General features: G+C 45.7%; 58 protein-coding genes, 2 tRNA genes and 1 pseudogene (1 of these 61 running past the window's edge). 51 read left to right on the top strand and 10 right to left on the bottom strand.

The genetic code is table 11. The features are described from left to right. The 4 genes from DWX00_RS17125 to DWX00_RS17110 all read left to right on the top strand — a co-directional run. Positions 1–1,209, top strand: partial view of a Tex family protein gene (locus DWX00_RS17125; RefSeq protein ID WP_022461314.1) — the 3' portion only. Its footprint begins 936 nt before the window's first position; only the last 1,209 of its 2,145 coding nucleotides appear in the window; the start codon falls outside the window, past its left edge; it ends in the stop codon at positions 1,207–1,209. 66 nt (positions 1,210–1,275) lie between these two features. Continuing rightward, the gene (locus DWX00_RS17120; RefSeq protein WP_022461313.1) at positions 1,276–2,040 is read left to right on the top strand and encodes a YlmH family RNA-binding protein; all 765 of its coding nucleotides are present in this window, start codon (positions 1,276–1,278) and stop codon (positions 2,038–2,040) included. A 163-nt stretch (positions 2,041–2,203) separates the two neighbouring features. Beyond that, positions 2,204–3,289, top strand: coding sequence for a tryptophan--tRNA ligase (trpS, locus tag DWX00_RS17115; RefSeq protein ID WP_022461312.1), 1,086 nt, complete (start codon positions 2,204–2,206; stop codon positions 3,287–3,289). Between the two features lie 102 nt (positions 3,290–3,391). Continuing rightward, positions 3,392–4,087: an anaerobic ribonucleoside-triphosphate reductase activating protein gene (locus tag DWX00_RS17110; RefSeq protein ID WP_055228308.1), complete on the top strand. Its 696-nt coding sequence runs from the start codon at positions 3,392–3,394 to the stop codon at positions 4,085–4,087. An 8-nt stretch (positions 4,088–4,095) separates the two neighbouring features. Here the strand turns inward: DWX00_RS17110 and DWX00_RS17105 are convergent, their stop codons facing one another. Further along, the gene (locus DWX00_RS17105) at positions 4,096–5,277 is read right to left on the bottom strand and encodes a DUF6128 domain-containing protein (protein ID WP_118595856.1); all 1,182 of its coding nucleotides are present in this window, start codon (positions 5,275–5,277) and stop codon (positions 4,096–4,098) included. A gap of 107 nt (positions 5,278–5,384) precedes the next feature. Between DWX00_RS17105 and tadA the strand changes: the two genes are divergently transcribed. The 11 genes from tadA (at position 5,385) to DWX00_RS17045 (ending at position 18,025) form a co-directional block, all read left to right on the top strand. Further along, a complete protein-coding gene (tadA, locus tag DWX00_RS17100) occupies positions 5,385–5,933 on the top strand; it encodes a tRNA adenosine(34) deaminase TadA (protein ID WP_117509593.1) in 549 nt (182 codons plus the stop codon). Between the two features lie 179 nt (positions 5,934–6,112). Next, positions 6,113–6,198 (top strand) — tRNA-Ser (locus DWX00_RS17095). Between the two features lie 172 nt (positions 6,199–6,370). Beyond that, complete coding sequence (locus DWX00_RS17090; RefSeq protein ID WP_118595855.1) at positions 6,371–7,804, top strand: RsmF rRNA methyltransferase first C-terminal domain-containing protein; 1,434 nt, start codon at positions 6,371–6,373, stop codon at positions 7,802–7,804. A gap of 190 nt (positions 7,805–7,994) precedes the next feature. Then, entirely contained in the window at positions 7,995–9,290 is a 1,296-nt protein-coding gene (locus DWX00_RS17085; RefSeq protein WP_117761688.1) for a PcsB-like coiled-coil domain-containing protein, read from the top strand. Positions 9,291–9,526: 236 nt separating this feature from the next. Then, positions 9,527–9,600 (top strand) — tRNA-Pro (locus DWX00_RS17080). A 99-nt stretch (positions 9,601–9,699) separates the two neighbouring features. Then, positions 9,700–10,485, top strand: coding sequence for a Cof-type HAD-IIB family hydrolase (locus DWX00_RS17075; RefSeq protein WP_242857168.1), 786 nt, complete (start codon positions 9,700–9,702; stop codon positions 10,483–10,485). 518 nt (positions 10,486–11,003) lie between these two features. Next, positions 11,004–14,210, top strand: a complete 3,207-nt coding sequence (locus DWX00_RS17065) for a response regulator (protein WP_118595854.1) — start codon at positions 11,004–11,006, stop codon at positions 14,208–14,210. Positions 14,211–14,268: 58 nt separating this feature from the next. Further along, positions 14,269–15,600, top strand: a complete 1,332-nt coding sequence (locus tag DWX00_RS17060; RefSeq protein ID WP_243038047.1) for an ABC transporter substrate-binding protein — start codon at positions 14,269–14,271, stop codon at positions 15,598–15,600. A gap of 26 nt (positions 15,601–15,626) precedes the next feature. Next, complete coding sequence (locus tag DWX00_RS17055; protein WP_118595853.1) at positions 15,627–16,091, top strand: MarR family winged helix-turn-helix transcriptional regulator; 465 nt, start codon at positions 15,627–15,629, stop codon at positions 16,089–16,091. Beyond that, entirely contained in the window at positions 16,075–17,424 is a 1,350-nt protein-coding gene (locus DWX00_RS17050; RefSeq protein ID WP_055228315.1) for an MATE family efflux transporter, read from the top strand. Before DWX00_RS17055 ends, DWX00_RS17050 begins: the two co-directional genes overlap by 17 nt. 163 nt (positions 17,425–17,587) lie before the next feature. Further along, a complete protein-coding gene (locus DWX00_RS17045; protein WP_022463033.1) occupies positions 17,588–18,025 on the top strand; it encodes a MarR family winged helix-turn-helix transcriptional regulator in 438 nt (145 codons plus the stop codon). Positions 18,026–18,115: 90 nt separating this feature from the next. Here DWX00_RS17045 and DWX00_RS17040 read toward each other — a convergent pair whose 3' ends face one another. Both DWX00_RS17040 and DWX00_RS17035 read right to left on the bottom strand, forming a co-directional pair. Next, a complete protein-coding gene (locus DWX00_RS17040) occupies positions 18,116–18,757 on the bottom strand; it encodes an endonuclease III domain-containing protein (RefSeq protein WP_118595852.1) in 642 nt (213 codons plus the stop codon). Between the two features lie 45 nt (positions 18,758–18,802). Continuing rightward, positions 18,803–19,678, bottom strand: coding sequence for an AraC family transcriptional regulator (locus DWX00_RS17035; protein ID WP_022463035.1), 876 nt, complete (start codon positions 19,676–19,678; stop codon positions 18,803–18,805). Positions 19,679–19,845: 167 nt separating this feature from the next. Between DWX00_RS17035 and DWX00_RS17030 the strand changes: the two genes are divergently transcribed. The 3 genes from DWX00_RS17030 to DWX00_RS17020 all read left to right on the top strand — a co-directional run bounded on the left by DWX00_RS17030 (position 19,846) and on the right by DWX00_RS17020 (position 25,507). After that, on the top strand, positions 19,846–20,796 hold the full coding sequence (locus tag DWX00_RS17030; RefSeq protein WP_117801400.1) for a phospho-N-acetylmuramoyl-pentapeptide-transferase: 951 nt from the start codon (positions 19,846–19,848) through the stop codon (positions 20,794–20,796). A 276-nt stretch (positions 20,797–21,072) separates the two neighbouring features. Continuing rightward, a complete protein-coding gene (gene yicI, locus DWX00_RS17025; RefSeq protein WP_118595851.1) occupies positions 21,073–23,391 on the top strand; it encodes an alpha-xylosidase in 2,319 nt (772 codons plus the stop codon). Between the two features lie 88 nt (positions 23,392–23,479). Beyond that, a complete protein-coding gene (locus tag DWX00_RS17020; RefSeq protein WP_118595850.1) occupies positions 23,480–25,507 on the top strand; it encodes a glycoside hydrolase family 31 protein in 2,028 nt (675 codons plus the stop codon). 84 nt (positions 25,508–25,591) lie between these two features. Here DWX00_RS17020 and DWX00_RS17015 read toward each other — a convergent pair whose 3' ends face one another. Next, positions 25,592–26,413: a hypothetical protein gene (locus DWX00_RS17015; protein ID WP_118595849.1), complete on the bottom strand. Its 822-nt coding sequence runs from the start codon at positions 26,411–26,413 to the stop codon at positions 25,592–25,594. Continuing rightward, positions 26,394–27,029, bottom strand: coding sequence for a helix-turn-helix domain-containing protein (locus tag DWX00_RS17010; protein WP_118595848.1), 636 nt, complete (start codon positions 27,027–27,029; stop codon positions 26,394–26,396). The genes DWX00_RS17015 and DWX00_RS17010 overlap by 20 nt, the downstream gene beginning before the upstream one ends. Before the next feature lie 269 nt (positions 27,030–27,298). Between DWX00_RS17010 and DWX00_RS17005 the strand changes: the two genes are divergently transcribed. After that, positions 27,299–27,589, top strand: a complete 291-nt coding sequence (locus tag DWX00_RS17005; protein WP_118595847.1) for a hypothetical protein — start codon at positions 27,299–27,301, stop codon at positions 27,587–27,589. Here DWX00_RS17005 and DWX00_RS17000 read toward each other — a convergent pair. Both DWX00_RS17000 and DWX00_RS16995 read right to left on the bottom strand, forming a co-directional pair. Continuing rightward, entirely contained in the window at positions 27,575–27,775 is a 201-nt protein-coding gene (locus DWX00_RS17000; protein ID WP_147398277.1) for a hypothetical protein, read from the bottom strand. The two genes, DWX00_RS17005 and DWX00_RS17000, sit on opposite strands and share 15 nt — an antisense overlap. A 38-nt stretch (positions 27,776–27,813) precedes the next feature. After that, a complete protein-coding gene (locus tag DWX00_RS16995; RefSeq protein WP_055265060.1) occupies positions 27,814–28,056 on the bottom strand; it encodes a hypothetical protein in 243 nt (80 codons plus the stop codon). A 136-nt stretch (positions 28,057–28,192) separates the two neighbouring features. Between DWX00_RS16995 and DWX00_RS16990 the strand changes: the two genes are divergently transcribed. The 23 genes from DWX00_RS16990 (at position 28,193) to DWX00_RS16885 (ending at position 49,171) form a co-directional block, all read left to right on the top strand. Further along, complete coding sequence (locus DWX00_RS16990) at positions 28,193–28,675, top strand: glycoside hydrolase family 3 N-terminal domain-containing protein (protein WP_416388409.1); 483 nt, start codon at positions 28,193–28,195, stop codon at positions 28,673–28,675. Positions 28,676–28,880: 205 nt separating this feature from the next. After that, on the top strand, positions 28,881–29,144 hold the full coding sequence (locus tag DWX00_RS16985; protein ID WP_022461716.1) for an IreB family regulatory phosphoprotein: 264 nt from the start codon (positions 28,881–28,883) through the stop codon (positions 29,142–29,144). 11 nt (positions 29,145–29,155) lie between these two features. Continuing rightward, a complete protein-coding gene (ruvX, locus tag DWX00_RS16980; protein ID WP_118595845.1) occupies positions 29,156–29,599 on the top strand; it encodes a Holliday junction resolvase RuvX in 444 nt (147 codons plus the stop codon). Between the two features lie 15 nt (positions 29,600–29,614). Continuing rightward, positions 29,615–29,875 carry a DUF1292 domain-containing protein gene (locus DWX00_RS16975; protein WP_022461718.1) on the top strand — a complete coding sequence of 87 codons (261 nt, stop codon included), beginning with the start codon at positions 29,615–29,617 and terminating at the stop codon, positions 29,873–29,875. A 178-nt stretch (positions 29,876–30,053) separates the two neighbouring features. Next, positions 30,054–31,718 carry a ribonuclease J gene (locus tag DWX00_RS16970; protein ID WP_055218756.1) on the top strand — a complete coding sequence of 555 codons (1,665 nt, stop codon included), beginning with the start codon at positions 30,054–30,056 and terminating at the stop codon, positions 31,716–31,718. Between the two features lie 5 nt (positions 31,719–31,723). After that, entirely contained in the window at positions 31,724–32,059 is a 336-nt protein-coding gene (locus DWX00_RS16965) for a YlbF family regulator (RefSeq protein WP_158578899.1), read from the top strand. A gap of 26 nt (positions 32,060–32,085) precedes the next feature. Next, the gene (locus DWX00_RS16960) at positions 32,086–32,499 is read left to right on the top strand and encodes a solute-binding protein (protein WP_117761676.1); all 414 of its coding nucleotides are present in this window, start codon (positions 32,086–32,088) and stop codon (positions 32,497–32,499) included. A gap of 30 nt (positions 32,500–32,529) precedes the next feature. After that, complete coding sequence (locus DWX00_RS16955; protein ID WP_055265050.1) at positions 32,530–33,195, top strand: O-methyltransferase; 666 nt, start codon at positions 32,530–32,532, stop codon at positions 33,193–33,195. Continuing rightward, positions 33,192–34,421, top strand: a complete 1,230-nt coding sequence (locus DWX00_RS16950; RefSeq protein ID WP_117509576.1) for a peptidase U32 family protein — start codon at positions 33,192–33,194, stop codon at positions 34,419–34,421. Before DWX00_RS16955 ends, DWX00_RS16950 begins: the two co-directional genes overlap by 4 nt. 1,392 nt (positions 34,422–35,813) lie before the next feature. Continuing rightward, entirely contained in the window at positions 35,814–37,061 is a 1,248-nt protein-coding gene (locus tag DWX00_RS16945) for a nucleotide sugar dehydrogenase (protein ID WP_118595843.1), read from the top strand. Positions 37,062–37,082: 21 nt separating this feature from the next. After that, complete coding sequence (gene pssD / locus DWX00_RS16940) at positions 37,083–37,556, top strand: PssD/Cps14F family polysaccharide biosynthesis glycosyltransferase (protein ID WP_118595842.1); 474 nt, start codon at positions 37,083–37,085, stop codon at positions 37,554–37,556. Next, on the top strand, positions 37,557–38,048 hold the full coding sequence (gene pssE / locus DWX00_RS16935) for a PssE/Cps14G family polysaccharide biosynthesis glycosyltransferase (protein ID WP_118595841.1): 492 nt from the start codon (positions 37,557–37,559) through the stop codon (positions 38,046–38,048). 2 nt (positions 38,049–38,050) lie between these two features. Continuing rightward, on the top strand, positions 38,051–38,950 hold the full coding sequence (locus DWX00_RS16930) for an ATP-grasp fold amidoligase family protein (protein WP_118595840.1): 900 nt from the start codon (positions 38,051–38,053) through the stop codon (positions 38,948–38,950). A gap of 37 nt (positions 38,951–38,987) precedes the next feature. Continuing rightward, complete coding sequence (locus tag DWX00_RS16925; RefSeq protein ID WP_118595839.1) at positions 38,988–40,037, top strand: glycosyltransferase family 4 protein; 1,050 nt, start codon at positions 38,988–38,990, stop codon at positions 40,035–40,037. Between the two features lie 11 nt (positions 40,038–40,048). Further along, the gene (locus DWX00_RS16920) at positions 40,049–41,206 is read left to right on the top strand and encodes a polysaccharide pyruvyl transferase family protein (protein ID WP_118595838.1); all 1,158 of its coding nucleotides are present in this window, start codon (positions 40,049–40,051) and stop codon (positions 41,204–41,206) included. After that, the gene (locus DWX00_RS16915; protein ID WP_118595837.1) at positions 41,207–42,385 is read left to right on the top strand and encodes a Coenzyme F420 hydrogenase/dehydrogenase, beta subunit C-terminal domain; all 1,179 of its coding nucleotides are present in this window, start codon (positions 41,207–41,209) and stop codon (positions 42,383–42,385) included. 47 nt (positions 42,386–42,432) lie between these two features. Next, on the top strand, positions 42,433–43,620 hold the full coding sequence (locus tag DWX00_RS16910) for a Coenzyme F420 hydrogenase/dehydrogenase, beta subunit C-terminal domain (RefSeq protein WP_118595836.1): 1,188 nt from the start codon (positions 42,433–42,435) through the stop codon (positions 43,618–43,620). Positions 43,621–43,636: 16 nt separating this feature from the next. Continuing rightward, positions 43,637–44,896: a hypothetical protein gene (locus tag DWX00_RS16905; protein ID WP_118595835.1), complete on the top strand. Its 1,260-nt coding sequence runs from the start codon at positions 43,637–43,639 to the stop codon at positions 44,894–44,896. 6 nt (positions 44,897–44,902) lie between these two features. Further along, positions 44,903–46,342: a flippase gene (locus DWX00_RS16900; protein ID WP_118595834.1), complete on the top strand. Its 1,440-nt coding sequence runs from the start codon at positions 44,903–44,905 to the stop codon at positions 46,340–46,342. 29 nt (positions 46,343–46,371) lie between these two features. Beyond that, positions 46,372–47,316 carry a glycosyltransferase family 2 protein gene (locus tag DWX00_RS16895; RefSeq protein WP_199669521.1) on the top strand — a complete coding sequence of 315 codons (945 nt, stop codon included), beginning with the start codon at positions 46,372–46,374 and terminating at the stop codon, positions 47,314–47,316. Positions 47,317–47,339: 23 nt separating this feature from the next. Next, entirely contained in the window at positions 47,340–47,702 is a 363-nt protein-coding gene (locus DWX00_RS19505; protein WP_118613310.1) for an acyltransferase, read from the top strand. Between the two features lie 196 nt (positions 47,703–47,898). Next, a complete protein-coding gene (locus DWX00_RS16890) occupies positions 47,899–48,801 on the top strand; it encodes a sugar phosphate nucleotidyltransferase (RefSeq protein WP_118595832.1) in 903 nt (300 codons plus the stop codon). Between the two features lie 40 nt (positions 48,802–48,841). Beyond that, positions 48,842–49,171: a hypothetical protein gene (locus DWX00_RS16885; RefSeq protein ID WP_118595831.1), complete on the top strand. Its 330-nt coding sequence runs from the start codon at positions 48,842–48,844 to the stop codon at positions 49,169–49,171. Between the two features lie 79 nt (positions 49,172–49,250). Here DWX00_RS16885 and DWX00_RS16880 read toward each other — a convergent pair whose 3' ends face one another. Together DWX00_RS16880 and DWX00_RS16875 are read right to left on the bottom strand one after the other, a co-directional pair. Then, complete coding sequence (locus DWX00_RS16880; RefSeq protein WP_118595830.1) at positions 49,251–49,805, bottom strand: ImmA/IrrE family metallo-endopeptidase; 555 nt, start codon at positions 49,803–49,805, stop codon at positions 49,251–49,253. Positions 49,806–49,850: 45 nt separating this feature from the next. Beyond that, entirely contained in the window at positions 49,851–50,252 is a 402-nt protein-coding gene (locus tag DWX00_RS16875; protein WP_118595829.1) for a helix-turn-helix transcriptional regulator, read from the bottom strand. A 284-nt stretch (positions 50,253–50,536) separates the two neighbouring features. Between DWX00_RS16875 and DWX00_RS16870 the strand changes: the two genes are divergently transcribed. After that, a complete protein-coding gene (locus DWX00_RS16870; RefSeq protein ID WP_097776605.1) occupies positions 50,537–50,743 on the top strand; it encodes a hypothetical protein in 207 nt (68 codons plus the stop codon). Between the two features lie 57 nt (positions 50,744–50,800). Here DWX00_RS16870 and DWX00_RS19755 read toward each other — a convergent pair whose 3' ends face one another. Then, a complete protein-coding gene (locus DWX00_RS19755; RefSeq protein ID WP_158578896.1) occupies positions 50,801–50,941 on the bottom strand; it encodes a hypothetical protein in 141 nt (46 codons plus the stop codon). A 231-nt stretch (positions 50,942–51,172) separates the two neighbouring features. Here DWX00_RS19755 and DWX00_RS16865 point away from each other — a divergent pair, with 231 nt between their 5' ends. The 8 genes and pseudogenes from DWX00_RS16865 to DWX00_RS16830 all read left to right on the top strand — a co-directional run. Then, on the top strand, positions 51,173–51,808 hold the full coding sequence (locus DWX00_RS16865) for a sigma-70 family RNA polymerase sigma factor (protein ID WP_118552728.1): 636 nt from the start codon (positions 51,173–51,175) through the stop codon (positions 51,806–51,808). Between the two features lie 496 nt (positions 51,809–52,304). Beyond that, a complete protein-coding gene (locus DWX00_RS16860) occupies positions 52,305–53,201 on the top strand; it encodes a DUF6017 domain-containing protein (protein WP_118595828.1) in 897 nt (298 codons plus the stop codon). A 13-nt stretch (positions 53,202–53,214) separates the two neighbouring features. Next, positions 53,215–53,910 (top strand): phage antirepressor KilAC domain-containing protein, encoded by a 696-nt coding sequence (locus tag DWX00_RS16855; protein ID WP_158578894.1) that lies wholly within the window; start codon positions 53,215–53,217, stop codon positions 53,908–53,910. Positions 53,911–53,914: 4 nt separating this feature from the next. After that, a complete protein-coding gene (locus DWX00_RS16850; protein ID WP_118539045.1) occupies positions 53,915–54,100 on the top strand; it encodes a hypothetical protein in 186 nt (61 codons plus the stop codon). Positions 54,101–54,141: 41 nt separating this feature from the next. After that, entirely contained in the window at positions 54,142–54,642 is a 501-nt protein-coding gene (locus DWX00_RS16845) for a PcfB family protein (protein WP_118595826.1), read from the top strand. A gap of 134 nt (positions 54,643–54,776) precedes the next feature. After that, positions 54,777–56,528, top strand: a pseudogene (locus DWX00_RS16840) (VirD4-like conjugal transfer protein, CD1115 family); the annotation flags it as partial. Between the two features lie 248 nt (positions 56,529–56,776). Then, positions 56,777–56,992, top strand: coding sequence for a Maff2 family protein (locus DWX00_RS16835; RefSeq protein WP_097776607.1), 216 nt, complete (start codon positions 56,777–56,779; stop codon positions 56,990–56,992). Positions 56,993–57,056: 64 nt separating this feature from the next. Next, a partial coding sequence (locus DWX00_RS16830) for a VirB6/TrbL-like conjugal transfer protein, CD1112 family (protein WP_330417008.1) occupies positions 57,057–57,671 on the top strand: 615 nt, incomplete at its 3' end.

Raw genomic sequence — 57,671 nt, 5'->3', positions numbered from 1 at the left:
GGCCAGGTTGTCCTTGGATGGGACCCGGCGTTCCGTACGGGATGCAAGCTGGCCGTTGTCGATGCGACTGGAAAAGTGCTCGATACCACCGTGGTTTACCCGACCGCGCCGACGAACGAGAAGAAGATTGCGGCAGCGAAAGCCACTGTAAAAGATCTGATCCACAAATACGGCGTCACCCTGATTTCTGTCGGAAACGGAACTGCAAGCCGTGAGTCCGAGCAGATCATCGTCGAGATCTTAAAAGAGATCCCGGAGAAGGTTGCGTATGTGATCACAAACGAGGCAGGAGCGTCCGTTTACTCCGCAAGCAAGCTGGCAACCGAGGAATTTCCAAACTTTGATGTCGGACAGCGAAGCGCCGCTTCCATCGCACGCCGTGTGCAGGATCCGCTGGCAGAGCTTGTCAAAATCGATCCGAAATCCATCGGTGTCGGCCAGTATCAGCACGATATGAACCAGAAGAAGCTCGGCGAGGCGCTCGGCGGTGTCGTTGAGGACTGCGTGAATAAAGTCGGTGTCGATCTGAACACGGCATCCGCGTCGCTGCTGGAATACATTTCCGGTGTCAGCAAGGTGATAGCAAAAAACATCGTGGCATACCGCGAGGAGAACGGCCGTTTCGAGAGCAGAAAAGAGCTCCTGAAAGTGGCAAAACTCGGACCGAAGGCGTTTGAGCAGTGCGCGGGCTTTATGCGCATCACCGGCGGCAAAAATCCGCTGGACGGCACAAGCGTTCATCCGGAGAGCTACGAGGCAGTAGAGAAGCTGTTTGCAAAGTTAAATATGAAGACAGAGCAGATCAGCGAGGGACCGACGGCGTTCTTCATCAAAGATTACAAAAAGATGGCAGAGGAGATCGGTGTCGGCGAGATTACGCTGCGCGATATCATCAAAGAGCTGCAGAAGCCTGGCCGTGACCCGCGTGACGAGATGCCGCGCCCGATCCTGCGCACCGACGTGCTCGATATGAAGGACCTGAAGGTCGGCATGATCTTAAAGGGAACCGTGCGCAACGTCATTGACTTCGGTGCATTCGTCGATATCGGCGTGCATCAGGACGGACTCGTCCACATTTCCCAGATGACGAAACGCTTCATCAAGCATCCGCTGGAGGCTGTGAGCGTCGGCGATATCGTGGAAGTGAAGGTCATCAGCCTTGATCTGGCGAAGAAGCGGATCGGGCTGTCGATGCTGCTGGATAAATAAAGTGTGATACGTGGGCTGCCCGAAAGAAAACAGGGGCAGCCCGCGGTGTATCAAAGGGGGATTACCATGAATGAGGAAGAAGTGCTGGTCGGACGGATTCAGGATCTGGCAGAGCAGTGTTATCACAGGGATGTTCCGTCACACACGGAGTTTCTGACGCTGGCGGAGCAGGATCTGTTCTACCGTACGGTAAATAAAATCCCGGGCGTGCGTTACGTGCTGTCCGGCGGATACGAGGCGGCAGAGCGGAAAGCGGCGCTGTTTCTGCCATCCTATGCAGAGGACGGTGATGCGTCGATGCTTCCGATCGCAGTCGTGCGCATCAGCCCGCTGAATGAAAAATTTGCGGATGCGCTGTCACACCGTGATTTCTTAGGATCACTGATGAATCTCGGCGTGGAGCGGTATAAGCTGGGAGACATTCTGATCGATGGAAACCAGGCGTATCTGATCTGTATGGCGGATATGGCGGACTACATCTGTGCGGAGCTGAAAAAAGTGCGCCATACGAGCGTGTACTGTGAAGTCGAGGCGGGACTGCCGGAGGAGCTGACGGAGCCGAAAACCGAGCGGAAAGAAGGCTCCGTCGCTTCCGTGCGGCTCGATGCGGTGCTGTCGCTGGCGTTCAGCAGTTCGCGGAGCAAAATGGTGCCGCTGATCGAGGGCGGCCAGGTGTTTATCAACGGAAAGCTGGTGACATCGCCGAGTGCGTCATTAAAAGAGGACGATCTCGTGACCGTGCGCCATATGGGAAAATTCCGCTATGTGGGCGTGCAGAACCAGACGAAAAAGGGAAGGCTGTACGTGGCTGTTGAACGATTTGTCTCATAATAGATATTTTGAGGGATTTTACAGGAAAAGACCATTGACAGTGTTTGTAAAAAGACGGTATTATAGAGGGTATGTAGAAGGTCCGCAGTTATGAGAATTTTCATGAAATTTTTCATACAGAAGCGGACTGCGAAGATTACGTATCAGGAAGGCAGGAAGAAAAATGGGAAAAATTATACTGACCGGTGACCGACCGACCGGCAAGCTGCATGTAGGACATTACGTTGGTTCACTGCGCCGCCGCGTAGAGCTGCAGAACTCCGGTGAATTCGATAAAATTTACATCATGATTGCAGACGCACAGGCGCTGACCGACAATGCGGACAACCCGGAGAAGGTGCGCCAGAACATTCTGGAGGTAGCACTGGATTACCTTTCCTGCGGACTTGATCCGGAAAAGAGCACCATCTTTATTCAGTCTCAGATTCCGGAACTGTGCGAGCTTTCTTTCTATTATATGAATCTCGTTACGGTTTCCAGACTGCAGAGAAACCCAACCGTAAAATCGGAGATCCAGATGAGAAACTTTGAGGCGAGCATCCCGGTTGGATTCTTCACCTACCCGATCAGCCAGGCAGCCGATATCACTGCATTCAAGGCAACGACCGTTCCGGTTGGAGAAGATCAGATGCCGATGATCGAGCAGACACAGGAGATCGTCCACAAATTCAATACAGTTTATGGCGAAGCACTTGTGCAGCCGAAGATTATGCTGCCGGAGAATGATTCCTGCAGACGTCTGCCGGGTATCGATGGAAAAGCGAAGATGAGTAAATCGCTCGGAAACTGCATTTACCTGTCCGAGGAGCCGGATGAGATCAAGAAAAAAGTCATGAGCATGTACACCGACCCGGATCACATCAAGATCACCGATCCGGGCAAGATCGAGGGAAATACCGTATTTACCTATCTCGATGCATTCTGCCAGCCGGAGCACTTCGAGCGCTATCTGCCGGATTACGCAAATCTCGACGAGCTGAAAGCACATTACCAGAGAGGCGGCCTTGGCGATGTCAAAGTGAAGAAGTTCCTGAACAATGTACTGCAGGAGACCTTAGAGCCGATCCGCAATCGCAGAAAAGAGCTGGAAAAAGACATTCCGGCGATCTATGAGATGCTGAAAAAAGGCAGCGAAGAGGCAGAAAAAGTTGCCGCTCAGACACTGGCGGATGTCAAAGCAGCCATGAAAATCAACTATTTTGATGATCTGGACCTGATCCGTTCTCAGGCAGAGCGTTACGGCAAATAATTACCAATAGAAGATAAATGGAAAAAGCGGACATTATGGTTCCGCTTTTTCTGTTGCAGGGCGGACGAAAGTTCGGAGTCCTGCGGTCAGAGAGGATAGCATATGGTCATACATGGATTTCAAAAGCTGACGCTGCTGGATTACCCGGGCAAGGTGGCGTGTACACTGTTTTCGGGCGGATGTAATTTCCGCTGCCCGTTCTGCCAGAACGGAAATCTCGTGCAGCATCCCGAATGGGAGCCGGTGATTCCGGAGGAGGAGATTTTTGCAGTGCTCGAAAAGCGGCGCGGCGTGCTGGACGGCGTCTGCGTGACGGGCGGTGAGCCGACGCTGGATCCGGATCTGGAGCGGTTCGTGACGAAAATTAAGGAACTGGGATATCTTGTGAAGCTCGATACGAATGGATACCGGCCGGAGATTTTGAAAAAGCTGGTGGAAGAGAAGAAAATCGATTACGTCGCCATGGACATCAAAAACGCGCCGTCCCGGTACGGCGAGACGGCGGGCGTGAAAAAGATCGATGTGATGCGGATCAATGAGTCGGTCGAGTTTTTAAAGAGCGGCGTGGTGGACTATGAGTTCCGGACAACGCTCTGCAAAGAGCTGCATGGAAGGGAAGAGATCGAAGCGATCGGAAAGTGGCTTTCCGGGGCAAAACGGTACTTCCTGCAGAATTACCGGGAATCGGATTATGTGATTGATCCGAGGTTCTCGGGGTATGCGCGGGAGCAGCTCGAGCGGTTCTGCGAGATCCTGCGCGGAAAGATTGAGACGGTGGAGATCCGCGGCGTGGATTAAAAAACGCTTTAAAGCGTGCGGTACCAGTAGCCGAAGCGGGCATCGGGCGCGAGCTCGGATGGGCGCATCGCCTGCTTAAAGTGGAAAAAGCCGAAGAGGCTTGCCATGAACTGCTCATTCGGCGTGTAGACGCCGGGGACGCCGAAATACCAGAGTTCCTGCTGGTCGCGGTTCCGGGCGAGGAGCAGATGGCGATAGGACGAGGAGCCATGGAGGACGAAGCGGTTCGCATCCACCGAAAGACCGGCGGCGCGGAGCTGTGGAAGATCGTCGAGTGATAGGCGCAGGCAGTCGGTCAGATCATCATCTGGGAACGGATGGAACTCCGGGAACTGGTCCTGAAGCTGGAGATAGAGAGCAGCCCGGGACGGCGGCACGGCTGCTGCGGCGGGAAAATCGGCGGAAGTCATATGTAGCGGCTGGGCGGTAGAATCCGGGATGGGCTGCGGCGGTTCCGGGTTGGCAGAGGGATAGCTTTCTGCGGTTTTCACAGATTCCGCGGATGCGGGATAGAGTGTGTTGGCGGATGATTGCGTGATCCTGTCTGCAGGAACGGTGTTTACCGTGTCAGTTGATGTGGATTCTGTGGAGACGGTGGATTCCGGGTTGGAATTTTGTGGATAAAGTTCGGAATTGCTGCTGAATTCTGTGGAAAGTTCATCGAACTGTGCTTTTGAAGCGTCTGATGATGGCAGGGACTGCGCAGGTACGGCGGGATCCAGAGGTTCGGGTGTTTCGGCAGTTTTCTCTTCGGTCGGTCTGGTACCATTGTCTGCGGATGTTTTGGGCTCCTGCGGGAGCGTGGGCGAGAAAAACTCCGGCTGAATCGGAAGATCGTCCCACTGGGTGGCGATGACGCCGGTCTGGCGGCAGAGCAGGATCAGACCGCCAAGCTCGTCGAGCGTGACATCCGTCTGCCCAATGGCATCGGAGTGCGTGAAGAGTTTTCCACTCGTAGAAGAGCGCCCCGCAAGGAGATTTCCGAGCGGAATGCCGTACATCCGCCCTGACCGGCGGATAAATCCGTAGACCGTGACCGAGGTCTCCGGCGGAAGCGACGGCGATTTGATCTGGAAGTCCATGCGGCAGAAGCCGTTCTGCGACTCCACGCGGACAAAGCCGCAGCATCCGCCCTTGCGGTTGTTCGGGTATTCGTATAGATAGGCAATGAAACGCCGGTAATCAGACATAAAAACCTCCTGCATAGAAGTAAAAAGAGTAGAAAAAGATACTGCGCTACAGTTCACGATATGCGGGAAGGACAGAAAATATACGCAGAGAAGAAAGGAAGTGCACAATGGAAGAAGAAACAAAGCTGGAAACGCCGGAGGAAAAAGCGCACCGGAAAGAACGGGAACGCTTCATGCGCCAGGCGATTACGCAGGCGAAGAAAGCGGAAAAGCTGATGGAAGTGCCGATCGGCTGTGTGATTGTGTACGAGGGAAAGGTGATTGCGCGGGGATATAACCGCAGAAATACGGATAAAAACACGCTGTCCCACGCGGAACTGAATGCGATCCGGAAAGCCAGCAAAAAGCTCGGCGACTGGCGGCTGGAGGGCTGTACGTTGTATGTCACCCTGGAACCATGCCAGATGTGCGCCGGTGCGATCGTACAGGCAAGAGTCAGCGAAGTCGTCATCGGCAGCATGAACCCGAAGGCGGGCTGCGCGGGATCGATCTTAAATATGCTGGAAATGCACGAGTTTAACCATCAGGTGAAGGTCGAGCGCGGCGTGCTGAAAGAAGAGTGCTCGGAGATGCTGAGTGCGTTTTTCCGGAGACTGCGGGTGGTGAAAAAGAAGAAAAAAGAAGAGAGGAAGAGGGCGGAAGAAGGGAAAGAATAAAAGAAGAGGCAGCATCGGGATGGGATGCTGCCTGAGGAAGATTATTTGTTTGAGTAAGTTGCACTTTCGAATATTTCCGTAAAAAATACAATCCCCGTATTTCCATCGGAAACCATCGAAAAAATCATTGACGAATCCCGAAAAAAGCACTATAATATATGATGTATTTGACAAAATACGGAGAAGTACCCAAGAGGCTGAAGGGTCTGGCTTCGAACACCAGTAGGTCGGAAACGGCGCAAGGGTTCAAATCCCTTCTTCTCCGCTATGCAAAAAAGAGACAGCAAAAAGATTGAAAAATCGAAAAAGCTGTCTCTTTTTCTGTGAGAAATTATGAAATAGATGCAAAACAAAAGAAACAAAGACAGAAAAAGCATCGCCAGTTCACGAAAAGGGACCGATGCACAACAAAGCAAAATAAAAAGGAGAGACAATACATGGCGCAGTTACCACAGGAATTTCTGACCCGCATGCAGGACATGCTGGGCGATGAATTTGATGCATTTTTAACTTCCTACGACGCACCCCGCACAGCCGGGCTGCGTGTGAATACAAAAAAATGCCGGACCGAAGATTTCCCGCCGCTTGTTCCGGGAACGTGGAAGAAAATTCCGTGGATTCCAAACGGCTATTTCGTGCCGGACGGCATGCGCATGGGCCAGTCTCCGCTGTATGCGGCAGGCGTCTTCTATCTGCAGGAGCCAAGCGCCATGACCCCGGCGTCCCGCCTCCCGATCGAACCGGGTGAGCGTGTGCTCGATCTCTGCGCCGCACCGGGCGGCAAGGCAACCGAGCTGAATGCGCGCCTGAAAGGAACCGGCCTTCTCGTCGCCAATGACATCAGCAACGCCCGCGCCAAAGCACTGCTGCGCAATCTGGAGCTGTTCGGAAGTGAAAACGTGCTTGTCACCAATGAGACACCGGCAGGCCTTGCAGACGTCTTCCCGGGCTTCTTCGATAAAATCCTCGTGGATGCACCGTGCTCCGGCGAGGGCATGTTCCGGAAAGACGAGGCAGTCATCGGCACCTGGACCCCGGAGAGGCCGGATTTCTTTGCGGATCTGCAGCGCGAGATCACCTCGGATGCTGTCAAAATGCTGCGTCCGGGCGGCCTCATGATGTATTCGACGTGTACCTTCGCCCCGCAGGAGGACGAGGGAACCGTTTCTTTCCTTCTGGAAAACTTCCCGGAAATGGAACTGATCGAGATGGAAGGCTACGAAGGTTTTTCAAAAGGCAATCCAGTCTGGGGAAACGGCGATCCGGAGATCGAAAAGACCGTGCGCATCTGGCCGCATAAAATGAACGGCGAGGGCCATTACCTTGCCCTGTTCCGCAAAAAAGGCGAAGCCATTCCTTATGAGACAGAAGAAAAACCGATCGAAAAGAAAAACAAAAAACAGAAAAACCGGAAAAAAGACCGCGGAACGGAAGCACCGGGTCCGTCGAAAGCAGAAAAACAGATCCTTTCCGATTTCCTGTCCCGGATGACAGCACCGATCCCGGTGGAGGAACTGGAAGTCCGCGCCGGAAAAGTATACCATTCCCCGTCCCTGCCGGATGGCGTGCGGAATCTTCATTTCCTGCGGAACGGTCTGTATCTCGGTGAACTGAAAAAAGACCGTTTCGAGCCGTCACAGCCGTTTGCCGTGACACTCTCCGCGGACAAGTTCAAAGATTACATGAATTTAAAGGCAGATGACGAGCGTACCGAAAAATATCTCCACGGTGAGACAATTTCCGTAGAGCCGGGAGAGACCGCATCGCCGTCGGGCTGGAAGCTGGTCTGCGTCGATGGATTCGGCCTTGGATGGGGCAAACTGGTCAATGGAACCTTGAAAAATAAGTACCCTGTTGGATGGAGAAAGTAGAAAAATCATGCCAGTTTTTGCAGGAAAAACGTCGAAATATTACAAAGTTATTAACAGAAATTAAAAAAGACTTTCATTTCAGACATACTTGTGTTATAATGGCAAAGTACGGCGGGAAAAAAGGCCCATTTTCCGCAGTAACTTGGAGTGACAATCAGCAACAGAACGTAATAAGTATGAGGTGTACGACATGAAAAAAAAGAAATTATTCAGCCTGGTTTTGGCCACAGTGCTTACGGCAGCAACCGTTCTGCCATGCTATGGTGCCAGTACAAAGGAGAAAATTTCAAATGCTCAGGCAGAACAGGCTGCCGCACAGTCTCAGCTTGACAGCATACAGAGCAGGATTGACGAACTCAATTCCAAAAAGGGACAATCAGAAGAATATCTTTCCGAACTGAACCAGCAGCTGGACGATCTGCAGAACCGTCTGCAGGAGCTTCAGGATCAGTATGATGCGAAGCAGAACGAACTGGTACAGATTCAGGCAGATCTGGAAGATGCAAAAGCAAAAGAAGAAGAGCAGTACGAGGCGATGAAGCTCCGTATCCAGTATATGTATGAAAATTCCTCCGGAAACGGATACATGGCAATGCTCTTTTCTTCCAAAAGCATTTCAGAGCTGATCAGCCGGGCAGAATACATACAGAAAATTTCCGATTTCGACCGCGATCTTATGCAGGAGTATGAGGACACGGTAGACCAGGTAAAAGAAAAAGAAACACAGGTGCAGGAAGAGCAGGCAGCGATCGTAGAACTGCAGCAGCAGAGCAGCGATCAGCAGGAAGCCATTCAGGAGCTGTACGCAGCAGCTTATCAGGAACTCCGTACCTACTCCGCAGAGCTGGACGATGCAAAATCCAGCGAGAGTGCACTGGTAGATGAAATCAACAGCAAAGCAGATGCAATCAATGACCTGATCCGTCAGGCGAAAGAAGAGGAGATTGCAGCGCAGAAGAAAGCAGAAGAGGAAGCAGCCGCAGCAGCCGCCGCACAGCAGGCTGCCGCAGAAGCTGAGGCTGAGGCCGCCAGAAAACAGGCAGCCGAGGCCGCAAGAGTCGCAGCCGCAGAAGCAGCAAATGCCGCAGCGAAAGCAGATACCGATACAAGCAGCAGCTCCGGAAGCAGTTCTTCGGACAGCAGCGCATCCTCCACGACAACGGGGAGTCCATCCGCGTCAGATACTTCCAGCAGCTCCTCCAGCGGAACATACCTTGGAAGATTTAAACTGACAGGCTATTGCTCCTGTTCCATCTGTACCGGACAGTGGTCCGGCGGATCCACCGCGAGCGGAACCACACCGACCGCAGGAAGAACGATCGCCATGGGCGGTGTACCATTCGGAACGAAACTGATGATCAACGGCCAGGTTTACACGGTAGAAGACCGCGGAACCGCTTACGGCCACGTAGACATCTTCTGCAGCAGCCATTCCGAGGCGCTGAGCTTCGGCGTGCAGTATGCAGATGTATATCAGCTGAGCTGAGAAACAAAGATAAGAGATATGCCGGAACAGAACTTCCGGCATATCTCTTTTTTTGACTTTCTCAGAAACTGTCATTCTAAAATAACACCAAAAAGGCCGCAAACCTGTGTAAAATGTACCTTTTGAAGCAATAATAAAAAAAATTAAAAAAAATTCAAAAAAGGTGTTGACATTCCTATAGACATCATATATAATAGCTATTGTTGAAGGACGAGAGTTCAGAAAACAAATAAAATCGAAGCGTGGCTCAGTTTGGTAGAGCGCTGCGTTCGGGACGCAGAGGTCGTGGGTTCGAATCCCGTCGCTTCGACTGGAATGAAAATGCCGAAAGCCTTGACAATCAAGAGCTTCGGCATTTTTTCGTATGTCAGAAAGAGAACAGGAAACAGTACACGAGGAGGAAATTTTTGTGAAAGCATTATTTTTTGATATTGATGGAACGTTACTGAGTGAGATTACAAAAGAAATTCCGCAGAGCGCGCTCGATGCATTGAAAAAGACAGCGGAAAAAGGAAATCTTACGTTTATTAATACCGGCCGCACCTGGTCGGAGCTGCCCGAGGAGCTGAAAAAGCTTCCGTTTTCCGGATTTCTGTGCGGCTGCGGGACCTATCTGCGCCGGGACGGCGAAATCCTGATGCATCAGACGATTCCGAAAAAGCGCTGTGAGGAAATCCCGGTTATTTTAAAGGAGTGCAGGATCGGCATGATTCTGGAGGGAACGGATAATGTTTATTTTTCGTCGGAGGTATCCCGTTTTCGGGAGGTCGAGCAGACCCGTGCCTATTTCGCAGCTGTCGGAATCGGACTCGCGGAGACAGCGGAGACAAAAGGAATCATTTACGATAAATTTTGTATCGTAACCGATGCACAGTCTGATATAGAACGTATGTACCGTGAATTTGAGCAGGAGTTTGATATCATGGATCGCCGCGGCGGTGTATACGAAATCGTTCCGCACGGCTGCAGCAAAGGAACAGCTGTGGACTATGCGCTGAAACAGTTTCAGCTGGAGAAAGAAGATGCATACGTATTTGGCGACAGCAGCAACGACCTTACCATGTTCCGGTGCGGCGCACACACCATTGCGCTTGGAAAACATGATGAGATTCTGGATCCGTACACAGAGTACGTAACCGATACCGTCGAGCGGGACGGCGTGGCAAAGGCGATGGAGCATTACGGATTGATCTGACAGAAAAAAAGAAAAAAAGAAAGCGAAGGGGCGCATTTGAAAAGAAATTTTCAGGTGCGCCCCTTTGGTTGCAATTTTTTGAAAAAGGAAACAAGAAAAGCAGCGTCTGAAAAGGTATGTGCATTGCAAAGTAAAAAATTTCATGGTAATATAAAAATGAGTTTTTATGTATATTTGTAATGATACCAGGAGGTGAGCGTTCAGAAGTTCCATGGAAACAGAAAAAAATCAGATAAATAAAAAAAGCCTCAGATACCGTTTTACAGCAGGAACGATCGGAGTAAGTGTCTGGCAGCAGGAATGAATGCTCACTTGGCAAAGCCTATAAAAATTGAAAACATAAAGAGAATTTTGTGTGAATATTGTGTGTAGTGGTTGCAACTTCTCAAATCCGTATACCTGTTTTTCACGTTTTGTAGGATATTATAACGTAAATGTAAAACTGGCAGGGACAGGTTCTCTGTATACAGATAAAAGCAGGATAATGAAGTATAAAACAGAGAGAGGATTTTTATAAAATGGAAAAGTATGAAGACAAAATATATTCTTTAGGTGAGGCTGTAACGGGACAGACACAGGCTATGTCACAGGCCGTACAGAAAACACTGGAAAATAATGGCGGGGTAGGTATAATGACAGGATCTTATGACCAAAACCTGTCTATTTTGTCTGTGAATAATCTGCTGTTGCATAGTACAGGATATACATTCGATACTTTCATGGAACAGACAAAAGGCTCATTGAGAAACTTCTTTTATGACGAGGAAGATAGACTGGAGCGAGACCGTTTTTTGCAGCTTCACGGAACAGGGGAAGCACAGATCCTTACAGCAGACGGTACAGTGAAAAATGTACGGCTTTGTAAAGAGGATGCGACAGATGAGGCGGGCAGACAGATCTGGGTTATGTCCGTACAGGTCAACTGGGATCATGTAAATTTGACACTGCTCAATGAGGCTATCTGTTCCGGCTTCTGGTATTTTGACTGTGACGAAAACAGTGAGATTGTGAATGCAAACTGGAGTCATGAATTCCGAAAAATGCTTGGCTATCATGACACTCTGGACTTTCCGAATAAACTGGAATCCTGGTCAGATCTTCTGCATCCACAGGATAAAGAAAGAGTAATGGTGCAGCTTCAGGCGGCAATTAAGGATAAGACGAACCAGATAAAATACCAGGTAGAGTATCGTATGAGAATGAAGGATAATCAATACCAGTGGTTTCGGGCATCGGCAGAAGTAATACGCCGTCTGGATGGTTCTGCCAGCAGGATTGCCGGGATTTTTATTAATATTGATGCGGAAAAAAAAGAGGCCATGCAGGCACAAAAATCTGCTGCTTTCCACCGGGCTTTTACGAAAGCAGACCTGTGTGAGTATTATGTAAATCTGGAAGCGAATACTTTTGATACCTTTAAGGTTGAACCGTCCCTGATGACAGTCTTTGAACAGAGTCATACATGGGATGAACTGATCCGTCATTTTGTGGATTCCTATGTTGTGGAGACAGATAAGAAGGCGGTATCCTCTTTTTACGACCGTGGTTATATTGCAGAAAGGCTGAAGGGTCTGGAAACCGAATTGGCTTTAGAGTGCCGTATCACTCTGAATGGAGAAGAACGATGGGTCCGCAATGTGGTCATACGTGGCGAAATAGAGGATTCAGAATATGCCATGATCTTTCTGCGTGATATCACAGAGACAAAGGTAGAGAGCGCACGGCATCTGCAGATGGCAGCGGATAATGCTTCCATGGAGCAGCTGATTCAGAGTATTGTGCGTCTGGTTGACCGCTTTGTTGTCTGTGATCTGGAAAATGACAGATATGAATTCTATAACCTGAATGGACAGATGCTATATAAACCTTTGGGATTCTATCATGATTTTCAGATGCAGGTTCTTGAAAAGTATAAGACACTGGAACCATTGGAAACTATGGACATCCTGATCGCACCGGAAAATATCCGGAAGAATCTGAAAAGTGAAAATGATATTTATAAGTTTGAGTACTGCAGCCTGGATGAAAAGACTTATAAGATCGCTTCTTATATTCCTTTGGAATGGAAGAATGGAAAGCTGGAAAAGGTATTGCTGGCATCCATGGATGTGACACAGGAGAAGAAAGCAGAGATTGAATCCCGTCAGGCACTGAAAGAGGCTTACCGGTCTGCAGAAAATGCAAACCGTGCGAAAACAGAATTCCTTTCCAATATGTCACACGATATCCGGACACCGATGAATGCCATTGTCGGCCTGACAGCAATTGCAGGAGCAAATATTGAGAGCCAGGACAGAGTCATTGAATGTCTCAGCAAAATTACAAAATCAAGCCGTCATCTGCTGGGACTGATTAATGAAGTGCTGGATATGGCACGTATTGAAAGTGGAAAAATGACGCTGGCACAGGAGGATTTCAATCTGCCAGATCTGGTGGATAATCTTATAACACTCACAAAACCGGTGATTGATGAACATAAACACAATTTAGATATACACATTAATCACATTGAACATGAGAGTGTCTGTGGTGACAGCCTGAGAATCCAGCAGGTATTTGTGAATCTGATGAGTAATGCGGTCAAGTATACACCGGATGGCGGGAATATTACTTTTTCCATAGAGGAAAAGCCAAATGGATTTTCGGAACTTGGATGCTATGAATTTACGATTGAGGATAATGGGATCGGTATGTCACCGGAATTCCAGAAAATCATGTTTGATCCTTTCAGCCGCGCAGATGACCATCGGACAACCAGAGTCCAGGGAACAGGTCTGGGAATGGCAATCAGCAGAAATATTGTGAACCTGATGAATGGTAATATTAAAGTGGAAAGCACCTTACATAAGGGAACTAAAATTACAGTAACAATTTATCTGGAACTTCAGGAAAAAGAAAAAGAACAGGACAGAAATCTGATGAATCTACCTGTTCTGGTTGTGGATGATGATAAGACATGCTGTGAAAGTACAGTTGCCACATTGAAGGAGATTGGGATTACAGGCGAATGGGTTCTCTCCGGCAGAGAAGCCGTTGAGCGCTGTTATGCACATCATGAGCTAAAAAATGATTACTTTGCTGTTATTTTAGATTGGAAAATGCCGGATATGGACGGAATTGAAACAGCCAGACAGATCCGGAAACGGATAGGGAAAGAGATTACCATTATTGTACTGACATCTTATGAATTCAGCGAGATCGAAGAAGAAGCAAAGGCTGCAGGCGTAGATGCTTTTATTGCAAAACCGCTGTTCCGTTCCCGTTTGACGGCTACATTGCGGCAGTTTACTTCTGGCAGAAAAGAAAAAACAGCAAGAAATTATCTGGATGAGCTGTCTGAAGCAGATTACACAGGAAAAAGAATTCTGCTGGTCGAGGATAATGAGTTAAACAGAGAAATTGCTGTTGAAATTCTGCAGATGACAGGGGCGGAAGTGGAAACGGCAGAAAATGGAAAAATTGCAGTTGAAAAAGTAGAAGCTTCACCGAAAGGCTTGTATGACCTTATTTTTATGGATATCCAAATGCCTGTCATGAATGGTTATGAGGCAACCGCAGCAATCAGGAGCCTTCCGGGTGAACAGGGAAAACTACCGATTGTTGCCATGACAGCAAATGCTTTTGCAGAAGATGTACAGCTGGCAAAAAATACAGGCATGAATGGACATATCGCGAAACCGCTGGATATGAATAAGCTGAATGATGTTCTGGAAAACTGGCTGTAATTGTTTCCCAATTATTGAATTAATGATTTTATCAGGAAAGAATGAGGAAAATACGAGGATGAAAAAGGCAAAACAATGTCTGATAGCATTACTGTCAGGTGTGCTTTTAGCAATTACTGTTTTGTCTGGCTGTGGACAATCTCAAAAAGCAGTATCTAAAAATGACGATCACCTTACCGTGTATCTGTGGGAAAATCGTTTAATGAAAAATATTGTACCCTATATCCATGAGCAGTTTCCAGATCAGGATATTGAGTTTATTACCGGTAACAATGATACCGATTTATATAGCTATTTTGAGGAACATGGTGAACTGCCGGATATCATAACCGTACGTCGATTTTCTGGAAAAGATGCACAGGATCTGGAGCCATATCTAATGGATTTTGCTTCTTATGACGTGGTTTCCAGGTATTACTCCTATGCATTGCAATATTATAAAAATTCAAAAAATGAGATTCAGTGGCTTCCTATCTGCGGTATACCGCAGACGATTATTGCCAACAAGACATTGTTTGAACAGTATGGAATCAAGATACCGAAAAACTATAAGGAATATGTACAGGCATGCCAGCAATTTTATGATAATGGTATAAAACCGTATTCCCTGGATCTTGCAGAAGACTGGTCTGCTCATGAGGTGATTCAGACAGGTGCAATTGGGGAATTCATGAGTCTGGATGGAATCGAATGGAGAAGCTCAGCTGAAAGTGCATCAGGGGATATCGCGTTTGATGATGCGTTATGGAAACGTATTTTTTCAGAAACCAATACATTTTTGAAGGACTCACATTTTACAAGTGATGATATCAGCGTCGATATTAATACTGCAACGCAGATGTTCCTTGAGGGAAAAGCAGCAATGTTTCATGGTTATCCGGCACTTATGCAGGAATTTCAGGAACAGATGGATGCAGAATTAACTCGTATACCGTTTTTTTCACAGATTTCGGATGAAGCTTTTATAAATATGACCCCTTCTCTGAATATTGCATTTAACAAAGAACTGGAAAAAGATCAGGAAAAACTGGACCTGGCATTCGATGTCCTGGAGTGTATGATTTCAAAAGAAGGACAAACATTGATCGCAGATGGAAAGGGTGTAATTTCATTAAATGTAGATGTTCCAAACATGATGGAAGATGTACCTGGACTGGAAGATGAAATTAATAATAATTCTGTTTATATCCGATATTCTGCTCAAAAATCATTTGATGCCAGTCTTGAGGCTGTTCACGGATTATTGTCAGGGGAAATGGATGAAACACAGCTGATGAAAGAATCTGGCATTGCCAGAACTTTCAATCAGCTCTTTTTTAGCATCAGTTCCCTCTTGACATTTTTTCATTTCCTGCTATACTTATCAAAAGTAATTACTAAAGATAACTAATTTTTAAACAGAAAGGAACCTTTTCCATGACACAGGAAAAATTAAAGCAGTTCCTGGATGCGTGTTTTGATGCAAAGCGTCTGATCGAGAAGCTCCCGGACCTGCCGGACGGTATGAAGCCGCGGCAGGTGCATGTGCTGGATGCGGTGAGTGAGATTCAGAAAAAGCAGGGCTTCTGCCGCGTCAGCGACATCAGCAGCTATATGAACACAACGCTGCCGAGCATCACCAAGCTGGTGCAGGAACTGGAGGAGAGAAATCTTCTCGTGAAACAGGCGGATGAAAAAGATAAGCGCGTGATCAACCTGACACTGACCGAAGAGGGAAAAGAGTTTGTGGAACTCCGCGTGACGCACTTTCACGGGGAATGGGCATCCCGCCTGCCAGATCTGGACGACGCGGTGGTGGACGAATTTGTGCATGCAATCACACGGATGCAGGAAACGATGCCGGGAATAAAAGGAGTGAAAAACAATGGCAAAAGAAAATAAGAAAGAAGTATCGTTTGTAGAGGGACCGATTTTCCAGTCCCTGATCCGCTTTGCGCTGCCGGTGCTCGGCGCGCTGATTCTGCAGGCGGCTTACGGTGCGGTCGACCTTCTCGTGGTCGGCTGGTTCGGCGATGCGTCGAGTATTTCCGCTGTCGGAACCGGAAGCAACTTCATGCAGATGGTAACACTTATCATCACCAGCCTTGCGATGGGTTCGACCGTTATGATCGGCCAGCACATCGGCGAGGGCAAGCCGGATAAGGCCGGCAAAACCGTGGGAACCTCGATTGTTCTGTTCGCCATCATCGGTGTCGTCATGACGGTGATTCTGGAGCTGTTCGCAGGCCCGATCGCCAATATTTTACAGGTCCCGGCGGAGTCTTTTGACAAAACCGTCCTCTACCTGCGGATCTGTTCCGGCGGTATTCTGATCATCATCGCGTACAACGTCATCAGCAGCGTGCTTCGCGGAATCGGTAATGCAAATCTGCCGCTTTTATTCGTCGGCATCGCCTGCGCAGCCAATATTGCCGGAGATCTGTTCTTCGTCGGTGTGCTGAAACTGGACGTTGCGGGAGCAGCGCTTGCGACGGTTCTGGCGCAGCTGATTTCTGTCATCGCCTCCATGGGTGTGTTGAAAAAAGGCAATCTGCCGATTGAATTCAAAAAAGAAGACTGCCGCATCGACCATGACGAGCTGAAGAAAGTCCTGAACGTCGGTGTGCCGATCGCGCTGCAGGAGACGACCGTACAGATTTCCTTCCTTGTGATCAACTCGATCATCAACGGCATGGGCCTTATGCCGTCCGCCGGATACGGTGTGGCGCAGAAGCTGACCTCATTCATCATGCTGATCCCGTCCTCTGTGATGCAGTCTGTGTCAGCATTCGTGGCACAGAACACCGGAGCCGGAAAGAAAGACCGCGCGTGGAAGGGCTTCCTCACCGCAATCGCAACGGGCTGCTCTCTTGGAGTTGTGATTTTCTGCATCGGTTTCTTCGGTGGAAGTGTCATCTCCAGAATCTTCACGAGCGATCCGGCCGTTATAGAGCAGAGCGCCGCTTACCTGCGCGGTTTCGCACCGGAATGTATTCTGACCTGTGTGCTGTTCAGCAGCATCGGATACTTCAACGGCCGCGGCATCAGCATCCCGGTTATGATCCAGGGAATCACCTCCGCCTGCCTGATCCGTATTCCGCTGGCGCTGTTCTTCTCACACCTGCCGAATACGAACCTGACCTTCGTCGGCATGTCCACCCCGATCACAACCGTATACGGCATCTGCTTTTTCATGATCTGCTTTGCACGGTTAAAGAAAAAAGGGCAGATGTAATTGAATCAAACATAACAGAACTGCCTGGGAAACGGCACGGAGCGATCCGCCGTTTCCCAGGCAGTTTTTGGTATTGTTTGTCCGGAACTTTTTTGATACAATACAGACAGAAAGAGCGGAACCCTGTTCAGAAGGGACAGAACAGACGGAAAGGGGAAGAGGAGTGGATAACAGAGAAATCATCAATGAGACACTGGTCCATCTGTTTCACGAGATACAAAAACTGGAAGAAGAGGCGATCATCACCGAGGATTTCAAGGATCTGACGAACAACGATATGCACATCATAGAAGCCGTCGGCCTGGAGGGCGGCAATATGTCATCGATCGCGGCAAAGCTCGACATCACGGTCGGATCGCTGACAACGTCGATGAACAGTCTGGTGAAAAAAGGCTACACCGAGCGGGAGCGCAGCGAGAAGGACCGCCGGATCGTCTACATCCACCTGACCGGAAAGGGACGGCAGGCATTCCATCATCACGCAAAATTCCACGAGCAGATGACGGATGCCGTGATGGCGGAACTCGGAGAAGAGGAAGTGCAGGTGCTCGGGAAAACGCTGAAAGCGCTGACGGACTTCTTTCGGTCGTATAAAAAATAGAAACAAAAAGGCTTTTGCAGCCGGGACAGAATCAGAAAAATCTGTCCGGTATGCAAAAGCCTTTTTCGCATGGAAACGCATAGAAAAATGCTATTTTTCTACGCCGTTCTTTTCACAGAGATCCGCGAGCACACACCGTTCACAGTGCGGTGTCGTCCGCGCAGTACAGACCTCGCGTCCGTGCTCCACAAACCGGTGGCAGAGCGAGCTTCCTTCTTCCGGCGGCACAATTTTCCAGAGTGCCATCTCCACCTTCTTCGGATCCTTGCAGTCATGCACGAGCCCGATGCGGTTGCACAGCCGGATGCAGTGCGTATCCGTCACAATCGCAGGCTTTTTGAATACATCGCCCATAATCAGGTTCGCACTTTTCCGTCCCACGCCCGGGAGCTTCAAAAGTGCGTTAAAGTCATCCGGCACCTGGCTGTGGTACTCGTCGCGCAGCATGCGCATGCAGGCGTTGATGTCGCGTGCTTTGCTCTTTCCAAGACCGCACGGCCGCACAATTTCCTCGATTTCCTCCGGTGTCGCGTTTGCCAGCGCATCGATATCAGGATACTTTGCGTAGAGATCCTCCACCACAACATTGACCCGCGCATCGGTGCACTGTGCGGCCAGGCGGACACTGACGAGCAGCTTCCACGCCTGGTCATAGTCAAGCGTACAGTCGGCGTCAGGATATTCTTGTTTCAAACGTTCAATGACGGCAAGCGCCAGTTCTTCTTTTGTCATCGTGTTAAACTCCCATTCTCAAAGATATAAAAACAGCGAAAGCTATCAGGATCCTTTCTCGCGTGCTGCCTTCCGAAGCTGCAGCGGCGTCGTGTGAAACCGCTCGCGGAAGAGGCGGTGAAACAGCTTATCGTTTGTAAAACCATGCTTTTCCGCGAGCGTGCCGACCGGCAGATCCGTGGCGATCAGGTCGCGGTAGATGCGGGAAAGACGGTAGGAATTCAAGTATTCCAGATACGTCGTTTCCATGTTCTGGCGGAAGAACCGGCAGAAATATTCCGGCTGCAGCGAGACAACATCGGCAGCCTCCTTCAGCGTAATCGGCCGCTGGTAATTTTCCTGCGTGTACGTCAGAATCGTATCGAGCCGTGTCTGCGTCCGGGAGCTCATCGGGTGGTGCGCAAGCGGGCTCTTCTCGGAAAATTTCGTGTAGAGCAGATCGAGAAACGTAAAAAGCTCCCGCTGGAACGTCAGCAGATAGCCGTCGGGCATTTCCTCATGAAGCTGCATCATCGAAAGCAGAAGACGCCGGAACTGGCTGATATTTTTCTGCACTTCCGGATTCGTACTGTCGTAGTCAATCGAGAACCAGAGCTGTGACGGATCAGGCAGATAGTTCGCAAGGAACGCATCCGGAATCTGCATCAGAATCGAGCGGTTTCCCGTGGACGGACAGCGAGCCGTGTGGATACGCCCGGAATTGATCAGAAGAAATTGACCCGGAAGGACGGTCTTGGTGCGGTCCGAGAGCGTGACAATGGAGGAACCCTCCAGAATATAAATAATTTCCAGCGCGTCGTGCCAGTGCGGCGGCGAAAAACTGCCGAAATCGTCGGTTACACGAAATTCGATGCTGCGGTTCGGCTGCAGCGTGATGTGTTCCTGGCGTGTCTGGCGCGGCAGATGATCTTTGCGTGGCATAAAAAACTCCTTTTTTGTTCAACTTAGTGTATCACTATCTTATCACGAAACCTCCGAATTGGGTATAGCAATTTTTGTATGAAGTTGTTATAATAAATGAACACAAAGCCACGTCAAATACGGCTTCGTGCAAACTCAATCTAAAGAAAAGTGAAGGAAGAAAACGTATGTATCAAGTATGGAGTAACTTTTTAAATCCCGGCCAGATCGCCATGCTGGGAATCGTGGTCACCTTTCTGCTGACCTTTCTGGCGTTAAAGCATCCATTTTCCTTTCTGCCGAGCGATCACGGCAGAGAATTTGCCGTAAACGGCGGCCTCTCCCGCGGAAAACTGCGCGGCGTCGGCCTCGTGATCGTCATCTGTTTCCTGATCGGAAGCGTATTGTTCCTGCCTCTTGGCGCCGAGTATGTGATCTACGCGATCCTGCTCGTCTGCATCATGCTGAGCGGCTACCTCGACGATGCATCCGAAACCCCGTGGAGCGATTACAAAAAAGGCGCGATTGACCTCGTCATCTCCATTGTGACCGTCATCACCTTTGTGAATTACAATTCCACCACGATCTACTTCGGAAACATGTCCCTTACCATTCCGAAAGTGGTCTACATAATCCTCGGCATCATCCTGATCTGGATTTCGATCAACGTTACAAACTGTTCCGACGGTGTCGACGGACTCTGCGCGAGCCTTTCCTGTGTGGTTATCTTCGCGTTCAGTATGATTTTCCACGATGTCCTTGGAAGCTTCACCGTAGCCAATTACCTGTTCGTGGCAGCGCTTCTCGCGTACCTGTATTTCAACACCTCGCCGAGCAGCATGCTGATGGGAGACGCCGGTTCGAGAGCACTTGGTTTCTACATCGCCATCCTTGCCATGCAGTCCCGCCATCCGTTTTTATATCTGCTGATGGCAGGCGTGATGATCGTCGACGGAGGAATCGGTCTTGTCAAAGTATTTTTACTCCGTTTCCTGAAAATCGCAATCCTCAAAAATACAAGAACACCGCTGCATGACCATGTCCGCCTGAAATACAAGTGGTCCGACAGTCAGGTTGTGATCCGCTTTGTGATCCTGCAGATCCTGCTGGCCGTCATTGCGTATCTGATTGCAGCATAAGAAAAAACAGAAGAGAAACGGGAGTGTGTCTTTTGCAGACGTCTGCGGGGCACACTCCCGTTTTGCATCCCAGCCCCCGAATACACCAAAAAGATAGAAAAAGATAATATCGCCGTATTTTTTCACAGAATCCGCCCTGTTTTCGAAAGCAAGAGTGTGGTAGTATAAAATTACCAAAAAACGTCAGCCTGAAACGATAATTCTGTAAAGATTGATGAAAAGAAAGTGCTTTCAGCTATCTGTTTCAGGCTCATCCAATCAGGAGGTAATGAAAAGATGAAATTCACAGAAGGTTACTGGCTTCCGAGTGAAAAAGCAAATGCATCTCATGCAATGCAGGCTTATGAAGTAGAGCAGATCCCAGGCGGTATGCGTATCCTGGCTACCACCCGCCCGATCGAGCACAGAGGTATGACCCTGAACCTGCCGACCATCACCGTTGAGTTCGTGGCACACACACCGGATACCATCTCCATGGAAGCATGGCACTATGAAGCATACGACAACAAAGTTCCGTCCTTCGACAAAACAGAGAGCGTATACGAGGACGTAACCGTTACCATCAACGACGATGAGGCAGTTCTCGACACCGGAAGCGTACTGGTACGCGTACAGAGAAAAGGAATCTTCGCTTACACCTTCGAGGCAGACGGAAAAGTCCTGACCGGAAGCGGATTCCGCAACCTTTCCTATATCAGATGGGATCGCAAGCAGAGCACCATGCTGCCGGCACCGAACTACATGACCGAAAAATATCAGCCATACATGGTAAGTGAGCTGTCCCTTGGCGTAGGTGAGTGCGTATACGGCCTTGGTGAGAGATTCACCCCATTCGTGAAAAACGGACAGGTTGTCGATACCTGGAATGAAGACGGCGGTACTGCATCCGAGATCGGATACAAATGCGTACCATTCTATATGACAAACAACGGCTACGGTATTCTCGTTGACAGTACCGACAACGTTTCTTTCGAAGTAGCAAGTGAAAAAGTAGAGTATGTCGGCTTCTCCGTACCGGGCGAAAGAATCAAATACTATCTGTTCCACGGACCGTCACCGAAGAAGATCATGAACGAGTACACCGCGCTGACCGGACGCCCGGCACTTCCTCCGGCGTGGTCCTTTGGTCTGTGGCTGTCCACATCCTTTACCACAAACTACGACGAAGAGACTACCACATCCTTCATCGAGGGAATGGAAAAGAGAAATATTCCGCTGAGCGTTTTCCACTTCGACTGCTTCTGGATGCACGAATTCCACTGGTGCGATTTTGAGTGGGACAAGAAATGCTTCCCGGATATTCGCGCAACCTTAAAGAAATATCACGACAAAGGTCTTCACATCTGTGCATGGATCAACCCGTATATTGCACAGGGAACCGCATTCTTCAAAGAAGGCGCTGCAAACGGCTATCTGCTGCAGAGAGCAGACGGAAAAGGCGTATGGCAGACCGACAACTGGCAGGCAGGTATGGGCCTTGTGGACTTTACCAACCCGGATGCGGTTAAATGGTATACCGATAAACTGAGAACTGTTCTGGACTGCGGCGTAGACTGCTTTAAGACCGACTTCGGCGAGAGAATCCCGGTTGACGTTGTTTACCACGACGGAAGCGATCCGCAGGCAATGCACAACTACTATACATACCTGTACAACCAGGCAGTATTCAGCCTGTTAAAAGAAGTAAAAGGTGAGAACGAGGCAGTTCTGTTTGCAAGAAGTGCAACAGCAGGAAGCCAGAAATTCCCGGTACACTGGGGCGGCGACTGCTCTGCAAACTATCCGTCCATGGCAGAAACGCTGCGCGGCGGCCTTTCCTTCGCCATGAGCGGCTTCTCCTTCTGGAGCCATGATATCTCCGGATTCGAGAGCACCGCAACACCGGATCTGTACAAGAGATGGTGCGCATTTGGACTGATGTCTACCCACAGCCGTCTGCACGGATCCACAAGCTACCGTGTGCCGTGGCTGTTCGACGAAGAGTCCTGCGACGTAGTAAAATTCTTCACCAACCTGAAATGCTCGCTGATGCCGTACATTTTCCAGAAATCTGTAGAGGCACACGAGGAAGGAACCCCGGTTATGCGCCCGATGGTATTCGAGTTCATGAACGACCCGGCCGTTCCGTATCTGGATCAGCAGTACATGCTGGGTGATGCCCTTCTGGTAGCACCTGTCTTCCGTGAGGACAAGGTAGCACAGTACTATCTGCCGGAAGGCACCTGGACAGAACTTCTGACCGGCGAGACAAAAGAAGGCGGCAGATGGTTCCAGGGAACCTATGACTACTTCTCCATGCCGCTGTATGTAAGAGAAAACAGCATCGTAGTCAGAGGAAACTGCGACACCAAACCGGATTATGACTACGCGGACCATGCAAACGTATGCGTATATCAGTTAAAAGACGCAGCTGAGACAAAGGTTTCGGATATCCACGGAAACACCGTATTCACCGTGAAAGCAGTCAAAGACGGCGATGCAGTGAAAGTATCCGTAGAAGGCGCACATACCGAACTGAAAGTAGAAGTATTCGTCGGAAACGAGAAGAAAGAGGCTGTGCTGGCAGCAGATGCGAACGAAGTTGTTGTTGCATAAGCATCGGAATGTAAGAATATAGGGAGGGAGAGGCACGGAAAAGCAAATTTTTCTGTGACCTCTCTTTTCAAAAAAGGAGAATAAAACAATGCGTTTTCAGACAGAAAATGGTGTGTTAATTGCACAGGCAAACGGAGAAACACTGCGGATTGAGCCGTGGGGAAAAGATTCCTTACGTGTCCGCGCAACGATGCTTCCGGGATTTTCCGGAAAGGACTGGGCGCTGACCGAAGTGCCGGAAAAAACAGAGGCAAAAGCAGAGCAGTTTGCGGTCGATCATCTGGAAATCGACGGATCGATGGGAAAAAGAACCAGCGCATCCATCACCAATGGAAAAATCCGTGCTGTGGTCAACTTTGCAGGAGTTATCACCTTCTACAAAGAAGAACAGGAAATTTTAAGAGAATATCACCGTTGCTACGACGGAACGATCAGCAAAGAGAGCCGCTGCTTAAAAACGGTCAACCGTGAGTGGAAAGGTGTGATCGGCGGAAGCGAATACAGCCTGAACCTGAAATTTGAGAGCAACGACGAAGAGAAGATTTTCGGAATGGGCCAGTATCAGCAGAAATACATGGATCTGAAGGGATGCACCCTGGAGCTGGCGCAGCGGAACTCCCAGATCAGCGTACCATTCGCCGTATCCAGCTTAGGATATGGTATGCTGTGGAACAATCCGGCTGTCGGACAGGTAACCTTCGGAAAGAACTACACCGAATGGACTGCACGCTCGACCAAAGATATGGACTACTGGCTGACCGCAGCCGATACACCGAAAGAGATCCTGGAAAATTACACCGCAGTGACCGGCCGCGCGCCGAAATTCCCGGAGGACCGTATGGGCCTGTGGCAGTGCAAGCTGCGCTACCGTACGCAGGAGGAAGTGCTTGAAGTGGCACGCCGCTACCAGAAGGAAGGCATCAAAATCGATCAGATTGTCATCGATTTCTTCCACTGGACCGTACAGGGCGACTGGAAATTCGATGAAAAATACTGGCCGGATCCAAAAGCCATGGTGGACGAACTGCATTCCATGGGAATCAAAGTTATCGTTTCCGTATGGCCAAGCGTAGACCGGAAGAGCGAGAATTTCTGGCCGATGCTGGACCGCGGCCTGCTGATTAAAACAGAGCGCGGCGCCCTGCAGACGTATGATTTCCAGGGGGACTGCGTGGAAATCGATGTGTTCAACCCGGAAACCAGAAAATACGTCTGGGAAGTCTGCAAGAAAAACTATTATGATTTTGGAATCGATGCCTTCTGGCTGGACAACTCAGAACCGGATTTCGGCGTTTACGATTTCGATCATTACCGCTATATCGACGGACCTGCTCTTTCCTGCAGCAATATCTATCCGCAGCTGTACAGCCGTGTCTTCTATGACGGCATGAAAGCAGAAGGAGAAGAAAATATTGTAAACCTGCTTCGCTGCGCCTGGGCCGGAAGCCAGAAATACGGAAATGTTGTATGGTCCGGCGATGTGCCGAGTACCTTTGAAGCCTTCTATGATCAGCTCCAGGCCGGCCTTAATATGGGTCTTGCCGGCATTCCATGGTGGACAACCGATATCGGCGGCTTTATGACAGATGATGTCAACGACCCGGATTTCCAGCAGCTTCTGATCCGCTGGTATGAGTTTGCCGTTTACTCTGCTGTTTTCCGTATGCACGGCGACCGCGGACCGCACAACATTCCACCGCTCGATGACCGTGATTTTGGCGGCGGCTACCTGTATACCGGCCAGTCCAATGAACTGTGGAGCTATGGAGAAGAAAATTACCGGATCATGAAAAAATATTACGACATCCGCATCAGCATGCACGATTACATCAAACAGCTGTATGACGAGGCATCCGAAAACGGTTCTCCGCTGATCCGTACCATGTTCTACGAGTTCCCGGATGACAAAAAATGCTGGGAGCTGCAGGATCAGTATATGTTCGGAAGCGAATACCTGGTAGCGCCGATTTTCCATCTGAACGAGTTTGAGCGTGAAGTATATCTTCCGGAAGGACGCTGGGAAGACACCAGAGACGGAAAAGTGTACGAAGGCGGACAGACTATCCGTGCCGCTGCACCGATCGATTCGATTCCGGTATTTAAGAAAATGGCATAAGATCGTGTAAAAAGGTCAAAAAAGAAAACAGTACAGAAGACACACACAGCGTGGGGACTTTTCTGTACTGTTTTCTTTTCGACTCTAACTGCGCATCAGATATCCATATTTGCGCATCTGTCGGCGTATGATTTGCTCAACACGCTGGCGGATTTCCAGAGGGTAGTAATCGGCCAGAGAAGCCAGTTCCGTGCAGACATCTTTTGGCGTAAAGGAAAAGTGAAGCTGGATACCGTATAATTCCTCCGCAGCATCCAGCTGTGTATCAAAATCAGAGCTGAAAGGTTTGGCTTCGATGCGTTCCATACAAACATCCATCGGCAGATCCAGAGGGTAGTCATTGCTGGTGTCTGCAAACAGGCATAAACCCTGATCGAACAGGGGACTTAGAGAATATTGCGCTGTTTCTGTATCATATAGAACAGCGATGTTGTTGGTGTGCCGGTCTTCATTCAGAAAGAAGGCATCAATTTCCAGCATAGCGGTCAAATATGCGCCGAAGTTCTGAATTCCCGTCATGTTTTCTAACTGGTCTGCCAGAAAACGAATGCGTTCCGCAGGTTCTGAAAAAGCAGCAAGTGAGATTGCCAGACTGTCTCCGGTATTCTGACGGTACAGTTTTTCCAATGGGATCAGCATCTGATTTGCTTTTAGAAAATCAGGACTGGAACAGCCACTGCGGAGAGTGCCGCGGTATGCAATCCGAACAGGCTGATACAGGACAAACGGATGGGAAAGAGTGCTTTTTTGCAGTAAATGAGACACCAGTGTCTCCGAGAGTCCCTCATATCCCATATAGTCGGATTTGTACCAGATATTACCGATTTTCCACTTGAGCTGGTCCCCTTTTGAGGTGTGATCTGTTTTTTTGACAGGCAGCTGATTATCAAGACGGATCTGTTCCATGGCGTGCCTCCTTATTCTTCAGAATCAGGATCCATTGCTCGTCACCGGCCATTCGCCCATCTGTTTTTTCAATGATAAGCAGCGGATCATAAAAGGGAAGTCCCATTTCTTTTAAAATATCTTTGGCATGATCGCGTGTTTTGGGAAAACAGCGGCTTTCCAGAAACCAGGTAAAATCATCCCAGGTCGGATGCTCCACAACGCCAAAGGCACGAAGCGGAATTTTTTTTGTGTAATTCTGGATTGCAATTTTCTCATGACGGAAGTCGATATCAATCGTTGTGCAAAGCTGATCGCGGTAAAGAAAACACATCCGCGTTTTGACATCGGGATCCGTGCTGAAACAGTGAGCACGGGCAATTTGATTGTATACCGTCTGCCTGCTGACCTGAAAGGTGCGCGCGATCTCGGCAATACTTTTTCCCTGCTGCTGCATGGCAGCCATCTGAATGATTTGTGGCAGCGAAAAAGCAGGTTTTCTTCCAGCTGCATGGCGCAGGGCTTCTTTTTGGGCTAACTGCTGGTATTGTTCCGCGTCCTTGGAAAGCTTGCGCAGCTCCTTTGGATCTGTTGTTCCAAAGATCTCATAAATCTGCTGCTCAAATGTGTTTTTCATGCAATCACCTCGTTTCTGCCATTACTGTATCACAGAGATCTGAAAGCGTCAAGAAATCATTTATTGACAAAAAACGAACTGATTGAGAAAAGTTACGGCTCGCAGATGTCTGAGAACAGCAATCATGGCGATGAAAGAACTTCCCTGCAGTGCAGGCAAAAGCTTGACAGAAAAAAGAAAAGTAGCGTACAATAAAGAAGCAGTACAGAGAGGCACGCAAACCGTGGGATTTCTGTGCTGTTTTTTTAGCAAAAAGGGAGGTTTTCAAAATGAATGAACTGGTTGAACTGTTAGACGAACTGCAGAAAAAAGCAAAAGCAGACCCCATTCTGCGTGGAAAACTGCTTCAGACAAGGGAAAATCCGAATCCAATCCACGCATTCTGCGAAATCTGCCATGCCTATGGCGTTTCCATCTATGAAATGGATCTTGCCATGGCAGGTGAAGAATTTTACGCAGAAATCAAACGCAGCACCAATGGCGGCGGAGAAAATTCCCCGGCGCTTGAAGGGGAAGATGACTTCTATGAGCTGTTTCTGGCAGCGTTAGAAAATATATGATTTTTTGCGAAGAATGTAAGTATTGATGAGTGTGGAAAGCTGCATGGACAGTGCCTGATGAACCTGCGAAGGGCTTGCCATGTCGTAGACGACACCGTCAAAAACTTTGAAGCGTTTCTCTTCTGGAAGCATTTCATACTGTTCCAGCGTGACTTTTTCGAGCTGTGGTTGAAGAACTGGCGTCATAAAATACACATCTTTTCCCAAAAATGAAATGAAATCGCTTAAAATTCTTTCTTTAAATGTTCTGCGAGAATCGTATCGTAATCGCCTTCGATTTCCTCATCGCGCCCTGCATACCGCAGATTGGTCTCCACGCCGACCGGCTCCACATCGTCTGCAAATTCCCAGATATGATACCGCAGACCGCGGTGCTCAAAGTCGATGCTTCCGCAGTTGTCCTCTTCCGTATAGGAAAACGTGATTTTTTTCTCGTTTAAGACAGATTGAATTTGTGTCATATGCATAAAGCGTGATACCTCCGATTTTGTAGTTATCTGGAATAAAAAACAGCTACATTTGTTTACATTAGTATAGAACAGGGCGGGAGAAAATTCAATCGAAATTCTGGTCAGAATCATCGCAGCAGCTCTCACACGCGGTGTGCAGAGACAGCACGGGGTCGGAACGACCATCAAACATTACGCCTGCAACAATCAGGAAGAAAACCGCCGCGGCGTATCGAGCATCGTCTCCGAGCGCGCTCTGCGTGAGATCTATCTGAAGGGCTTCGAAATTGCAATCAAAGAATCCCAGCCAAAGGCGATCATGACCTCCTACAACAAGGTAAACGGTGTCCACACCGCCAACAGCTACGATCTGTGCACAACCGCTGCAAGAAAGGAATGGGGCTTTGCCGGCATCATCATGACAGACTGGACCACAACAAACGCTGACGGAGGCTCCTCTGCCGCAAAATGCATTGCTGCCGGAAACGATCTTGTGATGCCGGGAACCGAAACCGACCGCCGCGAAATCCTGGATGCGCTGAGTGCCGAAAATGACCAGTATCTCGAGGAAAAAGACCTGACCGCCTGTGCCCAGAGAATCCTGGAAATGATTTTTACTTCCAATTCATATGAATAATGCGGCGTTTTCAGGGATAAAATAACATCAGAAATAGCTGCGCCCCTTCGCAAAGCAAAATTTTCCATGCGGGCTTTGAATGTTACAGTTCGCTGAGATGCAGTGAACTGTAACATTCAAATAGTTGGGCAATTTCACGATTGAAATTTCCCATAACATGTATTAGAATATAAATGATATCAATAAATACGAGGACGTGAAAAGAATGTCAGGATTAAGTAACACACAATATTTTAAAGTAAAAACAGAGCCGGAGATTCAGGTAAAAGAGGTACTCGAAACCGTTTACAACGCCATGGTAGAAAAAGGGTATAATCCAGTCAACCAGATCGTAGGCTATATCATGTCAGGCGATCCGACGTACATTACAAGCTTCAAGGGGGCCAGAAGCCTGATCATGAAAGTAGAGCGTGATGAACTGGTAGAGGAACTGTTAAAAGAGTACATCAAAAATGAATCCTGGAAGTGAGCGTAATTACTATGAGAATAATGGGATTAGATTACGGCTCAAAAACAGTAGGGGTGGCAGTCAGCGACCCTCTGGGTCTTACTGCGCAGGGAATCGAAATTGTCCGCAGAAAATCGGAGAATAAGCTGCGCCAGACGCTGGCCCGGATTGAAGAGATAGCAAAAGAGTACGGCGTGGAAAAAATCGTACTCGGCTTCCCGAAACATATGAACAACGACATCGGAGAGCGGGCCGAAAAATCTCTCGAGTTCAAAGAAATGCTGGAGAGACGGACAGGCCTGCCCGTTGTCATGTGGGACGAGCGGCTGACAACCGTAGAAGCAGACCGCACCATGATGGAAACCGGAATCCGCAGAGAAAACCGCAAGGAGTACGTGGATATGATTGCGGCTGTTTTTATCCTGCAGGGATATCTCGACTATCTTTCCAATCAGCAGGCAACACAGGAAAACTAAACAAAGGAATATTGTATGGAAAAAATAACATTTGTAACAGATGATGGCGGCAAAGAAGAATTTTACGTGGAGGAGCAGACCAGAATCAACGGAGTCAACTATATTCTGGTATCCGATTCAAAGGACGACGAGGCAAATGCCTATATTCTGAAGGATATCTCCACCGACACCGACGCAGAGGCAGAGTATGTTATGGTAGAAGACGACACCGAATTCGATGCCGTTTCCGGCGTATTTGCTTCCATGTTGGATGACGAGGCAGACATCACCTATTGAACCAGCCGTTTTGAAGCCATACCGGGACGCAGACGAAGCGGGACCGGGACAGCGCTTAAAAGGGCAAATCCTGCAGGTGCGGGACATGCTCCATCAGCCTGAAGTGACGCTCAGGGGATGCGTGCGTGAAGCCGTACCGGTAACGGAATCGTTTGGAAAACATGCGCGGAGGTGCTATTTGAAAAAGAATAATGGAAGTAAATTAAAAATTATACCGCTTGGCGGTCTGGAACAGATCGGTATGAACATCACCGTTTTCGAGTATGAGGACAGTATCATCGTCGTAGACTGCGGACTTGCATTCCCGGAAGACGACATGCTCGGTATCGACCTGGTCATCCCGGATGTAACATATCTGAAAGAAAACATCGACAAAGTCAAAGGCTTCGTCATCACCCACGGCCACGAGGACCATATCGGAGCCCTGCCTTACATCTTAAAAGAAGTCAACGTGCCGGTCTACGCCACCAAACTGACCATCGGCCTGATCGAAAACAAATTAAAGGAGCACAACCTGCTCCGTACCACAAAACGGAAAATCATCAAACACGGACAGTCCATCAACCTGGGCGCATTCCGCATTGAGTTTATCAAAACAAACCACAGTATTGCAGATGCAGCAGCACTGGCAATCTACTCCCCGGCTGGCATCATCGTCCACACCGGAGACTTCAAAGTCGACTACACACCAGTCTTTGGTGATGTCATCGACCTGCAGAGATTCGCAGAGATCGGAAAGAAAGGCGTTCTGGCACTGATGTGCGACAGTACCAATGCAGAGCGGCCTGGCTTTACCATGTCCGAGCGGACCGTAGGAAAGACGATCGACGGCCTGTTTGCCGAGCATCAGAATTCCCGAATCATCATCGCAACCTTCGCATCGAACGTCGACCGTGTGCAGCAGATCATCAACTCTGCTTATAAATACGGCCGTAAAGTTGTCATCGAAGGCCGCAGCATGGTCAACATCATCTCCATCGCGCAGGAGCTGGGCTACATCAATATCCCGGAAAATACCCTGATCGATGTGGAGCAGATGAAAAACTACACCGGCGAGCAGCTTGTCCTGATCACCACCGGAAGCCAGGGCGAGTCCATGGCAGCACTGTCCCGTATGGCGGCACACCTGCACAAAAAGATCTCGATCCTGCCGGGCGACACCGTGATCTTCAGTTCCCACCCAATCCCGGGAAATGAAAAAGCCGTTTCGAACGTCATCAACGAACTGTCTGCACAGGGTGCCAACGTCGTATTCCAGGACGTTCACGTATCCGGACATGCCTGCCAGGAGGAAATCAAACTGATCTACTCCCTGGTAAAACCGAAATACGCCATTCCGGTACACGGCGAGTACCGCCACTTAAAAGCACACGCAGAAGTAGCACAGAGTCTCGGCATCCCGAAAGAGAACATCTTCCTCATGTATTCCGGTGATGTCATGGAACTCGATGAGGACGGCGCAGCAGTAACTGGCAAAGTCCACACCGGAGCCATCATGGTCGACGGACTCGGCGTTGGTGATGTAGGAAATATCGTCCTGCGTGACCGCCAGCATCTGTCCGAGGACGGAATCATGGTCGTTGTACTGACTCTCGAAAAGAGAACGAACCAGCTTCTGGCCGGCCCGGACATCGTATCCCGCGGTTTCGTCTATGTACGCGAATCCGAGGATTTGATGGGCGAGGCAAGAGAAGTTGTAGAAGAGGCGCTGGATGGCTGCCTTTCCAAAAATATCTCCGACTGGGGCAAGATCAAATCCACGATCAAAGATGCCCTCGGCGATTATGTATGGAAGAAAACAAAGAGAAGACCGATGATCCTTCCGATCATCATGGAGGCATAAATACCATGGACAAAGTAACAGAATGCCTGGACGCGCTCATCGAAGAAATGAGGGAGAGCAGGGCATATCAGAATTACTTGTGGATGGAAGAGAAACTTGAAAAAGACCCGGACTTAAAAAGCCGGGTCGACGACTATCGAATCCGCAACTACCGACTGCAGCAGTCCGAAAACGTAGACCTTTACGATGCGGTAGATTCCCTCGAACGGGATTCCTACGCACTCCGCAAAAGCGAGAAAGCAAACGCCTATCTTGAAGCGGAACTCGAGGTCTGTAAGATGGTACAGAAGGTGCAGGACCGTATTTCAGAGGCAATCCGCATCGGAGTACCGGAAATCTAAAACCGAAAATCAAAAGGAGAGCGCCCATGTCCGAAAAGAAAAGGGATGCCGGATACCGCGCAGCGCTGACAGGTGCGAAAGGAACCGTGCGCCTGCTCATTTACGTCTGCGTAATTCTTGTGATCATTCTGGCAGCGAAAACTTCATATCAGTTTGGACATGACGTGTTTGCTGAGGAGCCAGTCGCATCCAGAGGAAAAGGAAAGGAAGTCACCGTACAGGTGCGTTCCGGCATGGAGGCGAAAGAACTTGGCGAACTCCTGAAAGACAACGGACTGATCGACGAAAGCCTTCTGGTTTTCGAAGTCCAGTACCGCCTGTCCGGCTACTACGGCGGCATCAAGGACGGTTCCTACGTGCTGAACACCGCACAGACCGTCGATGAAATGCTGGAAATTCTGGCGGGCATCAACACCGAAGGACAGCCGTCTGCGGAATAACGCACGTTTGCAAAACAAGAGGAATCTTACATGATAATAGACGAACGAATGGTAACCTACATCAATTCCCTGGACACCGGCCACACCCCGTTTCTGGAAAATCTGGAGCGGACGGCCAAACAGGACCGGGTGCCGATCATTCGCCGTGAAATGCAGAGCTTTTTAAAAGTATTCTTAAAGATGAAACAGCCAAAGAGAATCCTGGAGGTAGGAACTGCCGTAGGATTCTCTGCTGTTTTCATGGCACAGTACGGCGAACCGGACGCAGAGATTACCACAATAGAAAATTACGAAAAACGCATCCCGATCGCACGGGAGAACTTCGAAAAATCCGGCTTCGCCGACCGCATCACGCTGATCCCGGGAGACGCTGCAGAAGTCTTAAAAACCCTGGATGGCCCGTACGATTTTATCTTTATGGACGCCGCTAAGGGACAGTACATCCACTTCCTGCCGGAAGTCCTGCGTGTCCTTGATAAGAACGGCGTACTGATCACCGACAACGTGCTGCAGGACGGCGACGTCATCGAATCCCGCTTCGCCGTGGAACGCCGGAACCGCACGATCCACAAACGGATGCGGGAATACTTATTTGAACTGACACACAATGAAGGGCTGCTGACATCGGTCGTGCCGCTGGGAGATGGAATCGCGATCACGATGAAAAGCCATGAGAAGAGAGAGGAAACAACATGAGAAAACCGGAATTACTGGTTCCAGCCAGCAGTCTGGAAGTATTAAAAGTAGCAGTGATCTTCGGCGCAGATGCCGTATATATCGGCGGAGAAGTCTTCGGACTTCGGGCGAAGGCGAAGAACTTTTCGATGGAAGACATGAAAGAAGGTGTGGAGTTTGCGCATGAGCATGGCGTAAAGGTCTATGTCACCGCGAATATTCTGGCACATAACCAGGATCTTGAGGGCGTGCGCGCTTACTTTGCCGAATTAAAAGAGATCGGGCCGGATGCACTCATTATTTCGGATCCGGGAGTGTATCGGATTGCGATGGAAGTGTGCCCGGAGATTGAGCGGCATATCAGTACACAGGCGAATAATACGAACTATGGAACGTATCAGTTCTGGTATGAACAGGGGGCGAAGCGCGTCGTGACAGCGCGGGAGCTGTCGCTGGCGGAGATCAAAGAGATTCGGGAGCATATTCCGGAGGAGATGGAGATTGAGACATTTATTCATGGGGCGATGTGTATTTCGTACTCGGGAAGATGTCTGCTGTCCAATTATTTCACGGGAAGAGATGCGAACCAGGGGGCTTGTACACATCCGTGCCGGTGGAAGTATGCGGTCGTGGAAGAGTCCAGACCGGGGGAGTATCTGCCGGTGTATGAGAATGAGAGAGGGACGTATATCTTTAACTCGAAAGATCTTTGTATGATTGAGCATATCCCGGATTTGCTGGATGCGGGGATTGACAGTTATAAGATTGAAGGAAGAATGAAGACGGCGCTGTATGTGGCGACGGTAGCAAGGACGTATCGGAAGGCGATTGATGATTATCTGGAGAGCCCTAAGAAGTATGAGGAAAATATGGAGTGGTATCGGGATCAGATCTCGAACTGTACGTACAGGCAGTTTACTACGGGATTTTTCTATGGGAAGCCGGATCATGAGAGCCAGATTTATGATAGTAATACGTATGTGAAGGAGTATACGTATCTGGGGATTGTTGGGGAGAAGAATGAAAAAAGCAGATATGCGATTGAGCAGAGGAATAAGTTTTCGGTTGGGGAAGAGATTGAAGTGATGAAACCGGATGGGGAGAATGTCTGCGTTACGGTGAAGGGGATCTGGGATGATGAAGGGAACCAGATGGAGAGTGCGCCGCATCCGAAGCAGAAATTGTGGATTGATCTTGGCGTGGAATTGGATAGGTTTGATATTTTGAGAAGGAAAGAAATGGAATAGGATAGGAAAATAAAAGGGGATTAGGAACGTGTCATTTTCGAAAGGTTGCTAATCCTTTTTTTGTGCGAATAGAGATTATGTAAAATAATGGTAATGATAAAAGAAACAAACAGGAAAAAGTTCGACATTCTGTGAAGAAAGTTGCTTCATAATGTTTACAAACTGGAGCAAATAAGCTAGAATGTACATGATATTGTTAGGCTAAGGCTAAATGCTGTTTTAATAGGCCATAAGTCACAAAAATATGTTAAGTGTCATTATAAACGGAATGTATATAACTGGCAATGTCTACTCAACAAACCATATTGACGTAGCATCGTCGAAAAGAACTTGTTTTGCACACTAATTAGATTGCTAAAATTGGTTATATTTCACAACTATATGAACTAAAAACGCCGGATACTTATACATAACGCTGAACTTTTGACCCCTGTGGCACAAAATTGGCACATCTTTTTCAGATGTTTTGAGGGGATGCCGCCAAAGGCGACAAAAACAACAAAAAGCCATGAGTTTATCATCAACGTCTGAAACTGCTGTTGAGTACACTATCTGACCCGCTAATGACACCTACATCATAACGGTTTGTTGAGTCATGAAAATTAGAGAAAAACAGATGATTTTTACTTCATAAAACAGCTGTTGAGTAGAGCATGGATGGCGATGATGATTACATGTTTTGAGTGGTTGGGGCGAATGATTTGTTCATAATGAACAGTGAGTGACGAGAATTGGACTGGACGATATATACAGTTTTAACAAAACTCATGCACCGACAAGGTTCGATTCAACAATCCAACACTTAGAAAAAACGTCATTACAGAGTATACGGGGTTCGACTGTATAAAGTAACACTTCAGTTATAGAGGAATAGAGACGAGTGTACTCAACGGATGTTTTATGGAGTAGAAAACACGATTGCTGAGGTAATTGGGTACGACAGCATAAGAAAACACTTAGCCGAGTGTGGTTATCACACAGCAGAAATTAGAGAGAAAGACCATCCATATGGATGTGTACATAGAAAATTAGAGGATATGCCCGATGAGGGCCGGAGGAGTAAATAACATGAAGAATTACAAAATCGCCGTTGCGGGCACTGGGGCTAGAGATATAATAGGGTCAACCAAGAAAAACCACGATAACTAAAGGGTTTTGACGGCTCGACTCGTTCAACAAAAGTATTTATTTGCTGACAGGCTGCGGAGAAGCTAAAATCCAGAGGTTATAAGTGGGAGGCTTTGGTGCAGCTCTGTTTTGACCCACAAAATGAGCAGCAAGTAAAAAATTAAGGAGAACGAATCGAGCCTACGGTGGATTGCCATTGAGTGATCCGCCGTGGGCTTGTTTGCTGTTTTATCAAATGAAAAATTAGTGAGGGAGAACAGAACTATGAAAAATTATAAAATCGCTGTGGCCGGCACGGGATACGTCGGACTTTCGCTGGGAGTGCTTCTGAGCCAGCATCATCAGGTAGTTGCAGTCGATATTGTGCAGGCTAAGGTCGATATGATCAACAACAAGAAATCTCCGATTCAGGATGATTATATTGAAAAATACTTGGCAGAAAAAGACTTGAATTTGACCGCAACGCTGGATGCAAAGGTTGCATACTCGGATGCGGATTTTGTTGTAATCGCGGCTCCTACCAACTATGATAGCAAGACCCAGCACTTTGATACTTCTGCGGTTGAGGCTGTGATTAAGCTGGTTATGGAATATAATCCGAATGCCATTATGGTCATCAAATCTACTATCCCTGTTGGATATACCGCTTCTGTGCGTAAGAAGTTCAATACCAAGAATATTATCTTCAGCCCGGAGTTCCTGCGTGAATCTAAAGCCCTTTACGATAACCTGTATCCTTCCCGTATCATCGTTGGTACTGACCTGAACGATGAACGTCTGGTGAAAGCCGCACATGAGTTTGCTGGTCTGCTCCAGGAAGGTGCAATCAAGGAGAACATTGACACACTGTTCATGGGCTTCACTGAGGCCGAGGCGGTCAAGCTGTTCGCTAACACCTATTTGGCTTTGCGCGTGGCTTATTTCAATGAACTGGATACCTACGCAGAAAGCAAGGGGCTGAACACCCAGCAGATCATCGATGGCGTTTGCCTTGATCCTCGTATCGGCAGCCACTACAATAATCCGTCCTTTGGCTATGGCGGGTATTGCCTGCCGAAAGATACCAAGCAGCTGCTGGCAAACTATGCAGATGTTCCGGAAAATCTGATCGAAGCAATCGTGGAATCTAACCGTACCCGTAAGGACTTTATTGCTGACCGTGTTCTGAAATTGGCTGATTACTATGGCTACGATGCAGAGAATGAGTTTGATGAGAACAAGGAGAAATCTGTTACGATTGGTGTTTATCGCTTGACTATGAAATCCAACTCCGACAACTTCCGGCAGAGTTCTATTCAGGGCGTTATGAAGCGTGTGAAGGCAAAGGGCGCAACTGTCATTATCTATGAGCCGACGTTGAAAGATGGCGAAACATTCTTTGGTTCCCTAGTTGTCAATGACTTAGCGAAGTTCAAGGAAATGAGCCATGCCATTATTGCAAACCGTTATGACAAGTGTTTGGATGATGTGAAAGAAAAAGTATATACCAGAGATTTGTTTGGTAGAGATTAATAAGTGTGGGTTAGTAGAGAGATGGATGAAAAGAAAAACGTAAAGATATGCTTTGCGGCATCATCAGGCGGACATTATGAGCAGCTCATGATGTTAAAACCACTGATGGAGAAATATGATAGCTTTGTCATTACTGAGAAGACAGATTATAGCGCAGAAGCAAAAGGCGAAAAAACATATTATATGAAGCAGGTCAATCGCCGAGAAAAAGATTTTATCTGGCGGATGATTCAAAATGCCTGGAAGTCTATCGGCATTTATAGAAAAGAAAAACCCGATGTAGTTATCTGCACAGGAGTTCTTGCAATGATACCGATTTGCTTGGTTTCTAAATTTATGGGCAAGAAACTGATCTACATAGAATCTTTTGCGAAAGTTACTTCCCCTACCGAAACCGGAAAATTGCTCTACAAGTTTGCGGATCAGTTTTATGTTCAGTGGAAGCCAATGCTGAAATTCTATCCTAAAGCCATATTTTTAGGAGGAATCTATTAAATGGGCAATAAGATATTTATAACACTTGGATCACAGAAATTTCAGTTTAATAGATTGCTGAAGGCTGTTGATGAGCTGTGTGAAAAAGGGACAGTTGATGCAGAAGATGTGTTTGCACAAATAGGCTACAGCGATTACCTTCCGAAAAATTTCAGCTATAAAAAGTTTTTGGATAGGGATGAGTTTAGCAATGAAATGGAAAAAGCCAACATTGTTATAACACATGGAGGCACTGGAGCCATTATTGGAGCTGTCAAGAAGGGAAAGAAGGTTATAGCTGTTCCGAGGCTCGCGAAATATGGTGAGCATGTTGATGATCATCAGCTCCAATTGATAAAGCAGTTTGATGACCTTAATTTGATATGCTCTTGTCATGATGTTGGTGATTTGGAAACTGCACTTGATACAGTGCAACAGACAAAGTATAACAGCTATAAATCAAATACAATTAACATTATCAATAGTATTGAAGAATATATAAAAGGAAATTGATTATGAACAGAGATAAAGTTATGACTTTTGTAAAAAAGAGTCTTAGTTTTTTGCCAGATAAAAGCTATATCAAGTTATATTATCAGCTGAGAGTTGGAAGAAAATTGAATACAAACAACCCGACTACATTAAATGAAAAGCTCCAGTGGCTGAAGTTTAATTATAGGTTTCCGCTACAATCAATCGTGTCTGATAAGTTGCTGGTTCGAGATTATGTGAAAGAAAAAATAGGAGAGGAATATCTAATTCCACTATTAGGTAGTTGGGAAAAATATGAAGACATTGATTTTTCTTTGCTTCCAAAGCAATTTGTCTTGAAATGCAATCACGATTCTGGCGGATTAGTAGTTTGTACAGACAAAAATAAACTTGATCATGCAAACGCGAGAAGCAAAATTGAAAAATCCTTAAAGAGTAATTTCTTTTATATTGGTCGCGAGTATCAATATAAGAACATTAAGCCGATGATTCTCTGCGAAAAATTCATTTCTGATGATGGAAATATTCCGATGGATTATAAGATTTATTGCTTTAATGGTAAGCCGGATGTCATATTGGTTTGCAAAGACCGATTTAGCAAAAATTCACACAAAGCATCTTACTTATACTATGACCAAGAATGGAATTTCATTCCATTGAACAAAGGCGATGATAAGTTGCCTGATCCTAAGATTCCAATGCCAAAGAACTTAGATAAAATGTTAGAAATAGCAAAAATTTTATCTAAGGATTTTGTTTTTGCGCGTATCGATTTGTATAATATTAACGGACAAATTTATTTCGGGGAAATCACTTTGTCACCGAATTCTGGATTTGATGCGGATATTACATATGAAACAGATTTAATGTTTGGCAGAAAGTTGAAAATTCCATATTGGGACTCTATAAAGAGAAATATCTAATCGGGGAAAGATGATAGAATAAGGAGAAAGTAATGTAATGAAAATTTTAGTAATAGGGCCGAGTCCAATAAGATCTAAAGGTGGGATGGCTACTGTTATAGAGGAAATTGTAAAGGACAAAAAGCTGAATGAAGAATTTGAAATAGATGTTTATGAATCATATATTGATGGAAATAAATTAAAAGTTCTCCTGTTTTCTCTGCTTTCATTTGTTCGATTCTATTTTACGAAACGAAATTATGATATTTATCATATCCATGCAGCTTCATATGGTAGTACATTCAGAAAAGGTTTGTATGTTCATGCCGCGAAAAAGTGGGGCAAAAAAGTAATTTTACATATTCACGGTGCTGAATATATGCTCTTTTATGAAAAAAGCAATCAAAAGGATAAGATTGTTTCAATATTGAAAGAAGCAGATGAGGTTATTGCGTTGTCTGCTGATTGGAAAAAGAAGTTTGATGAAACATTTGGACTGAAAAATTGTGTTGTTCTTGAAAATGGTATAGACACTGAGAGATTGAAGCCTGCTATAACAATGGTCAAAGATCATCCGCACACTTTTGTATCTCTTGGGCGACTTGGAGAAAGAAAAGGAACGTATGACCTCATAAAAGCAATAGAACAAGTTAGGGAACAAATACCGGATATTAAATGTTATTTGGCTGGCGATGGGGATATTGATAGATGCAAGCAGATTGTTGAGGAAAAGAATCTCAAGAGCAATATCCTTATTGTGGGATGGGCTGATTTTGATAAGAAATTAGAGTTGCTTAAAAGATCTAGTGTATTGGTGCTTCCATCTTATAATGAAGGACTTCCAATGGCGATTTTGGAAGGTATGGCTTGCGGAAAAGCGATTATAAGCACTACGGTTGGTGCGATTCCAGAAGTTGTAAAAGAAGAAAATGGGATTTTAATAGAGCCGGGAGATATTAAAAAGCTTTCGGAAGCTTTAATTGGATATTGTATGAATCAAGAGACAGTAGAAAAAATAGGAAAAAATAATATTGCGCTTATTCATACAAAGTACAGCATGGACGCGATGCATCAAAAATTAGCTCAATATTATATTGATGTGATGTAGGAGAAAAGAGTATGAAAAAAATCGGATTAGCAGTATGCTATGACACAAAAAATTTCGGAAGTCAATTACAGGTGCTTGCCACCGTAAAAAAAGTTGAGGAGCTTGATTGTAAGTCGGAAATAATTCGTTATAAGAAAAAAATAACGCCAACTTTTATTGTTCAAACAATTCCTAGATTATTTAATATCTCGTTTGTGAAATCGAAACTTTCTGGAAACCAAAAAGATAATGCACTAAAAAGCAAACCTTTTTATCAGGCACAAGTGCAACAACGAAATCAACGGTTTGATGCTTTTGTAGATAAGTATTTTGCTCCATTGTTTTCGGAATCTTATGGTGGTTGGGAAACACTTGTGGCAAAATGCAAGAAAAACTATGATGCATTTCTTTGTGGAAGTGATCAGCTTTGGTTGCCGAATAATCTGGGAAGCCATTTCTACACGCTTGAGTTTGCACCGGACAATAAGACGAAGGTTGCATATGCAACGAGTTTTGGAGTGAGCCAAATTCCAAATTCTCAAAAAAAGGCTACCGCAAAATATTTGAACCGTTTTCAGCATTTGAGTACCAGAGAACTTGCTGGACAAAAAATCATTAAAGAATTAACAGGAAAAACGGCTCAGGTAGTATGTGACCCAACCTTGCTATTTGACGCAGAGGGATGGAAACAAATGCTCCCGGAAAAGAAAGTTGTAGAAGAACCGTATGTGTTCTGCTATTTTTTGGGAACAAATGAAGAGCATAGAAGGATTGCAAATGAGTTCAAAAACAAGACAGGGCTAAAACTGGCTACTTGTCCGTTCTTGGATAATTATGTGGAATGTGATTTGAACTTTGGCGATATTCAGCTCTTCGATATTGATGCAGCTGACTTTGTAAATTTGATTCGTCATGCTGAGTATATTTTGACAGATTCTTTCCACGGCTCTGTTTTCAGCATTCTGAATCACAAAAAATTTATGACGTTTAACCGCTTTAATGCAGGAGCAAATTCAAGAAATAGTAGAATTGATAGTCTCTGTACTTTGTTGGGACTGAGCGAAAGAAGATATAGTGGAAATGTTATGGACGTCAAAAATGGCATTGATTACAATGCTGTTGAAGAAAAATTGAAAAAGTTAAGAGCAGAATCTGCTAAATATCTTAAGGATGCCTTGAAGGAAAATTAAATGAAAAATGTATATACGAAAAAAGAAAATTGCTGTGGGTGTACAGCGTGCTATAGTATTTGTCCAAAACATGCCATTAGTATGAAACCAGACCAGGAGGGATTCTTATATCCAATAATAGATGCATCAGAGTGTGTTGGCTGTGATCTTTGTAAAAAGGTTTGCCCAACACAAAAAAACATGCCTTTAGAATCTTTTGAAAGACATGGTTATGTTATTAGGGCCTTGGATCAGAGTGTTGTTTCAAGAAGTACGTCGGGCGGTTTTGTGTCTCCTTTAGCTGATTGGATTAGCAAACAAGGTGGCGTTATCTGTGGCGCAACATATGATAAAAATTTCAAAGTTGTGCATGTAATATCCGGGGGGGGGCAAGCATTCCGAGGCTCAAAATATGTTCAAAGTGATTTAAAAGATTGCTTTACGGAGATAAAGAAACATATAGAGAAAAAAACAGTTGTATGCTTTATTGGTACACCCTGTCAAGTTTGCGGATTGAAGTCTTTTTTAGGAAAAGAATATGATAATCTTGTTACAGTTGATGTGGTATGCCACGGAACTCCTTCACCAAAGATGTGGGAGAAGTATCTAAACTTGCAAAAAAGTAAATATCATTCAGAAATAGAGAGCGTCGCTTTTAGATATAAAACGTATGGATACCATAGTAGCACAATGCGTATTGCGTTTAAAAACGGAAAAAGCTATTTCGGAAGTGCACGAGTAGATTTAATGCTCAAGAGCTTTTTTGAGGGACTATCGTCAAGGCCAAGCTGTTATAAGTGTCATTTTAAGACATTGGAGCGGTGTAGTGACTTTACTATCTATGATTGCTGGAATGCAGAGAAATTGGTTAATAACCTAATTGATGATGATAAAGGATTTACAAACTTAATTGTTCAATCTTCCAAAGGAGAAAAAATACTGGAAGAAATAAAAGATAAATACGAGTTGTATTCTGTGGATCTAAAAAAGGCAGCAGATTTAGATGGTGTTATGATTTGGAATTCAGCACAACCTCATCCGAAAAGAAATGAATTCTATCATGGGATTGACGAGGAATTATTGGATAATCATGTTCAAAAATTTGCCCCGATAAAAGTGAAAGATTATTTAATAGAATACTCAAAAAAATATTTGTATAATATGAGTGCATTTCGATATATAAGAAATAAATTAAGGTGATAGTCCCTTGATCTTCTGAATGAATAGTATTCTTCAGGAGATATATTATGATTAAAATTCTAAATAAATCGGATTGCTGCGGATGTTCAGCTTGCGCTAATATTTGCCCTAAAAGAGCGATTGAAATGATGGCAGATGAGGAGGGATTCTTGTATCCGAATATTGATTTGAAAGAGTGCGTGAAGTGCGGCTTGTGTGAAGATGCTTGCCCAATAAAAAATCCTAAGCCCTTTAAAACAGAAGTTAGAAAGACATACGAAATCCAGTGTAAAGATGACGATGCTTTGAAAAGAAGCGCATCAGGAGGATTTATGAACTTAATAGCTCAGTATGTCTTAAATAGAGGGGGATGCGTTTGTGGAGCAGCATATTGTGAAAATAATGAAGTAAGACATGTCATAATTGATTCATTTGCAGATGTTTATAAATTGAGCGGATCAAAATATGTTCAAAGTCAAATTGGAGATTCTTACAAAATTATTGAAAGATACCTTAAAAATGGAATGTTGGTCTGCTTTTCTGGAACACCGTGTCAAGTGGCTGGATTGCAGACGTACTTAAAAAAAGATTATCAGAATTTGATTTTAGTAGAAGTCTTATGTGCGGGGGTGCCTTCACCTGAGTTATGGAAAAAATATCTAATATATCAAGAGGATAAATATAATTCTAAAATTGACAGTGTGAATTTTAGAAATAAAACATATGGCTATCAATGTAGCACGATGATGCTTTTATTTGAGAACGGAGACGTTTATTCACAAAGCGGTAGAACTGATCCGATGATGAAACTGTTCGTGAGTGGAATAGCAAAAAGACCAAGCTGCTATCATTGCCAATTTAAGGGTGACAATCGAGTTAGCGATTACACTATTTTCGATGGATGGAGTGCTGGAAAATTGGCAGGAATAAAAGATAATGATAAAGGTTATACAGCTGTTGTAGTTCATACTAAAAAAGCGGAAAAAGTATTTAATTCGCTCAAGGAAATGAACTGCTTTTGCGTAAATTACGAAGAAACAAAGATAGCTGATGGTATTATGTTTGACAAACAGCCGACAATGCATCCAGATAGAGGAGAGTTCTACAAGTATTTGTCAAAATATGGTATTGAAAAGGCAATTGAAAAATATATGCCAATAAAAAAAGTAGATAAGGTTAAAGAATATATGAAACCAGTACTTTATAAATTGGGCATTATTAAGGTGGCCAAACGAGTGAGACAGATTATAGAATAAGAAAGGAGTATAGTGAATGTCGCTGAAAATTAATAAGCATGTTTTAGTTTGGTCGATTATTACATATTTGTTCGTTTTTCAAAGAGCATTAGTAGGCTCGATTTCTATATTCAATTATATGGATGAGTTGTTTGCAATTATAGTTGGAATGAGCCTTGTGGCAAAAACTCTGAGTAAAAAAGTTCGATTAAATGCTGATGAGAGGACAATCTTATGGTTGCTAATTCTTGTCTGCATTATTGGTGCTATAGGAAATGCAGTGTCCGGATTGCTGACCCAGCCAATGTATATTGTTATAGATGTGATTTCGACTGTAAAGGTTTGGCTTGCGTATTATGCTATTGTTATGACGAATTGGCAAAGACACGTTTATGACGAATTGATACAGTTAATGGCTAAATGGGGAAGATTACTGGTTTGGATTATGCTGTTTTTCATGGTTTTTTCTCAAGTTGTTGACATAGGTATGACTGCATCAGCAAGATATGGCATTCGATCATTTCAGTTTGTGTATAATGTGCCAGGAAATTTTAGCAAAATGTTTTACTTTTTAATTCCGCTGTTGACAGCAGATTTGTGTTATAAATCAACTCTATATAAAAAAATTGCTATTGCGGGAGCTTTGGTCGTGTGGGCTTCAACAATGCGATCAAGAGCGTTTTCTTTTATAGCTGTTTTTTTGTTACTGGCAGTTTTTTTCTTCACATCTAATGGAAAAAAATGGGGAGAAAAAATTAGAAAAAAAATAAAGGTGGCATATATAATTCCGATTTGTGTAGTAGCAGTTGCGATTTGCTGGAATCAGTTGGTGTTCTACTTTACATCGGATACACAAGCAAGATCGGTTCTTTTGAGATTTGGTATCATGACAATGGTGACATATTTTCCGTTGGGAGCTGGATTTGGAACATTTGGCTCTGATGTTGCAGCTACACAATATTCTCCACTTTATAAGAAATACGGCTTTAATTCTATTTATGGAATGCGTCAAGGTGAAACATACTTCCTCAATGATAACTATTGGCCTATGGTAATGGGACAATTTGGCTTTTTTGGCACGATGTTAATTTTGGTAGCTTTGATTAAATTCATGCGAATGACAATAAATTCAACAAAAGAAAATAAGTATATGTATTTTTCTACTTTCTGTGCACTAGGCTTTCTCCTTTTGTCAAGCGTTGCATCAAAGAGTTATAGTGAGTTTAGTTCGATTTGTGTTTTTATTTTGATTGGTATATTTGTTAAACGTTCAAGAACAGTAGAGGAAAAAGGATAAGAAGATATGGAAAGAAAAGGCACAAAAGTTAATTTTTTGTATAATATGGTATATCAAGTGGCACTGATGATTTTGCCACTTATAACTATGCCATACGTATCGAGAGTTCTTGGTGCAGAGGGTATTGGAACATATTCATATACATATTCAATTGCTCAATACTTCTTACTGTTTGGAATGTTGGGAGTTGAAAATTATGGAAATCGTAGTATTGCGCGTGTTAGAGATGATGAACAGAAAAGAAGTGCTGTGTTTTCAAGCATCTATACATTACAATTTATAATAGCATCTATATCAGTTATAGTATATGTATTATACATTGCGATGTTTAGCGGAAATAAACTTTACGCGTTTCTGCAGGTCTTTTATGTATTAAGTGGAGTATTTGACATTAACTGGCTTTTTTTTGGAATGGAGGATTTTAAACTAACAGTTACTCGAAAAGTGTTGGTTAAGATTATTAATGTTGTCTTAATTTTTGCATTTGTTAAAACGAGTGCTGACTTATGGAAATATTTGCTTGTGCTTAGTCTTGGCTATTTTATTGCGCAATCATCAATGTGGTTGTTTGCTTCAAAGTATATAAAGTTTCACTTTACGAGAATAAATGAAGCGTTTAAGCATTTTAAGGATATCTTAATTTTGTTTATACCGTTGGTAGCAACGAGTATATATAGAATGATGGATAAAGTTATGCTTGGAAACTTTAGCACGATGCAGCAAGTTGGATTTTATGAGAACTCAGAAAAGCTAATTAATGTTTGTCTATGTGTGATTAGTGCTTTTGGTGCTGTAATGATGCCAAGAATGTCAAATTTATATGCTAGAAGCAAATATGACGAATGTAGGGATCTGTTTGTTCGATCGATGGAAATTGCAATATTTATTGGATGTGCAATTACATTTGGAATATCTTCTATTGCTAATGATTTTATACCTATCTTTTATGGAACGGGATATGATGCGTGTGTTAGTATAACAATAATGCTTTCGGCAACTGTGTTGTTCATTACATGGGCGTGCATAGTAAGGACGCTATATTTAATTCCAACAGAAAAGAATAAAGTATATATTTATTCTGTGTTTTTAGGGGCGGGAGTTAATGTGATTATAAATTGGGCGTTAATCCCGCGGCTGGCTTCAGTTGGAGCAGCAGTTGGAACAATAATTGCAGAAGTGACAGTGGCTGTTTATCAAACTATAATGGTAAGAAAAGAACTGGATGTTTCTCAATGTATGAAAAAGTCCGTCCCGTTTATTATATTTGGTAGTATTATGTTCTTGGTTGTAAAGATACTTCCATTTGAAGTTGGAGGGAATATTGGACGCCTCATTGCAAAAATTTTTATTGGAGCGATGGTGTATTTGGCGTTGTCAGCAATTTATTTCCTGAAAACAAAAAACAAACTATTTTATGATGTGATTGGGAAGCTTATGAAAATATAATGATTTTTGATGTTAGGAGGATGGAAGAAATGGTTTATATAGTTGTGCCTATATTTAATACGGAAAAATATTTGGAGCAATGCTTAAAATCTATTCACAAGCAAACATATCAGAATTGGAAATGTTTGCTTGTGAATGATGGATCAACTGATGGTTGCTCTCAAATTTGCGAAACTTTTGCGAATGGTGATTCCAGGTATGTGTATATATATGAGGAGAACAAAGGATTATCTGCGGCACGAAATAAAGGAATAGAGTGTGCCATAGATTTTAGCGGGGGGGGGCATGACTTCGTTTGCTTCGTGGACAGCGACGATTATATAGAACCTGATTATTTGGAAAAAATGTTGGAACCATATCAGGCTAATAGCAGTCTCGATCTTGTGATTTGTAATTATTTTAATGATAATACACCTAAAGAAAATAGCTTTATTACACAGTCGAAGTATGGAATTCGTGACCGAATTGAAACAATGAGAGAATTTGCAAATCCAAAAAGTTTTAAAGGATTTGCATGGAATAAGCTTTATAAGCTTGATTTGATTGAGCAAAATAATCTTCGCTATGATATGAATTGCATTTTGGTGGAGGATGCACTATTTAATCATCAGTATATGAGTTGCTGCATGCAATCGTATTATGTGGATTGCCCGTTGTATCATTATATTACAAGAAGCGACTCTCTGACGAATCAATCTTTTAAAGAGAAAAATTGGAAGCTTTTAGAGTCATATAGAAATATAATCAAATTTTGCGGCTTACAAAAAGATAAGGAACTGGATGTACTATTAAATGAAAATTATTTAAACCACGAAATAACTATATTGAAAAAGATGAAATTTTCTAAAACGCCTGTTGATAGAGAAAAAATGCAGTGGTTAAAAGAAAAAGTGAAAAGCGAGATCCGGAGTATTTGGTGTGCACATAATATTTCGCTAAAGAGAAAATTAATGGCAATATATTTGAGTTTTTGATGGGATAAGGAGAATGGATGTAAATGAAATGGGAGACTGTGGGTTGTTTAATATATCGAATTATTGCGAAGGTACATTATGTATTACTCTGCTGTTATTTGCGATATAATATTAAGGGAGATTCCAAATCCTTACTTATTTATGATAATCCTAAAGTAGTGTGCCCTGACAATTTGACAGTAGGAGAACATTGTTCGCTTAATGAGGGAAGCTTACTTCATTGCGTAGGAAATGTTGTTCTTGGAAATAATGTTACAGTATCTGCGGGTGCCAAGATTTTTTCGACACAATATGATGTAAGTCATTGGACAGAATCTGAAAAACACTATCATTTAAGGAAATCAGTATTTATAAATGATGGCTGCTGGATTTGTTCAGGGGGGTGATTCTCCCCGGAGTGTATATAAATGGAAAGAATGTTATAGTGGGGGCAAATGCAGTAGTTACTAGAGATATTAATGAAAGCAATGTGTTGGTTGCAGGAGTGCCTGCTAAGATAGTGAAAAAATATGAGTGAGGTAGAGGTGCATCTACAAAGATAAAAAACTCTTCATAATAAGGTTCAAAAGAAAAGAGAAAAAGATGAAAACAACATTACTTATCATGGCAGCCGGAATTGGTAGCCGCTTCGGAACGGGAATTAAGCAGTTGGAGCCAGTCGATGATGCAAACCATATCATCATGGACTACTCGATCCATGATGCGATTAAGGCTGGTTTCAACCATGTAGTCTTTATCATCCGCAAGGATATTGAGAAGGAGTTCAAGGAGGTTATTGGTGATCGTATTGCCTCTATTTGTTCTTCTCGCAATGTAACTGTAGACTACGCTTTCCAGAATATCAACGATATTCCGGGAGAACTTCCGGAAGGTCGGACAAAGCCGTGGGGAACTGGTCAGGCAGTGCTGGCGGCAAAGAGTGTAATAGACACTCCGTTTATTGTGATCAATGCAGATGACTATTATGGAAAAGAAGGTTTCAAGGCTGTCCATGATTATTTGATAAACGGCGGCAAGTCCTGCATGGCAGGCTTTGTGCTGAAGAACACGCTGTCAGACAACGGTGGCGTTACTCGCGGCATTTGCAAGATGGATGAGGAAAATAACTTGACCGAGGTTGTGGAGACTAAGAACATCGTAAAGACATCGAATGGTGCAGAAGCAGACGGTGTGGTCGTCGAGGTGAATTCTTTGGTTTCTATGAACATGTGGGGATTAACACCGGACTTCTTGGAAGTGCTGGAAGAAGGCTTCAAAGAGTTCTTTGAAAAAGAAGTAGTGCAGAATCCGTTGAAAGCAGAGTATTTGATTCCGACCTTCATCGGTGAGCTGCTGGAGCAGGGAAAGATGTCAGTGAAGGTTCTGAAAACCAATGATACATGGTATGGTATGACCTACCATGAGGATGTCGCAGCAGTAAAGGATAGCTTCAAGAAGATGCTGGAGAATGGTGTATACAAGGCTGATTTATTTTCAGATCTGTGATATACTTGAACTACTATAACAGGAAAGAGGTTTGTGTCCTATGCCCAGAACAAAAGGTAGCAAGAATAAGCCAAAGATGGTGACTGCCGATTTTGCAACACAGATTGCGGAAAAGCAGTCCGCGAAGGAAGCACTCACAGCGGAAATCGCATCCATCACCGCCAACATTGACACTTTAAAGGCTGACTTGAAAGAGAAGAAGACTGCTCTAAAGAAGGCCGAAAAAGAAGTGGTAACGCTGGAAGCGAAGAAGGCCAAGGCAGATGCCAAGGCAGCAGCAGAAGCGAAAAAGGCAGAAGCGGAATCCGTTCTGAAAAAGCTGCTTGCCGAAGGCATGAGTGCAGATGAGATCCTCGCAAAACTGAAATAACACGAAAAACCCGTAATGGACAGGCATAGCACGCCGTTCATTACGGGTTTTAGGGTTTTAGGGTTATAAGAACATAAGTTCATCCGGCGGCAACATCAAACTGAAAATGTGCCGGAAGGTTGAACTGTTTGATAAACGCATGGTGCTGGGCGTGATAGTGCCGTAGATCGTATCCCAGATGGTGCAGCTCAAGAAGTTTCACCAGCACCAGATTGAGGTGAATCCGTTTGGCTGCGGAAATTTGCGCCGCGTCCAACCCACGCTTTGTCATTTGATAGACTTCATCACTGTCCAGCATCAGGTGGGATGTGAAAGCGTTATGCTCGTAAAGAAGGATGTGCTTATCCTTAATGGTCAGAAACTTGTTCAGGGTATGCAAGTCCATAAGCAGCTGATGCTCCAGATAATGCCCCAGCGCATAGCCGCACACCATCTGCTTCGTCTGTTTGTCCAGCTGGCGATTGATAAGGATCAATGGCTTATCAAAATAGAGCGAAAGTAAACCCAACATATCTTTAATGCGGGATGTTTCACTGATGTCCAGACTGCAACTGCGCGCGATCTGTTTGATGTTGCGAGTTCCGGCATTTTGGACAAGTTCGTTGGCGGCTTGGTGAATAAATGCAGAATCCATAATGTGCTCTCCTTCCGGGGATAGCATAGTGAATAGAACAGTGGTTCACAGGTTCATTATTCGTTCCTTTTCTCGTTTTTGTTCTCGGTACTTAAAATAGGCTTTGTGCATTTCATACATGATGCCGTCCATATCCTGCGGGGTCAACTCTCCGCTGGCAAATAGCTCAGTAAGCTCAAATGCGAGATGCTGGGCTTCTATTTTGCCCTTTTTTCCGTAGGCTTCGGCGGCACGTTCGATAAATAAAGACTGATCCGGCTGTAAATAGGTCAGAGGTACATGGAATACATCGGCCATCTTTTCAAGCATTTCAATACTGCGAGGGTAGCGGCCATCACGCTCCCATCCGATGATCGTTCGTTTGTTGATACCCAGACATTGTGCCAATTCGTCCTGTGTTAAAGAATGTTTCTTTCGTAGATCGCGAACTTTCTCTCCAAATTTCATGTTTGCAACCTTTCTATGGCGTAGTTATCGTGCTGTAACAATGTGCAATGGAATTTGTAAATATTCAATCAGTAAGATGCAATAAATTTTCACATTTTCCTCTTGACACGGCGACATGACTTGCTTATAATATATGCTATATTCTATCATCTTTTGGATTATTATACCGTAAAAATCGTAAATATGCAAGCCGAAAAAGGTGAAAAAAGAGCGGAAGTTCAAAAGGTGAAATTGAATAGAAGAAAAAAAGAAATTTAAACCAACACAAAGGAGGCCGTGAGAAGATGAGCAACGGAGAACATGAAATCCGCACCCCAAAGGGGCTGCGGATCGGGAATCGCAGTGTCGTTGATGGAAAGAATATGCTTCAGATCAAGCGTGGTGGCTGTGAAGATTATATTTCTGCTGAATCTCTGGTGGAGTGTATTCACGGCCTTCCCGTGAAGAGTATCGAATTTTTCACAGCAGAGAACCAACGGAAAGAAGCCTGAAGCAGAGTGCTTCATCGACACTGAAAGCGCAGAGGCGGAATCTTAGGCGGCACCTGGTTAGCCGACCAGCTCCACCAGACGTTCTTTTGGGTCTACAATATAATATCTGTTTGTTAGAGCGATACCGTAGCAATATGTGATATAGGCCGGAACAGAATGAGCGAATGCAGCGCAGTAGTGCGCCTGTGAGTAACTCATCCTGTTCCGGTTTTTTTTAATTTTTTTTCAAAAACACCTTGCGAAATGCCCTTCCAGCAATTCTATATATGAGAGACTAAACATCACACCTTAAAAGTGAATCATGAAATAGCGATGCAGTAGGAGAAGTCTTAGACTTCCCGTTCAAAAAAAACGGGTAAGTCTGGGACAACTTTTGCTGCATTTTTTGTTTCAGACCGCCCGCAGCCAAAAGGCAGAAAGGTGGACATTATGATGACATTCAAGGAACTGAAAAAGCTTGTTAAACTTCCTTTGTACAAGGAACAGCGTGTTCCCACCGTGAAGGCTCTTGAGGAATCTGGCGTGTCGGTGGTAGCCGAGAAGATTCTGGAAAATCATGGAAGCATCAGTGTCTACCAAAATGGTTATGTGATTTATAGGGCGCATAAAAGAGTGACCGTTTTCTCGCTTCGTAACTGCGTACATTATAAATATGATGCATTGGAAGGTGCGGGGCATCACATTGAGGAAGAGGAATTTGATGAATACGAGTGGCACATCCGGCTGGTTCTGGAAGGAGAGGATCGTATTTTCATGAATTACGAAATCATTCAGGGAAAATGGATGCCATCCCGTGAGGACAGGGAGTATAGGGAAGAAATCCTAGAGGGAGTCGATGAAGCAGTGAGTACACTGGAAAGAATGATAAGTGAGGAAAGAGTGGAAGAGCTGCTCTCTACTTTGACTGATTTGCAGAGAAAGGTCGTCCACACTCATCTGTTTCATGGTCTGTCTTTCACAGAGGCAGCGAAACACCTTGGCATGACCCGCCAGAATCTTACCGGAATTTATAACGCAGCAATTTACAAGATACAGAAAAAGCACTTCCGGGCATTGTGCAGCTGATAACCTATACATAATCAAAAGATGAGCCGTCCAATCACAGAAAACACTCTGAATTGGGCGGCTCAAAAATTTTTTTGAATTTTTTTAAAACACCTTGCGAAATAGACCTTCTCCGATTCTAGGAGTGAGAGGACACAAAAAATCTCCATCCAAATCGGAAAGTTCATAAAAAGTTCAAAAACTTTTTTAAAAACACCTTGCGAAATGACCTTTCTCCGATTCTAAGGATGAGAGGACAATACAAAACCTCTCACATGAACCTTGAAAATTGAATAAGCCATCCCAGAGAGATACTTCTGATACTGAATGTGCATCCTGCGTGTCTTGTCAGAGAAAACGCCGCTGAAATATGGGGCAGGAACGGGCTGGGGCAGAATGGCAAAGCTCAAATAACAGCAGATACAATGCGGCGGAGTGTCGAAAGATGCTCCGTCGTAGGAATGTACTGTTATTTATAATAGTGCAAATCCAGCAAGAGGGGAGGTGATGAATCTACATGAAGTACCCGTATTTCAGAGGTCTGGAAGCAGACCGATACAGTTTCTACCGTGTGCCGAAAGCACTCATCAAGGTAGACCTGTTTGAAAAGATGTCCGGCGATGCAAAGCTGCTCTATGCGGTCTTGCTGGATCGGATGAATCTTTCGCTTAAAAATGGCTGGCAGGACGAGAATGGAAATGCCTACATCATCTGTACGATAGATGAGATCATGGATTCGATTCGATGTGCCAGACAAAAGGCGGTCAAACTGCTGGATGAGCTGGAACACGAATATCAGCTTGTTGAGCGGCGCAGGCAGGGCTTGGGAAAGCCAAACCTGCTGTATGTGAAAGACCTCTATGCGGGACTTTCACAATCGAATTACTGGAAGTATGAAAATCAAACTTCTGGTGGTTTGAAAAGCGAACTTCCGGGAGTATGGAAATCAAACGGAAGTAAGACTGATATAAATAATACTGATAGTAGTGAGACTGATCTAATCTATTCCGCACCGTATGTGGAAAACACAGCGAAAGAGATGCGGGAAGATGAAAGGTATCGCCTCTATTTTCAAGACAAGCTGGAAATCCCGATCTTAGAGAAGAACTTCCCGCATGACCGGGAAATCCTGATGGAGATTTTGGAACTGCTTGTGGAAACCGTGACCAGCAGAAAGAAGTTCCTGCGCATTTGCGGGGAAGAAAAGCCGAAAGAGGTGGTCAAAAGCCGCCTGATGAAGCTGGATTCCATGCACATCCAGTATGTAATGGAATGCCTGAAAAGCAATACCACACAGGTACGAAACATCAAACAATATCTGCTCGCCACACTGTATAATGCGCCGACCACGATTGACAGCTATTACGCTGCACAGGTCAGGCATGATTTCGGATGGGGCGGCAGAAGCAATTAAGGAGGACAATGCAATGAGCGTGTTTTTTATGGATTTCGATATGGCTCCCTCGGTAATCTGGGCGAGAGACCTGTACGACCAGATGCAGATTCAGAGTGACTTCCGCAAGTGGTTCCCCCGGATGTGCCAGTACGGATTTGTGGAGGGCCGGGACTATGAGTTCGTTCCCCGTGTCCGCCCGCAGGATGAGGGCGGGCGCACGGTGCAGCGGTATGTGAATGACTACCGGATCACGCTGGAGATGGCAAAGCAGTTGTATAAGCTCCATCACTTCCACAAAAATGACTGTTTCCGTAGCTGCGAAGGACAGCACTGCATGGGAGCGGATCACTGGATGCAGGCAGTCATTGAACTGCTGCATCAGCACAAGTGCAAAAGCCACGCGCCGCCGAAGCGTTTTTACGAATCACAGCCGCCCGATTCGCTTGTGACAACGACACAGATCGCAAAAGAGTACGGCTGCGGCGCAAAAGTGTTCAATCGTCTGCTCCATCTGCACGGTATCCAGTACCGGGCCAATAACCAGTGGGTGCTGTATGCAAAGCATCAGGATAAAGGATATACAGCAAACCTTGTTTTCCGGCTCCATCGGAGTGATGGCAGTGCAGTAGAAAAGCTGCATACGGCATGGACGCACAAAGGCAGGAAGTTTCTGTACCACGAACTGAAACGGCGTGGGATTCTTCCGATGGCAGAACAGGAGGGGTGAGCCTATGAACTTTACGAATAGCCCGTTTGAACGTATGATGCGCCAGCGTCCGGGAACGGACAGTGACCATCCCTGCATTTCCTGCCGGCACCGCAGGGAGTGCGGCTACATGATGCACCAGTGCAGAAAGAAATTTCGTTCGGTCTTTGGCGATACGGCTCCCCCGGTATCAGGCACAGTCAGTGTCTGATGCCGTTTGGATAAAACTATAAATCGGAAAGGAGGGCGCAGGTGCAGGATGAAGTAAACGAAAAAACGATGGCATTGTGCATCAAAGGCGGAAAAATCTCGGCGCAGCTTCTGAAAGCAGCACTGACAAAGCTGCTTTCAGAGATCGAGAAGAAAAAACAGCAGTCGAAGAAGATGGGAGGGCAGAACCGATGTAAGAGAGGAAAGCAGAGCATCAAGAGCCTGCAACAGAGCGGCGCACAGCTTACCAATATCGTTGTCACGGACAATAACATCAAGTCGTTTGACCGGGTAGCCCGGAAGTACGGCATTGATTATAGTCTGAAAAAGGCAGAAAAAGAGGGTAAAACCGAATATCTGGTCTTTTTCAAGGCGAAAGATGTAGACGTTATGACGGCAGCGTTCAAGGAATATACCGGAGTTTCGTTGAAAAAGGAACAGCGGCAGTCCATTCGCAAGAAGTTGGAGCAGGCAAAGGAGCGTGTGGCTAAACACCGGGAGATCACCAAAGAAAAGACGAAAGACAGAGGGCAGGTGCGATGAGCCAGAAAACGACCGCACAGAGTAAACGTCCGCGCAAAGCCCCCTCCAACCAGACAGGTGGAACGGCATGGGGCAAGAAAGCAGCGGCGGCAATCAGCGGAAAGATGCAGTCGGCAGATGTGAAGAAGCTGATCCTGCTGAATTTTCCGTACATCATCGCCTTTTACATGGTGGAGAAAGCCGCATGGCTGTACCGCTACTGTAATGGCGATACCATCGTGGACAGGCTGATGGTTCTTTTTATGAACTTCGGTCTGGCCTATAAGAGTTATCTGCCAAGTGTCCATCCGTTCGACTTGCTGGTGGGTCTGATCGGTGCAGCAGCACTGAAAGCCGTGATCTACTTTAAGGGGAAGAACGCAAAGAAGTATCGTCAGGGAGAGGAATACGGCTCTGCCCGGTGGGGCAATGCCAAGGACATTGAACCTTTTATTGACCCGGTATTCGAGAATAATGTGCTGCTCACCCAGACGGAACGGTTGATGATGAGCGGCAGACCAAAGCATCCGAAGTATGCCAGAAACAAGAATGTCATTGTGATCGGCGGCTCTGGCAGCGGCAAGACACGGTTTTTCGTAAAGCCCAATCTGATGCAGATGCCCGAAAAGGTCAGCTATGTCTGTACTGACCCGAAAGGTACGATCATCATTGAATGCGGAAAGATGCTCTCGGATGCCGGGTACAAAATCAAAGTCCTAAACACGATCAACTTCAAGAAGTCGATGCACTATAATCCGTTCCATTATATCCGCAGTGAGAAGGATATTCTGAAACTGGTCAATACCATCATCGCCAACACGAAAGGAGACGGCGAAAAGTCCGGCGAAGATTTCTGGGTCAAGGCAGAACGCCTGCTCTACTGCGCACTCATCGGCTATATCTACTATGAAGCCCCGGAGGAAGAACAGAACTTCTCCACGCTGCTGGAATTTATCAATGCCAGCGAAGCCCGCGAGGATGATGAAGAGTTCAAGAATCCGGTCGATGAACTATTTGAGGATTTGGAAAAGGCTAAACCAGAACACTTTGCCGTGCGGCAGTACAAAAAGTACAAGCTGGCGGCAGGTAAAACGGCGAAGTCCATTCTGATTTCCTGCGGTGCGAGACTGGCTCCATTTGACATTAAGGAACTGCGTGACCTGATGGCATACGACGAGATGGAGCTGGATATGCTGGGAGATCAGCGCACGGCAATGTTCGTTATTATCTCCGATACAGATGATACCTTCAATTTTGTGGTGTCGATCCTGTACACACAGCTATTCAATTTGCTTTGTGATAAGGCGGACGATGAACACGGTGGCAGACTTCCGTACCATGTGCGGCTGCTTCTGGACGAGTTTGCAAACATCGGACAAATCCCTAAGTTTGATAAGCTCATCGCCACCATACGCAGCCGTGAGATTTCTGCTTCGATTATTCTCCAATCGCAGAGCCAGTTAAAGACCATTTACAAGGATGCCGCAGAAACCATCATCGGCAACTGTGACACGATGCTGTTCCTTGGCGGCAAGGAAAGCTCCACCCTCAAGGAGATTTCTGAAACCCTGGGCAAGGAAACCATCGACCTTTACAACACATCGGATACCCGCGGCAACAGCCCCTCTTTTGGCACGAACTACCAAAAGACCGGAAAAGAACTGATGAGCCGGGATGAGCTTGCAGTCATGGACGGCAGCAAGTGCATCTTACAGTTAAGAGGTGTCAGACCATTCCTGAGCGATAAGTTTGATATTACCAAACATAAGCGGTACAAGGAACTTTCGGATTTCGACAAGAAAAACGAGTTCGACGTAGAACGCTACCTGAAACACGAACTGCGGCTGCTCACCACGGAAGAATTTGACCTTTATGAAGTGGATGTGACCGAACAGGCACAAGGATAAGGAAGGAGGCTTTTATCAACAGCAAGCGATACACCCTCCCACCCGTTCGGGCAGACCCTGAACAGGTGATCCGTATGACCGACACGAAATAACCACCATCTATCATGTGATTCCAAAAGGCTGACTTTATTGAAAATGAAAGGAGAAGCCAGAATCGCAGGAAGCGGGCAGCACCGAAGATGTGCCAGCCCGCTTCCCTTTTGGAATCGCAAATATTCATCAAATCTGCGGTCTGGCGAAAATAATATATGGAATTCTTTAATCAGTCTATTACCGTTCTGCAGACTCTCGTTGTGGCTATTGGCGCAGGTCTTGGCGTTTGGGGTGTTGTCAATCTGATGGAAGGATATGGCAACGACAATCCGGGTGCAAAGTCCCAGGGCATGAAGCAGCTCATGAGCGGTGGCGGCGTCATTCTCATCGGTACGCAGCTGATCCCTCTGCTCTCTGGTCTGTTCGGCTAAGCACCCGCGATAGGAGGTACTCCCGCCATTGTTCGATAATATTTTTGCAGCCATCGAAAAATGGATGCGGGAACTTCTGACAGGAATGGTGGAGTCCAACATGAGTACGATGTTCACGGATGTCAATGAAAAGACAAGTGAGATCGCGGCTCAGGTTGGACGCACTCCACAAAACTGGAACAGCAGCGTTTTCAGTATGATTCAGAACTTATCAGAGTCGGTTGTAGTTCCGATTGCCGGAATCATCATCACTCTGGTACTCTGCTATGAGCTGATCTCGATGCTGACCGAGCGAAACAACCTGCATGATGTAGATACATGGATGTTCTTCAAGTATTTTGTCAAGGCATGGGTCGCAATCTATCTGGTCAGCAATACGTTCACAATTACAATGGCAGTCTTTGACGTTGGACAATCGGTAGTTAATTCGGCTTCCGGTATCATCAACGGCGAGACTGCCATTGATGTTAGTTCGCTGTCCATGCAGATGCAGGCGGCGATGGCAACCATGGAGATCGGTGAACTGGTAGTGCTGGCTCTTGAAACCTTCCTTGTCAGCTTCTGCATGAAAATTATGTCGGTGGTGATAACTGTCATTGTCTATGGGCGCATGATAGAGATTTATCGCGCGTCCAGAAGCGCCGCTTTTCATCCGAAAGCGGTGCGCGGGCATTTTGGG

Origin of the sequence: Blautia sp. AF17-9LB, from assembly GCF_003479185.1 — a bacterium.
Lineage (GTDB): Bacteria > Bacillota > Clostridia > Lachnospirales > Lachnospiraceae > Fusicatenibacter > Fusicatenibacter saccharivorans.
Note: the sequence above shows the minus strand (reverse complement) of the source record. Positions and strands in the feature narration are given on the sequence as shown.

Coding starts and splice junctions, on each gene's coding strand:
- DWX00_RS17120 (WP_022461313.1), top strand. CDS start 1,276: ATGAATGAGGAAGAAGTGCTGGTCGGACGGATTCAGGATCTGGCAGAG.
- trpS (WP_022461312.1), top strand. CDS start 2,204: ATGGGAAAAATTATACTGACCGGTGACCGACCGACCGGCAAGCTGCAT.
- DWX00_RS17110 (WP_055228308.1), top strand. CDS start 3,392: ATGGTCATACATGGATTTCAAAAGCTGACGCTGCTGGATTACCCGGGC.
- DWX00_RS17105 (WP_118595856.1), bottom strand. CDS start 5,277: ATGTCTGATTACCGGCGTTTCATTGCCTATCTATACGAATACCCGAAC.
- tadA (WP_117509593.1), top strand. CDS start 5,385: ATGGAAGAAGAAACAAAGCTGGAAACGCCGGAGGAAAAAGCGCACCGG.
- DWX00_RS17090 (WP_118595855.1), top strand. CDS start 6,371: ATGGCGCAGTTACCACAGGAATTTCTGACCCGCATGCAGGACATGCTG.
- DWX00_RS17085 (WP_117761688.1), top strand. CDS start 7,995: ATGAAAAAAAAGAAATTATTCAGCCTGGTTTTGGCCACAGTGCTTACG.
- DWX00_RS17065 (WP_118595854.1), top strand. CDS start 11,004: ATGGAAAAGTATGAAGACAAAATATATTCTTTAGGTGAGGCTGTAACG.
- DWX00_RS17060 (WP_243038047.1), top strand. CDS start 14,269: ATGAAAAAGGCAAAACAATGTCTGATAGCATTACTGTCAGGTGTGCTT.
- DWX00_RS17055 (WP_118595853.1), top strand. CDS start 15,627: ATGACACAGGAAAAATTAAAGCAGTTCCTGGATGCGTGTTTTGATGCA.
- DWX00_RS17050 (WP_055228315.1), top strand. CDS start 16,075: ATGGCAAAAGAAAATAAGAAAGAAGTATCGTTTGTAGAGGGACCGATT.
- DWX00_RS17040 (WP_118595852.1), bottom strand. CDS start 18,757: ATGACAAAAGAAGAACTGGCGCTTGCCGTCATTGAACGTTTGAAACAA.
- DWX00_RS17035 (WP_022463035.1), bottom strand. CDS start 19,678: ATGCCACGCAAAGATCATCTGCCGCGCCAGACACGCCAGGAACACATC.
- DWX00_RS17030 (WP_117801400.1), top strand. CDS start 19,846: ATGTATCAAGTATGGAGTAACTTTTTAAATCCCGGCCAGATCGCCATG.
- yicI (WP_118595851.1), top strand. CDS start 21,073: ATGAAATTCACAGAAGGTTACTGGCTTCCGAGTGAAAAAGCAAATGCA.
- DWX00_RS17020 (WP_118595850.1), top strand. CDS start 23,480: ATGCGTTTTCAGACAGAAAATGGTGTGTTAATTGCACAGGCAAACGGA.
- DWX00_RS17015 (WP_118595849.1), bottom strand. CDS start 26,413: ATGGAACAGATCCGTCTTGATAATCAGCTGCCTGTCAAAAAAACAGAT.
- DWX00_RS17010 (WP_118595848.1), bottom strand. CDS start 27,029: ATGAAAAACACATTTGAGCAGCAGATTTATGAGATCTTTGGAACAACA.
- DWX00_RS17005 (WP_118595847.1), top strand. CDS start 27,299: ATGAATGAACTGGTTGAACTGTTAGACGAACTGCAGAAAAAAGCAAAA.
- DWX00_RS17000 (WP_147398277.1), bottom strand. CDS start 27,775: ATGACGCCAGTTCTTCAACCACAGCTCGAAAAAGTCACGCTGGAACAG.
- DWX00_RS16995 (WP_055265060.1), bottom strand. CDS start 28,056: ATGCATATGACACAAATTCAATCTGTCTTAAACGAGAAAAAAATCACG.
- DWX00_RS16985 (WP_022461716.1), top strand. CDS start 28,881: ATGTCAGGATTAAGTAACACACAATATTTTAAAGTAAAAACAGAGCCG.
- ruvX (WP_118595845.1), top strand. CDS start 29,156: ATGAGAATAATGGGATTAGATTACGGCTCAAAAACAGTAGGGGTGGCA.
- DWX00_RS16975 (WP_022461718.1), top strand. CDS start 29,615: ATGGAAAAAATAACATTTGTAACAGATGATGGCGGCAAAGAAGAATTT.
- DWX00_RS16965 (WP_158578899.1), top strand. CDS start 31,724: ATGGACAAAGTAACAGAATGCCTGGACGCGCTCATCGAAGAAATGAGG.
- DWX00_RS16960 (WP_117761676.1), top strand. CDS start 32,086: ATGTCCGAAAAGAAAAGGGATGCCGGATACCGCGCAGCGCTGACAGGT.
- DWX00_RS16955 (WP_055265050.1), top strand. CDS start 32,530: ATGATAATAGACGAACGAATGGTAACCTACATCAATTCCCTGGACACC.
- DWX00_RS16950 (WP_117509576.1), top strand. CDS start 33,192: ATGAGAAAACCGGAATTACTGGTTCCAGCCAGCAGTCTGGAAGTATTA.
- DWX00_RS16945 (WP_118595843.1), top strand. CDS start 35,814: ATGAAAAATTATAAAATCGCTGTGGCCGGCACGGGATACGTCGGACTT.
- pssD (WP_118595842.1), top strand. CDS start 37,083: ATGGATGAAAAGAAAAACGTAAAGATATGCTTTGCGGCATCATCAGGC.
- pssE (WP_118595841.1), top strand. CDS start 37,557: ATGGGCAATAAGATATTTATAACACTTGGATCACAGAAATTTCAGTTT.
- DWX00_RS16930 (WP_118595840.1), top strand. CDS start 38,051: ATGAACAGAGATAAAGTTATGACTTTTGTAAAAAAGAGTCTTAGTTTT.
- DWX00_RS16925 (WP_118595839.1), top strand. CDS start 38,988: ATGAAAATTTTAGTAATAGGGCCGAGTCCAATAAGATCTAAAGGTGGG.
- DWX00_RS16920 (WP_118595838.1), top strand. CDS start 40,049: ATGAAAAAAATCGGATTAGCAGTATGCTATGACACAAAAAATTTCGGA.
- DWX00_RS16915 (WP_118595837.1), top strand. CDS start 41,207: ATGAAAAATGTATATACGAAAAAAGAAAATTGCTGTGGGTGTACAGCG.
- DWX00_RS16910 (WP_118595836.1), top strand. CDS start 42,433: ATGATTAAAATTCTAAATAAATCGGATTGCTGCGGATGTTCAGCTTGC.
- DWX00_RS16905 (WP_118595835.1), top strand. CDS start 43,637: ATGTCGCTGAAAATTAATAAGCATGTTTTAGTTTGGTCGATTATTACA.
- DWX00_RS16900 (WP_118595834.1), top strand. CDS start 44,903: ATGGAAAGAAAAGGCACAAAAGTTAATTTTTTGTATAATATGGTATAT.
- DWX00_RS16895 (WP_199669521.1), top strand. CDS start 46,372: ATGGTTTATATAGTTGTGCCTATATTTAATACGGAAAAATATTTGGAG.
- DWX00_RS19505 (WP_118613310.1), top strand. CDS start 47,340: ATGAAATGGGAGACTGTGGGTTGTTTAATATATCGAATTATTGCGAAG.
- DWX00_RS16890 (WP_118595832.1), top strand. CDS start 47,899: ATGAAAACAACATTACTTATCATGGCAGCCGGAATTGGTAGCCGCTTC.
- DWX00_RS16885 (WP_118595831.1), top strand. CDS start 48,842: ATGCCCAGAACAAAAGGTAGCAAGAATAAGCCAAAGATGGTGACTGCC.
- DWX00_RS16880 (WP_118595830.1), bottom strand. CDS start 49,805: ATGGATTCTGCATTTATTCACCAAGCCGCCAACGAACTTGTCCAAAAT.
- DWX00_RS16875 (WP_118595829.1), bottom strand. CDS start 50,252: ATGAAATTTGGAGAGAAAGTTCGCGATCTACGAAAGAAACATTCTTTA.
- DWX00_RS16870 (WP_097776605.1), top strand. CDS start 50,537: ATGAGCAACGGAGAACATGAAATCCGCACCCCAAAGGGGCTGCGGATC.
- DWX00_RS19755 (WP_158578896.1), bottom strand. CDS start 50,941: ATGAGTTACTCACAGGCGCACTACTGCGCTGCATTCGCTCATTCTGTT.
- DWX00_RS16865 (WP_118552728.1), top strand. CDS start 51,173: ATGATGACATTCAAGGAACTGAAAAAGCTTGTTAAACTTCCTTTGTAC.
- DWX00_RS16860 (WP_118595828.1), top strand. CDS start 52,305: ATGAAGTACCCGTATTTCAGAGGTCTGGAAGCAGACCGATACAGTTTC.
- DWX00_RS16855 (WP_158578894.1), top strand. CDS start 53,215: ATGAGCGTGTTTTTTATGGATTTCGATATGGCTCCCTCGGTAATCTGG.
- DWX00_RS16850 (WP_118539045.1), top strand. CDS start 53,915: ATGAACTTTACGAATAGCCCGTTTGAACGTATGATGCGCCAGCGTCCG.
- DWX00_RS16835 (WP_097776607.1), top strand. CDS start 56,777: ATGGAATTCTTTAATCAGTCTATTACCGTTCTGCAGACTCTCGTTGTG.